Genomic DNA, 40,998 nt, shown 5'->3' on the forward strand with positions numbered 1-40,998 from the left:
CGCAGGAGGTCAAAGCCGGCGCGGCCAAACATCTGACGCTTCAGCATCTTGATCCGGTTGACGTGGCCTTCGACGACTCCGGAGTTCCAGGGCAGCGTCAGGCCGGCGATGACGGCGTCGCGGTCCCGGTCGATACCGGCCGCGAGAGTGTGGAGGCTGGGCAGGTCGTCCTGGCGGACGGCGTCGAGCCAGTCCGGCAGGCGTTCGCCCTGGCGCTCGGTGAGCATGGTCGCGAAGGACCGGACGTGACCGGTCAGGGCGTCGAGTTCGGGGCATCGTGTGCGGACGGACTTGAGTTGGAGCTGCTCGGACTCGGTGAGGGTATCCGGGTGCCGGAGGATCCATCCGGCCACGGCGCGGGGCGAGGGCGGCCTGGCAGTCACCGGCCGTGGTGAGGTGCGTTTGTCGTGCAGGTAGGCGCGGACGCGCTGGTAGCTGCCTTTGTAGCCGAGGGGCAGGATCTCCTCCCAGAGTTTCCAGGCGTTGGTGCAACCCTCGTTCCAGCGGTCGTTCAGATAGGGCTTGTAGTCGTCGAGAACGGAGGGCCGGTTCTGCCATTGGCCGGTGAAGAGGTCCTCCGGCTTCGCGGCGTCGGCGAACTGTTTGACGGTCCGCCAGGTCATCCCGAGTTGTCGCTGGATCGAGCGTTGGCTGTGGCCTGCCTCCAGCAGGGCGTGCACGGCTGCGTGCCGGGAACGGGTCCGGTCGGCGAACCGGTGCCCGCGTGGCCATGGCGACTCGGTCTGGCCCGCGGCTGGGACTGTCACAGGCTGGGGCTCAGGTAACGCGGGTGTCAGAACGTGCAGGCAGCGGCGATGCTGGGCAACACTCCGCTCGGCTGCTTCGCTCAGGTTGTGCCAGAGGTGCCATCTGTCCGCGACCTGGATGGCCTGCGGCGCTCCGGCGGCGCCCTCGGCGAAGAACGGTGCCCGGTCCCGGCAGACCACCTCGACGCCTGGCCGCTTGGCGAGCCATGCCGCCAGACTGGATGCCTCCCGGTCTGGGAGGAGATCGATTGGACGGCGGGTTTCGACATCCACGAGGACGGTGCCGTAGTGGCGGCCCTTGCGCGTGGCGTACTCGTCGACGCCGACCACCCGCGGCGCCGGCACTTCCGGCTCGGGCAGCGCGTTGACCAGGCGCAAGACAGTGCTCCGGCTCACGGACACGCCGAGGACGGCGGCCAGCCGGGCGCCGGCCCGGCCAGCCAGGGCGAGACCGAGTGCCGCGATGGTCGAGCGCAGCCGTTCCGTGCGCTGACCATGCCTGCGGGTCAGGCCGGATATCTGCTCCACGAAGGTCCGGCGCCGACACAAGGTCGTCCGGCACCGGAACCGCCGGACGCGAAGCTGCAGCACGACCCTCCGCCCGGCGCTGGGCACGTCGGCAGGAAATCGAAGGTAGGAACTGTGAACGCGGGTCGACCAGGTCCCGCATTCCGGGCAGACGGCGCCAATCGTGGTGCACTTCGCGTCAACACGCACCATCGCGATGCTCACGTCCACCGACAGCACCGCGACGTTCGCGATCGACGGGAACAACAGCTCCTTCAGTCGGAGCACGACCTCTTCCACAGCCCCGCCCTGTCAGCCCACCTGCCTCGACCACCGCTCATTTTTGGGCGACTTCGAGCGCTGCCCGGCGACGCTCAGCCGTCACTCACCGTGGCCACTGCACGGAACCTGTGCCAGAACCCGTTCTCGTGGACAGAGCCAGCCGACTCTGCCGCCGTTCCCCAAACCGCGGTACCTCTCAGAGACAGGCGATTGCGGAGCTCCGGGTGACTTCAGAGAGAAGCCAGCCGGATACGGCGGCCGACGGGGGCCGACCACCAGTCGCCGATAGCCGCTCGACTCCAGCCGGGCGACCTGCTTGACGCCCGTCCACGACCAGGAGCGGGGCCCTACCACCCCGCCCGTCGGCGGGTGAGGCAAACCCCCGGGCCGATCGGGGGGTGCAGCGGATGGTGCGAGGAGCTCCCGGGTGGCGAGGGTTGGGGCCATGATCACACGCAAGTTCCTGCTCGCCGCTCTGCTTGTCCCGCTCGGTGCCACCCTGGCTGTCGCTCCGGCCGCCTCCGCCGCCGCTCCGCCCGCCGCGTCCGCGGCGTCGGCCTCCCCCGACGCCGTCGCGTTCCGCTCTCCCGAGGCCGCCCTCGACCGGGTGGCGCACCCGCTGCGCACCACCGAACCCCGCGGCAACGTCGCCGACCTGCGCCCGTTCGGCACGATGGTCGGCGACGCCACCGTGGTGGGCGTGGGCGAGGCCACCCACAGCTCGCACGAGTTCGTCACCCTCAAGCACCGGATGCTGCGGTACCTGGTCGAGGAGAAGGGCTTCCGCACCTTCGCCCTCGAAGCCGCCTGGAGCAGCGGACTGCGGATCGACGCCTACCTCACCCGGGGCGAGGGCGACCTGAAGCAGATCATGGACGAGGAGTTCCAGGGCACCTACCGCTGGTGGAACAACGCCGAGTACCGCGACCTGCTCCAGTGGGCGCGCTCCTACAACATCCAGCACCCCGGTGACCCCGTCCGCTTCGTCGGCGACGACAACGGCTTCGCCGGCCCGCAGCTGTACGACAAGGTGAACACGTTCGCGGCCGCGTCCAGCCCCGAACTCGCCGCGCAGATCACCGAGCTGTACCAAGGACTGCGGCCCACCGTCAGCGCCGAAACCTACGTCAACGACTACTTCGCGAAGCCGCTCGCCGAGCGCAAGGCGATCGCCGAGCGGACCGGCCGTGCGGTGGACCTGCTCAAGCAGCACCCCGGTGCCGACCCCGACGCCCATGCCTGGGCCGTGCAGCACGCCAGCGCGATTCACCAGATGACCACCCTCTACGCCTTCGACTGGGACGACCCCCGGAACATCCCCGGCGCCATGCTCTACCGCGACCGCGTCATGGCGGACAACATCGCCTGGTGGCAGCAGCGCACCGACAGCAAGATCATGATCTCCGCCCACAACAGCCACACCGCCCTCAAGACCTACGCCCCCGCCAGCCACCCCCGCGTCCAGGGCGAGTTCCTGCGCGAGCAACTGGGCACCGGCTACCTGAGCGTGGGCCTCACCTTCAACCAGGGCACGTTCAACGCCTTCAACCACGACGGCGCCCCGCAGCGCTTCACCGCTGCACCCGCCGCACCCGGCACCGCCGAACACACCCTCGACAAGGTCCGCCACCGCGACTACGTCGTCGACCTGCGCACCGCCCCCACCGCGGCCCGCGCCTGGCTCGCCGAACCCCACACCATCAAGAACATCGGCGCCACCTACCCCGGCATCGCCGACGCCCCCCAGATCCGCCTCACCCAGACCCACGACGTCCTCATCCACCTCCATCAGGTCCAGGCCGCCCACATGCTCAACTAGGACTTGTCCGCCCGATCATGTGACTATCGCCCTACTCGCTCGTTGGTTCGAACATGGGGCGGGGTGATCTGACAGACGCCGAGTGGGAACGGTTGAGGCCGTTCCTGCCGGTCAGCAACAGGCGTTGTGGCCGGTGGCGGGACCATCGGCAGGTGATCGACGGGATACTGCACCGGGTGCGGACGGCGTGCAGTGGCGCGACCTTCCCGAGCGGTTAGGACCATGGGAGACGGTCTACGAACGCCACCGGCTGTGGTCCGCCGACGGGACCTGGGAGCGCCTGCTTCGGCAGGTCCAGGCTGAAGCGGACGCGGCCGGAGCTGCTCGTCCAGGTCGACCTCGCCGCGGGTGACCGCGTTCTCGATCCAGTCCGCCGACGCCCTCACCCGTGCAAGGCCTCGCAGGATCGTCTCGCGTTCGGCGTCGTCGTAGGGCTCGCCGCGCAGGTTCGGCACGATCCTTCCGGCGGTGACGGTGAACTGCGTGCAGGCCGCGACCAGTTCCATGAACTGGGTGTTGTGTTCCATGCGGCGCAGCTGGTCCAACTGTGGGGCGGCTTGCTCCTGTCCGTACTAAACCTGCTGGCGGAACTGGTCGAACTGCGCCTCGTTCACGGCGTGCCTGGCCGTGTCGTCGGCTATGGCCTTCGAGGCGACGGCGGGGCGGCGCAGGAAGTCGGTGGCCACCCGCGCGGCCACCTGATCGTCGGCGGCCAGGTCGTGGATCGCGTCCACCTTCTCCTGGAGGCTCTCGGGGGTGTCGACCTTCCAGCCGACGATCCGTTTTGCGCTGTCGTGTGCCCAGCGCGAAGGTCCGCCGCGCGGGTTGGGCGGGGGGTTGTTCACCGCCTCGAACCGCCCCCGTCACGCCGCACGCCCCCGTGCCCGGGGCGCCGGCCGAACTCCTCGCCCAGCTGCGCGCCGACGCGCGCGCCGACACCTGGGTGCCGGCCTTCGAGCGGGACTGGGCGTCCGCCCTCGAGGAGTCCCGGCGCACGTTCTCCCTCGCGCCGCTGTACGAGGTCGTCCAGGACTGGCAGGGCCGCCTCGTCTCTGCCCCGGCCGTCGACGCGTTCGTCGCCTCCGGCTACGACGACAGCGACTTCATCGACATGGCGGAGCTCCGGGGAAGGCGCAGGTGACCACACAGCTGTACGCGGTCCGCTTCTCCGCCCCGGCCGCGAAGGCCCTCGACTCACGCGTGGGGTGTGAACCACCGTGTCGGCTGGTCTGCCCGGTCCACAGCAGACGCAAGCTTCTTCACCGACGGCATCCTCATCAAGGAGCCGCCAGTTTCCTGAGCCGCGAGGCTCGTACCTGGGTCTCCTCAGAGGCTCGCCGGTTGGGGCGTCGGGAGAGGTGAAGGGGGGGGCAGCGCTGCCGGTGCCGAGGGTCCGCCGAGGCGCCGGGGGCGTCGCCGGGCGGGCACCAAGGACTCCACGGGTTCGCAACTGATCGAGGTCGGGCAGGCGAACCCCGGGAAGGACATCGAGGAGATCGGCCTGGGCCGCGCCGATGTTCTGCGGGGCCTGGGAACCGGGGCCAAGGGCGCTGCGGGCTGTCACGCGATCATCGTACGGGCGACACGAACGGTGAAGCGCCGATGTCCGTAGCCGCTTCTACGCCCTGGTACGGCCCGTCGGCACGGAGCACGATGGAGTCGTGGGCGAGCACGACGAGGACTAGGAGCACGCCGCTGAACCGACGCGGTCGCCGCTCACCGCGGACCGCGTCCGGCAGATGACGGCCGGGCTGCGCGAGGCGATGGACAAGGTCCGGCACTCCGTGGCGGTGCTCGCCGCCCGGGTCCGCGACGCGCACACCGCCGGTGGGTACGGCAACTCAGCTGCGATGGAACGGGCTACGTCTCCGTTTTCCGCTGAGCCCAACTCGGCAGTTCGTGCCGGTGGTGAGGCCTGCTGGCGTGGTTACCGGGGAGAAGTGAACGAGTAGGTGGCGGTGCCTTTGAAGTGGGTGCCGTCATCGAGTTTGCCGAGTTCGAACTCGTACGTCCCTGCTGGGTTCTTGCCGACGTCGATGATGACCTTGCTGCCGGCCTGGCACTTGATCGTCTGGCTGTCCACGTCGTAGTTGAGGCCGTCGGTGCGCCGCAGTCTCACCGTCATGTCTTTGTTGGGCCGGTTGCACTTCTTGACGGTGAAGTGGACGGGACCGCCGCCGGTGTCGAACTCTGGTGTCGTCCACAGATGTGTGTAGTCGAAGCTGACTGTCCGGCTGTCGGCGTGGGCCTGTACAACCTGTGTGATGGCAAGGGCGGTGGTGCAGCAAGCGATCGTGGTGACGCGAGTCAGATACCGCATCACAGTGCGGGAACGGGGCATACAGCCTACTTTCCGCTGGTAGGTCAGGCTTCTTGGCCATCCTCCCGGATTGGGTGTGGGCGAGGTATCACGCGCGTGGGTGACAGCGGTACGCCCGTGCTGACCGAGTGCTTCCGGGCTCTCTCGGCGACCGGTTCCGCAGTCCGCAAAGACCCGGCAAGCCGGAACTACCCAGGCTGCTGCGCGACGTGGGCGGTCGTGAGCTCGGCAGCACTGAGGCCCACTGCAGGAACGGTGCTTGCGATCAAGTGGACAGAGGCAACATGGAACCCCCGCCTCAGCTCGAAGCCGGACTACTGCGAGTTGCGTGATTCCAGCTCGCGGCGCAGGGCATCGAGCGTGCGCCCATCCTCCAGGTGCCACAGCGTCCATCCGTTGATCACGTTTTCTGTCACTGCCTCTGCCGCCTTGGACGGCGCCCGGACCTCGCCGCGCGTCTGGAGCGCGAGGTGAAGAAGCGGTGGCAGTCACAGATCCGCGCCAGGGCCAAGGAGCGCGCGGCGACCACCGTTGGCATCGTCATCGACACCCGGGCCCGGCTTGGCTACACCGCGCCGATCGGCTCCACCGATGAGACCCGGCTCCGGCACCTGACCGTGGCGCTGCCCCCGCAGTACGCCGCCCGCCTCTTCGATGCCCAGGAGGCCGGTGCCAGCGATCAGCAACTCCAGCAGATCGCCGCCGAAGCGCTCAAGGAGGTGTACTTCTAGGACAGCGGCCGCCGCGCCGGCAGCCTGGAGGAGATCCGGTTCATCGACGTGGAGCACCTGGAGTTCGAGCTGTAGCAGGCTGGCCACGAACAGCCCGTGAGCCTGCGGGGATCGGATGGTCATGCGGTCCAGGAGGTTTGCGTAGGCCTGTGGCAGGAGCCAGTTCTCCCCGGACCCCGTCAGGAGCTGAAGCGGTCGGATGTCGACGATGTCCTGCAGGCGCCGGGCGCTGCTGCTGCACGTAAACGAGCTCCTACCAGGTCAGCTCGCCGGGCAGCCGGTTCGCATATCGGTTGTCAGTGCTGCCTGAGAAGCTGACGCTGTGCCACGTATCCCAAAACAGATCATCCGCGAAGTCATCATGGCGAAGTGGGCTGAGGAGATCGGTCCCGAGGCGGCTCGCGAGAAAGCGATATCTGCCCTCCAGGCAGGAGCTGTGCCGCCGTGGCAGCAAACAGAGATCAGACTGACCTCCTACCTGGTACGCAAGCGACTGCGTGAAGAGCTGCCGGAGCCGGATAAGGAGGGTGGTCGGTTGTACGTCCTGGGCTTCCAAGGCTTACGCGCAGTGGTGAAGGTTGGGTCCACCGGGTCTCCTGAGCGTCAGTTCGACAAATACGAGACCCAGGCGCGGAACCTCGGGTATGCCCTGGTCGATGGATGGGTCTCCGCCCCCGTCGGGACCAGGAGTGAGGCATACCGGCTGGAGTCCATGATCCTCACGCACCTGCACCACGTGCTGAACGGACACATCGACGGCGGCCGGATCTTCGAGTGGTTCCACGGCCACGACTTCGAGCGGATCAGGCAACTCGTGGAAGACCCGACCGCGCTCTTCCACCTGGCGCTTGAAAGGGCCCTGGCGAGGTAGGGCTCCAGCATTTCGCAGCGCGTCGACTGATTCCGTATTCGCTACTGTGGAGAGCCGTACCCAAGTGTCGGCGGGAGCGGGCCAGCCTTTCCGTAGCCGGTCGACACTAAGCGGCTACTCGAACGCGGCTGCCGACGCGCTCGGTGCTTGCATGGTGCGCTGCAACCTACGACAGCGCTCATCCGCGATCGACCCGATCGGGGCGTGCTACGGCTCTGCGGCTACGTCGTCACTCTGGCACGCCGACAAGGTGAGTGCCGAGCTGCCGTCGTGGCGGGTCAGGGAGCTGGCACCACAAGACCCGCCGTTCTTTCTTACTAGAGGCCCGTAGGGGCCTTCAGGCTGGATTCCGAGCGGGGGAGCGTGACAGCCAGGGTCCGGCCGCACACCCGCTCGGGAGCAGTACGGAACGTTCACGGGCCGGGTTCTCCAGGCGGGTGTCGGCATCGACGATGACCTGCACATTCGCTGAGAACCGGTAGTTACGCGAGGAAGCGCCGACCGTTCGGTCACGGAACGGGACCAGGGTGCCGTCCACGATCCATAACCGTTCCACGCCCGCCACCGGCCTGGGCGCCGGCTCCAGTGCGAGCAACGGCCGCAGACGCTGGATGACCCGGCAGACGGTGGCCGGTGAGCAGCCGAAGAGCGGCGCGAGCTGCCGCATGGTGAGGTTCGTGCGGTAATACACGGCCACCAGCAGCACCCGCTCGGCCAGCGGAAGACACCACGGCCGACCACCACCGGGGCCGTTACCGCCCCGCTCCCTTACCACCCGAAGCAGCTTCTCGAACCGCCCCATCCGCAACCCGGTGAACGTCTCCACCCACACCGGCTCAGCCCTCAACACCCCACCCATACAGGCAAAATGCCCGCCACCAAGCCTTCTGCAACACCCTTTAGGCCCCGCCCAGCTTCCGGAAGTCCCACGACACGATCTTCTCCGGGGTCAGCCGGGCCCAGGCGTGCCGGCCGTCGTGCGGCATCTCGTCCAGGCCGAAGTTCTTGCGCGCGAACAGCGTCTCGGCCGTGTCGAGTTCGGCGCACAGCTCACCCCGGCGCGGCACCTCGCCGACGAACTCCACCCGGCCGGACAGCTCGACCCCGCGCAACTGGTCGTACTCCTCGCCGGAGTCCACCACGACGGCCACCCGGGGGTCGCGGCGCATCTGGGCCCAGCGCCGGCTGCGCACCACCGAGTACAGCCACAGCGAGGTGCCGTCCCAGGCGAACCACAGCGCGCTGACGTGCGGTGCGCCGTCGGCCGAGACCGTCGCGACCCGGCAGGTGCGCTGGGTGGTGAGGAACTCGTCCAGCTCGCCGGGCGTCATCATGATCTTCCGGCCCCGGCGCTGCTGTGTGACGGTCATGCGGCCCCCTCTTCTCCCACGTCGTGTCAGAAAACTATGGTGATCCTCTGACATCACGTCAGAAAAGAGAAGCCGTCGTCTTCAAGGGGGCACGTGCCATGCCGTCGTACGAGCGACTCGACGACCTCATCGACCCCGCCCGCACCGCCCTCCTCACCGTCGAGTGCCAGCAGGGGGTCGTCGGCCCGGACAGCGCCCTGCCCGAACTCGCCCGCGCCGCACGCTCCTCCGGCGCCCTGCACAACGTGGCCCGGCTGGTCGCCGCGGCCCACGAGACCGGGGTACAGGTGATCCACGCGGTCGCCGAGCGCCGCCCCGACGGCCGGGGTGCGAACCGCAACGCGCGTCTGTTCCGGGCCGCCGAGCGGCTTCCCGTGCAGCAGCTGACCGGCAGCAAGGCGGTCCGCGTCGCACCCCCGATCGAGGTCACCGAGGAGGACTTCGTCGTACGGCGGCTGCACGGGCTGTCCCCGATCCACGGCACCGAGGTCGACGCCCTGCTGCGCAACCTCGGCTGCCGCACGCTGATCGTCACCGGGGTCTCCGCCAACGTGGCCGTGCCCAACGCGGTGTTCGACGCCGTCAACCTCGGCTACACCGCCGTCGTACCGGCCGACGCCATCGCGGGCGTGCCCGCCGACTACACCCCCGCGCTGATCCGCAACACCCTCGCGCCGGTCGCCACGGTGGTGACCACCGACGCGCTGCTCGGCGGCTTCGAGCGGGCGCGGGGGCGGCGCTGAGCCCGTTCAGGCCAGCGTGATCTCGTCGCCGGAGACGGTGATCTTCGCCGCGGGCAGTGGCTGCGTCGCGGGCCCCTTCTTCACGCTGCCGTCCGTCACGGAGAACTCGCTGTTGTGGCACGGGCAGACGATCACGCCGTTCGCCACGCTGCCCACCGCGCAGCCCTGGTGGGTGCACTTGGACGAGAACGCCTTGTAGGTGCCGGCCGACGGCTGGGTGACCACGACGCCCTTGTCCTTGAAGATCTTGCCGCCGCCCTCGGGGATGTCGGCGGTCTTGGCCAGCGCCGTGCCGCCGGCGCCGTCCTGCGCGGACCCGCCGGATCCCGAGCCGGTGTCGACGGTGCCGGACGCGTCGTCGCCCGAACCGCAGGCGGTCAGCGCGGCGGCAAGCCCCGCCGCTCCGGCCGCCGCCATGACGGTACGGCGGGCCGGTCCCGCTGCGGGGTGGAGCGATGGGCTGGTCATGTGAGGGTTCCCTTCCGCGGTGCTTCTCGTGGTCCGCCATGGGGTACGGCCCAGGGACGCCGGCCGTTCAGACGGGCACCCAGATCCTTCCCGTCCGCTGATCAGCGGGCCGTAAGCCGCGGCTGTGGGCCGGACGCCGGGCTGCTCCGGTCACCGGCGGCGACGGGGAACGACGGGCGCGGCACGGCGCGCTCCCGGCAGGAAGCGGGGGGGGGCTGCTCCGGGAAGAGAGAACGCGGTGAGGCCGCGGTCACGAGACGGGGCCGGCGGGCGGACCTCGTCGCAACTCCCGCCTCCGCCGGTCGGGAAGGGGGCGCCCCAGCCGCACCGAGGCACGAGCACGTTCCCCCCGGCCACTCAACGAGCGTAACCAGCGGGCGCGGATGACCGCATCCCGGAGCGCGGGCGCCGGGACGGCCGGGAGTCGGTCCGTTCGCGGAGGAACACGCCGGTCATGGCCGTGGACCCTGCCGGACGAACTGTGGCCGTCCGCCGGGTCGTCGAGGCCCCCGCCACTCGACCGACCGCGTGCCGGTCTCGGGCACAACGGGTGACGCGTTCGGCGTGGACGGCCGTACCCGCAGCCACAAGCCGTTGACTGAGAGGTGTGATCAGGCTGGGTACGGCGCTCGTGGGTCTCGGCGGAGCCCTCGGCGGAGGCTTTCTCGGGGCGGTGGCCCACTACGCGGTGAGAACGCTGGGGCAGCGCCACAGAGACGAGCGATCGGGGCTCAGCGCGCAGCGGCACGCCGTCCGCAAGCAGTTCGAGCAGGTGTGCGCGGCGAGGGACTGGGTGGCCGGGCTACCGCAGTCGCCCGGCGCGCCGGAGTCACCTGAGCACCGGCAGCGGACCAGGGCGGAAGCGCTCAGGCAGGGTGACGCGTGCCGCACCGCCTGGGACATCGCCCAGGCGGACATCGACAGTGGCGAGGTCCGCGCGGCCATGGCCGCCCTCGACCAGGAAGTCGCGACCGTCCTCGGCCAGGTGGCGAAGGGGGACTTCTCGCCGGACCTGAACCAGCTTCAGCAGCGTCTGGACGCGCTGGCGGCTGCGGCGAAGCACCGGCTGACAACCCGTCTCGGCGCACGGTCCTTCGAACTGGCACGCCTGCGCCGGGGCGGCGGGCCCGGCGGCCACCGCGAACCCGGCGATCCGGAAGGGTAGGCTGAAGCGAAGGGCGCCGTCCTCACTGTCCACCGGCGCCCGGCACAGCCGGCGCCGGGAAGGATCCGGTCCTTGCTGTGAGCAGGGCGGTTGTGCCCTTCTTCCGTCGTCCACCGGGCGACGACCGAGGTGGTGAGGAGCATGGCCGTACCGCGCGGGAACGGACGGGCGCCGGCCACATCACACGCCGATCCCCGAGGGGACCCGTTCCTCCGGACGCAGTTCGCCGTACCGGCGCGTCCCGCGACGTACCTGCGGCGCGACCGGCTGGGCGCCCACCTCGACGAGGCCCTTCTGACCCCCCTGACCGTGCTGCACGGAGCCGCCGGAGCGGGCAAGACCCTGCTGGCCGCCGACTGGGCCTCGACCCGGCACGAGCCCGTTGCCTGGCTCACCGCCCAGGTGGCGGACAAGGGGGGCGGCACCTTCTGGGCGTACGTCCTGGAAGCCCTGCGCCTCGCCCGCGTGCCGGTCTCCGCCGACGTCGGTCTCCCCGCCGAGGCGGGCCGCGCGGACGACCGGCTGCTCACGCGGCTCGCCGCCGAACTGAGCAGCCGGGACACTCCGGTGGTCCTGATCATCGACGAATTCGACCGGGTGACCGACCCGGAGGTCGCGGACCAGCTGGAATTCGTCCTCCAGCAGGCGCTCCACGGTATGCGCCTGGTCCTCGTCACGCGCACCGAACCCCTCCTGCCGCTGCACCGTCACCGGGTGGCCGGCACCGTCACCGAGATCAGGAACGCCGAGCTGGCCTTCACACCGCGCGAGGCGAACGCCCTGCTGGCGCTGCACGGCCTGCGTCTGCCGGCCGACGACGTGGACGCGCTGGTGGAACGCACCCGTGGCTGGGCGGCCGGGCTGCGGCTGTGCGCCCTGGCCGCGCGGGCGGAGCCGGATCCGCGGACGTTCCTCAAGGAGTTCGAGGCCGACCGCACCACGATCGCCGACTTCCTGCTCGCCGAGGTGCTCAAGCGGCAGACAGCCGAGACACAGGACCTGTTACTGCGGGTCAGCGTCCTCGGGCGGTTCTGCCCCGACCTCGCCAACGCCCTCACCGGGCGCACCGACGCCGAACGCGTCCTCGCCGCCCTGCACGGCCAGAACGCTTTCGTCGAGTACCTCGGGCACGCCTGGTTCCGTCTCCATCCGCTGTTCGGGGAGATCCTCCGCGCCCATCTGCGGGTGCGCTCCCCAGAGCTGGAAGCCGAGCTCCATCGCCGCGCGGCACGCTGGCTGCGGCGCTCGGGATCCCTCGGCGAGGCGCTCGGCCACGCGGCCGCGGCGGACGACTGGGAGACCGCCGCCGGCGCCGTCGTCGGCGACCTCGCCCTGGGGGAGGTCTTCACCGGCCTGCACTCCGGTGATCTGGTCCAGCTGTTCTCCCGCATGGGGCCCGAGCCCACCGGCCCGGCCGCGGACCTCGTCCGCGCCGCTTGCGCACTGTCCCGTTGCGAGGTCACGCGGGGCTCCGCCCGACTGCGACGGGCGGTACAGGCCCTGGCGTCGCGGGCCGGATCACCGGACGGCGACCCGTCCGGCCTGGCCGCGGCCCGGCTGAGCTGCGCCTTGCTGGAAACCCTGGTCGCGCGCCTGACGGGTGCGCCGGGGCGGGCGGAGCGGGCGGCCCGGTTCGCCGAGCAGGTGCGGCGCGAGGTGCCGGACACGCTTCTCGAAGCGCATCCCGAGCTGATGGCACTCCTGCTCACCCATCTCGGCTCGGCACGACTGTGGGCGGGCCGTGTCCGAGCCGCCCGAGCGGCCCTGACCACCGTGGTCGACTCCGGCGGGACGGCGGCGACGGCGCAGGCACGCCGGGAGTGCCTGGGCCACCTGGCCCTGATCGACTATCTGAAGGGCTGGCCGGGCAGAGCCGAACGCAAGGCGTGGGCCACGGTCGCCCCGTTGGATCAGGACGGCCCGCCCCCGCCCCCCGGGCCGGGGCTGGCATCGCTGGTGCTGGCCGCGGTGGCCGTCGAACGCGACGAGCTGGACCGGGCCCAGGCGTTCCTCGAAGCGGCGGTGGACGCGCGGCACCCAGCGCCGGACCCGGTGACGCAGGCGGGGCGGGCCATCGTCACCGGGAGGATGCTGCTGGCCCGCGGCGACCCACAGGCCGCGCTCGAAGCGGCGGACCGAGCCGTCGTGGCCGACGTGGCGTCCCCGTGGGCCGCGGCGCACGCGGCGTCCGTGGCCGCCGCCGCCCACCTCGCCGAGAGCCGGCCGGAGACGGCCGTCAAGCTGCTGGAGGACGCGCCCGCCGACGAGCCGGTGTGCCTGGTGGGGGCCGCGCAGGCGCAACTGGCCGCGGGCAGGCCCGGGGCCGCGGCCGAGCTGCTCGACCGAATCCGGCCGCAGGGCGACATCGGCCCCGCCATCACCGTACGGGTCGCCCTGGTCAGAGCCCGACTGGCGGGCGAGGACGGAGACCACGCCGCCCAGCACGCACTCGTCTCGCGGGCGCTCCGGGAAGCCCGCCGGGAGCGCCTCCGACGCCCCTTCGTGGACGCCGGGCCATGGCTGCCCACGTTGCCGCCGGGCGCGTCGGCCGAGGGCCGGCTCCCCCGGGGGTCCACGGGACGCGACTCCCCGGCGCGCGGCGGGCAGCGAGTGGTGCCGCCGGTGTACGAGGAACTGACCGGACGGGAACGCGACGTCGTGCGCCGACTGGCGCAGATGATGTCCACGGAGGAGATCGCCGCCGACCTGTACGTGTCGGTGAACACGGTCAAGACCCACCTCAAGAGCGCCTACCGCAAGCTGGCCGTGAACCGGCGCCAGGACGCGGTGCGCCGCGCGCGGGAACTGGGGCTCCTGTGACGGCACGCCCCCCGGGCTGTCGTGCCGGCCCCAGCGGGTCGGGCGGCCGAGCGGCGGGCGGTATCACCTCCCACGGGCGATGCGGTGCGCGGGCGGGAGCCGGAGGATCGCACGGACAAGGCCCGGCAGCCCCCTCGGGCAGATGTGGGGAGAGCGGCTCATGCGCTACGAGATTCGCGTCGACGGACGGATGACCGAGACGCTGGTCAAGGCGTTCCCCGAGCTGGACCACGTCCTGATGGCCGGTCAGACCGTCCTCTTCGGAGCGGTCGTCGACGAGGCACACCTGTACGGGCTGCTGGCCCGCTGCCAGTCACTGGGGTTGAGGGTGCTGGAGATGCGCCAGATGCCGTCATCCTGATCCGGCCGTCGCCTCGGCGGCCACCCGCCCGGCCCCCGGCGCAGGGGACGTCGCCGCCGCCCCGGGACCTCACTCGGGCGTACCCCGCCCCTGACGCCGCAGACCGGCGCGGACGGCGGCCCCGAGCACCCGTACGGCAAGACCCACGATCAGCAGGGTGCATGCCATCTGGCACATCACCAGCACCCTGCCCGTCCGCGAGACCGCGAAGATGTCGCCGAAGCCGACCGTGGTGAACGTGGTGAACGTGAAGTACAGCGCGTCGGTCCTGGTCAGGTGCTCGTTGAAGGATCCGGGCACCGCGCGTTCGAGCAGGTAGTAGCCGCTCGCGAAGAGGACCAGATACAGCGCCACGGTGGCGGCCACGGCCTCGGCGGCCTTCAGCCGCGGGAAGGGTGAGCGCTTGATGAGCCACACCTCCCAGCCGAAGAACAGGCCGGTCGCCAGCAGGCCGCCGACGAGGGCCAGGGCGCTGAGGTCCTCGCCGTGCCAGTCCAGGGGCAGCAGGTAGTACGCGGTGACGAGGCCGGTCGCGACACCGGCCGAGCGGGCGATCGAGGCGGTCATGCCCCAGGGGCCCGGCCCGCGGGAACCTGCCGTCCCCCCCGGCGGGGCCGGCTGTCTGCCGGGAGCCACTGGATCGGTCATCTGGTGCCTCTCCGTCCGCTCCGCCCCGGGCCGACCGGCGGGCCCTGTGCACCTACCCCATCGTCCCGGTGCTCCGCGCGGATCACCCGCCGTGGGTGACCTCACGGCGATGGGCCTCGGCCAGGAGCCGTACGCCGGATCAGGGTGGGCACCACGGCGGCGGGAGCGATGGCCGACCGAGTGGACCGGCCCGTCGTGTGAGGGACGTTCACCCGTGCCGGGTGAGGTGGCCGGGCTCCGCCCCGCGCACGCTGGGCGTACGGAACGGCCACCCGGGCGCGGATCCCGGACGGAGGGAGAGAGCATGAGCGAGCACATCCGCCTCGCCTACGACTATCCGGCGCTGAGCGTCTTCTGGTCCATGCTGGTGTTCTTCCTGTGGATCATGTGGTTCATCATGCTCTTCCGGGTCCTCGCCGACATCTTCCGTGACGACGATCTGGGTGGCTGGGGCAAGGCGGGCTGGCTCGTGTTCGTCGTCGTCCTGCCCTTCCTGGGTGTTTTCGTCTACCTGATCGCCCGCGGCAGGGACATGGGCCGCCGGGAGGTACGGCAGGTCCGTGCGCAGCAGCAGGCCGTCGACGACTACATCCGCCGCACCGCCTGGGCGGACACCCCCCTCAGCAGTGCCGACGAGCTCGCGAAACTGTCCGCGATGCGCTCGCACGGAGACATCACCGACGACGAGTTCCGGCGCGCGAAGGAACTGGTCCTCGCCGGGGGCGGGCCGTCCGGACGGACGGCCGGGACCCCCTCCGACTCAGCGCGCTGAACCCGGCGCACAGCACAGAAACGAGGTCGCACGATGCCCGCCGCACACACCGCGTCGACACCGACCGCCAGACAGCAATGGGCCACGGGCCTCACGGCCTTCGCCGCCGTCATGCTCCTGCTCTCCGGGGTGCTGGACATCTTCCGCGGCCTCATGGCGATCGCGCACGACGACGTGTTCCTCACGACACGCAACTACGTCTTCCAGTTCGACCTCACGGGCTGGGGCTGGATCCACCTGATCCTCGGGGCCGTCGCGGTGCTGGTGGGCCTCGGCCTCCTCGGGGGCTCCCTGTGGGCCCGCGTCTGCGGAGTGGCCATCGCCTCGCTGGTCATCATCGCCAACTTCCTCTCCCTGCCGTACTACCCGGTCTGGTCGATCGTTCTGATGGCCTTCTCCGCGTTCGTCATCTGGGCCCTGTGCGTGGGGCGGCGAGGCGCCTCCGGCACGCTCGACTGAGGGCGGGGCACGCCGGGGCGTGGGCGAGGACCGCGATGATCATCAGGACGGTGTCGATGCCGGAGGGGGCCACCGAGCGCCTCTGCCTGGCGGAGGCGCGTCGGCGGCTCGCCCTGGACCCTTTCCTGCTGCTCGACGTCGAGCAGTCCGCGGAGGAGGGCCCGGCGGGCGAGTCACTGGCCCACCGGCTCGGACTGGACGCCGAGGAACTGGCGTGGTTCGGCCGGAAAGGGGAGTCCGCGCGGGCCGAGTTCCTGGGCGACATCGCGGGCTTCGTCGTCCCGGTGGTCCATGGCGGCCGGGTCGCCCATCTCCATGTCCTGGCCGGCGAACGCTACCTGGTCGTCTCCCACCGGGGCCGGGCCCTGCAGGCGGACGAGTGGACCACGCATCTGCGGCGGGAGAAGCCGCACGATGCCGTGGCCACGCTGTTCCTGGTGCTCCAGGAGGCGCTGGCGACGTTCCGCCGCGCCGCGGTCGCCGCCCTGCTCCAGGTGGAGGGGCTGGAGGACGACATGTTCGCGCAGCGGCGCCCCGAGCAGATCTACCGTCTGTCCCACCTGCGCCGCCGGGCCGCCCTCCTGCACCACTCGCTGCTGCCGTACCTGCAGGTGGTCGAGGAGATGATCACCCGCAGGATGATGAGCCGGGACTTCCCCGTGGAGCGGCAGCGGCTCGCCCAGGAGTTCCAGCGCGCGGCCCGGCTGGTCCTCGCGGACATCGAGTCCTTGCAGGAGGCCACCCGCCGGGCTTTCGCCAGTTACGGGTCCCTGGTCGCGGGCGAGCAGAACGGTGTGATCAACCGGTTGGCCATCGTGTCCGTGATCTTCCTGCCGTTGTCGTTCCTGACCGGCTTCTTCGGAATGAACTTCACGTTCATGACCAACGCGTTGGAGGGCAGGGCGGTCTTCTGGCTGCTGGCCATAGGGCTCCAGGCGGGCGTCCTGCTCGCCTCCCTCTACGTACTGCACCGCACCCATGCCTGGCGGAGACTGCGGGACGAGGACTAGGGTCTTTCGTTCGGATCATGCCGGGCTCGCGGGCCCTGGCACCGCGCCTCGCCGCGTTGTCGGTTGCCATGGCTCCGCCATGGCGCCCTCCTTCGCCTTGCGATGCACGGCACCAGACCCCGCTCCCTGATCCGGCCTGATCCGAACGAAAGACCCTAGGCGCTGTTCGTCCGGATCATCCCGGCGTCGCGGAGCCCGGCGCGCACATCGGCCGCGTCGACCCGGTCGTCGCTTCCGGACGCGACCGGTACGGGCTGGGGCACCCTCCGCCGTCGATCACCCTCGGTTACTATGCTCACTTCATGCCGGAGGCGGGAAGCGGGGGCGGACGGCCCTTGACGCAACGCCGGGGAGGCGGCGGGAACCGCGCGCCGGCCGGAACTCCCCGGATTCTCCCCGGGGTGTCGACGGGCCGTTCCCGCTGCCACGACCCTCCACGGCTGACGGTGGACTGCACGGCCGAAGAGACGGGCTGCCTGGGAAAATGCTGAAAGAGGTCACCGCGACCCGCTACATCACGCCCTTGCGTGAGGGCGGCTCGCTGCCGGGGCTCGTCGAGGCCGACGACTTCGGGACGTACGTCATGAAGTTCACCGGCGCCGGACAGGGCCGCAAGACACTGGTCGCCGAGGTGGTGTGCGGTGAACTCGCCCGGCGCCTCGGCTTCCGCATGCCCCGCCTGGTCACCGTCCACCTGGACCCCGTCCTCGGCCTCGGCGAGCCCGAGCAGCAGGTGCAGGACCTGCTCCGGGGGAGCGGGGGCACCAACCTCGGCATGGACTTCCTGTCCGGCGCCCTCGGCTACGACCCGCTCGCCTTCCCGGTGAGCCCCGAGGAGGCCGGCCGGATCGTCTGGTTCGACGCGCTGATCAACAACGTCGACCGATCCTGGCGCAACCCCAACCTGCTCGTGCACCGGGGCGAACTGTGGCTCATCGACCACGGCGCCACCATGATCTGGCACCACAACTGGCCCGCCGCCGACGCCTCGGCGGCCCGCCCGTACGACGCCTCCGACCACGCCCTCGCCCGCTTCGCGCCCGCCGTGTCCGCCGCCGCCGCCGAACTGGCCCCCCGGGTCACCGAGGACCTGCTCGCCGAGGTCACCGCCGAGATCCCGGACGCCTGGCTCGCCGACGAGCCCGGCTTCGCCACCCCGGACGACCTGCGCCGGGCCTACGCACGGCCGCTGCTCGCGCGGGCGTCCGTCATCGCCGGGCGGATCACCGGCATCGGCACCGACAACGGCTCCGGAACCGAGGAGGGCAAGTGAGCGAGCGCCACATCCACATGGCCGGCCATGTGACCGAGCGGCACATCACCCGGGCGGGCCAGGGCGGCGACCGGGACGTGTTCGAGTACGCGCTGCTGCGGGTCGTCCCCCGGGTCGAGCGCGGGGAGTGCATCAACGCGGGCGTGGTCGTGTACTGCCGCGCCCGGGACTACGTCGGTGCCCGCACCCATCTGGACGAGGCCCGGCTGCTCGCGCTGGACCCGGCCGCCGACGTCGCCGGGGTGCGCGCCGCGCTCCGCGCGATCGAGCGGCACTGCGCGGGCGGCGACCAGGCCGGGCAGGCGGCCGGCGACGACACGGGGCGCCGCTACCGCTGGGTGATCGCTCCCCGTTCGACCATCGTCCAGCCCGGCCCCGTGCACACCGGGCTGACGGCCGACCCGGCAGCCGAGACGGAGCGGTTGCTCGACCTCCTGGTGAGGTAATGGATCACACCGGGCGGCTGTGCCGTTGACACCGGGTGCCAGGGCTTCTAGCGTCACGGGTGCTGAAGGTACTAAGCGGTCGCTCACCGCACCAGGGGTCCTCTCCGAGGGCCCGACAGGTTCTCTCAAGGGCGAGGAGACACAGCAATGTCCACCACTGAACAGCGGGTCGCGGTCGTCACCGGCGCGGCGCGCGGCATCGGCGCCGCCACCGCCGTACGACTGGCGGCCGAGGGCCGCGCGGTCGCCGTGATCGACCTGGACGAGGCCGCCTGCAAGGACACCGTCGAGAAGATCACCGCGGCCGGCGGCAAGGCCATCGCGGTCGGCGCGGACGTCTCCGACGAGGCGCAGGTCGAGGCGGCCGTCGCCCGGATCGCGGAGGAGCTCGGCGCCCCGACGATCCTGGTCAACAACGCGGGTGTGCTGCGCGACAACCTGCTGTTCAAGATGAGCGTCTCCGACTGGGACACGGTCATGAACGTGCACCTGCGCGGCTCGTTCCTGATGACCAAGGCCGTCCAGAAGCACATGGTGGACGCCGGCTGGGGCCGCGTCGTCAACCTCTCCTCCTCCTCCGCGCTCGGCAACCGCGGCCAGGTCAACTACTCGGCCGCCAAGGCGGGTCTCCAGGGCTTCACCAAGACCCTCGCCATCGAGCTGGGCAAGTTCGGCATCACCGCCAACGCCGTCGCCCCCGGTTTCATCGCCACCGAGATGACCAAGGCGACCGCCGACCGGGTCGGCATGGGCTTCGAGGACTTCAAGAAGGCCGCCGCCACCCAGATCCCGGTGCAGCGCGTCGGCGAGCCCGAGGACATCGCCAACGCCATCGCGTTCTTCACCGGCGAGGCCGCCGGCTTCGTCTCCGGCCAGGTGCTGTACGTCGCCGGCGGACCGCTCGACTAGGGATCCAGGGGTACACGGACATGACTGAACTCCCGGAGCCGTCCGGCAAGGTCGCGATCGTCACCGGCGCCAGCCGCGGTATCGGCTACGGCGTCGCCGAGGCGCTGATCGCGCGGGGCGACCGCGTGTGCATCACCGGCCGGGGCGAGGACGCCCTGAAGGAGGCCGTCGAGAAGCTCGGCGCCGAGCGGGTCATCGGCGTCGCCGGCAAGGCCCACGACCTCGACCACCAGACCGAGGTCGTCGAACGCACCATGGAGGCCTTCGGCCGGGTCGACTTCCTCGTCAACAACGCGGGCACCAACCCGGTGTTCGGCCCGATGGCGGACCTCGACCTGAACGTCGCCCGCAAGGTCTTCGAGACCAACGTGATCTCCGCGCTCGGCTTCGCCCAGAAGACCTGGCACGCCTGGCAGAAGGACAACGGCGGCGCGATCGTCAACATCGCCTCCATCGCGGGCCTCGCGCCCTCGCCCTTCATCGGCGCCTACGGCGTCAGCAAGGCCGCGATGATCAACCTGACCCAGCAGCTCGCGCACGAGTTCGCGCCCAGGGTGCGGGTCAACGCGATCGCCCCGGCCGTCGTCAAGACCAAGTTCGCGCAGGCCCTCTACGAGAACCGCGAGGAGGAGGCGGCCGCCGCCTACCCGCTCGGCCGTCTCGGTGTGCCCTCCGACATCGGCGGGGCCGCCGCGTTCCTCACCTCCGAGCAGTCCGACTGGATCACCGGTCAGACCCTCGTCGTGGACGGCGGCATCTTCCTCAACGCCGGCGTGGGCTGAGCCCGCGCATCTCTTCCGGGCGCCGATTTTCGGACGGATCGGCGCCCGGAAGGCCGTCCAGGGTCCGCACAGCGGAATGACAACGTCGTCACCGCCCAGTCGATCAAAGAGGCCTGAATTCGGGCAGGTTCAGGGCGCCGAACGCTGCGGTATGGTCTGCCGACCCTTGGTATGGCAGATCGAGGAGCGTGCGCGTGTTCAACCGGAACCGATTCCTGCGGAGAGTCGCGGCGATCGCGTCCCTGTCGCTGGTGGCCGGATGCAGTCTGCTGTCCGACGGCGACCCCGACAGCCAGGGGCCGATCGTCGTGGGTACCACCAGCGCCCCCAGCACGCTGGACCCGGCCGGCGCCTGGGACGGCTCCTGGGAGCTGTACCGGAACATCTTCCAGACGCTCCTCGCCTACCCGAACGGCGCCACCACCCCCCAGCCCGACGCCGCCGAGAGCTGCTCCTTCACCGACTCCACGAGCCGCACCTACCGCTGCACGCTGCGCGCCGGCCTGAAGTTCGCCGACGGCGACCCGCTGACCGCCGAGGCCGTCCGGCACTCCATCGACCGCATCCGCACCATCGACGCCCCCGGCGGCCCCGCCGGGCTGCTCGGCAGCCTGGACAGCGTCCGCACCAACGGCGACCGCGAGGTCGTCTTCCACCTCAACCAGCCCGACGCCACCTTCCCGTTCGTGCTGGCCACCCCCGCCATGTCGATCGTCGACCCGGACGACTACCCCGCCAACTCCCTGCGCAAGGACACCACGGTCCACGGCTCCGGCCCGTACAAGCTCCAGTCCTACGAGGAGGGCGACAAGGCCGTCCTGGTGCGCAACGACACCTACCAGGGCTTCGCCAAGCGGCAGAACGACGCGGTGACCATCCGCTACTTCAAGGACTCCGCCGGCATGGTCAAGGCGCTGCGGGACAAGCAGATCGACGTCACCTACCGCGGTCTCGCCGCCGACGACATCCTCGCCCTCCAGGAACACGACAGCGAGGACCTGCAACTGGTCGACGGCGCCGGCACCGACATCAGCTACCTGGTGTTCAACCCCGAGGACCCCTGGGCCAAGCAGCCCGCCGTGCGCAAGGCCATCGCCCAGATCGTCGACCGGGGCGCCATCGCGCACAAGGTCTACAAGGACACCGTCGACCCGCTGTACTCGATGGTCCCCAAGGGTCTGACCGGCCACGCCACCCCGTTCTTCGACGACTACGGCGAACCGAGCGTCACCAAGGCCCGCAAGATCCTCTCCGACGCCGGCATCACCCGGCCCGTCCCGCTCACCCTCTGGTACACCACCGACCGCTACGGCTCCGAGACGGCCCTGATGTTCCGGGAGCTGAAGCGGCAGCTGGACGGCTCCGGCCTGTTCACCATCACCCTGCGCAGCCGCCCCTGGAAGAGCTACGTGGTCGGCTACCAGAAGGGCGAGTACCCGGTGTTCGGACGCGGCTGGTTCCCGGACTTCCCGGACGCCGACAACTTCATCGCCCCGTTCGTCGGCGAGCACAACGCGCTCGGTACGCCCTACCCGGCCAAGGAGATCACCGACCGGCTGCTGCCCCACGCGCGCGCGGAGAGCGACCGCGCCCAGACCGTCAAGGACGTGGAGGCGGCCCAGCGGATCATGGTGAACGACGCCCGGCTGATCCCGCTGTGGCAGGGCCGGCAGTTCCTCGCGGCCAACGTCGACATCTCCGGCGGCGAGCAGGCCCTGGACCCCTCGACGATCATGATGATGTGGACACTGCACCGCAAGACCAGCTGGTGAGCCCGGCCGTCGGGCCCGGCGAACGCCCCACGCGGCACCGGTTGTCAGTGGTCGCCTGTAGGTTCGGAAACCGGAAGTGACCGCACGCCGTAGTTGATCGACACCGTGAGGACGTTGACGTGACCGACATCGCCATGCTGCCCGAGTCCTGGCGCGGGGTTCTGGGCGACGAGCTGCAGCAGCCCTACTTCAAGGAGCTGACCGAGTTCGTCGAGGAGGAGCGGGCGAGGGGTCCCGTCTACCCGCCGCGCGAGGAGGTCTTCGCCGCGCTCGACGCCACGCCGTACGAGCGGGTGAAGGTGCTGATCCTGGGCCAGGACCCGTACCACGGCGAGGGCCAGGGCCACGGCCTGTGCTTCTCGGTGCGCCCCGGCGTGAAGACCCCGCCCTCCCTGCGGAACATCTACAAGGAGATGCAGGAGGAGCTGGGCCTGCCCGTGCCGGACAACGGCTATCTGATGCCGTGGGCCCGGCAGGGCGTGCTGCTGCTCAACGCGGTCCTCACGGTCCGGGCCGGCGAGGCCAACTCGCACAAGGGCAAGGGCTGGGAGAAGTTCACGGACGCGGTGATCCGCGCGGTGGCCTCCCGGCCCGACCCGGCGGTCTTCGTCCTGTGGGGGAACTACGCGCAGAAGAAGCTCCCGCTGATCGACGAGAGCCGGCACGTGGTGGTCAAGGGCGCGCACCCCTCGCCGCTGTCCGCGAAGAAGTTCTTCGGCTCCCGCCCGTTCACGCAGATCAACGAGGCGGTCGCCGCGCAGGGGCACGAGCCGATCGACTGGCGCATCCCGAATCTCGGGTGACGGCCGCCGCGGGCCGGGCCCGCACCGCAACGGCGCCGCCTGACCGGGAATCCCCGCGGGGCCGGTTAGCGTCGGGAACGAACCATTGCCGACGGCCCGGAGGGCACCCGTGGCGGAGCGACAGGAACAGGCGGCACCCGACGCCGTGCTGACACGGATCGGCCAGGTCGTGATGCTGCACCACGGAGGCGACCGCGAAGAGGCCCGCAGCCGCTTCCTGGACCTGTGGGTCGAGGTCGGCGAGGACGGCGACCCGCTGCACCGCTGCACCCTGGCCCACTACCTGGCCGACACCCAGGACGACCCGGCGGACGAACTCGCCTGGGACCTGCGGGCGCTGTCGGCGGCGGAGGAGATCGCCGACGGCCGCGTGGGCGCCGACCCGTCGAGCGTGCGGGGCTTCTTCCCCTCCCTGCACCTCAATCTGGCCGCCGACTACGCCAAGCTGGGCCGCGCCGAGGCCGCCCGCAGCCATCTGCGCCGGGCCCGCAGCGCCGCGCGGTGCCTCGCCGACGACGGCTACGGCGCGGGGGTCCGGTCCGCGATCAGCCGTCTGGCACTGCGGCTGGGGGAGGACGGCGCACCGGGCGACGAGGGCTGGAGACCGCCGCGCCAGGGCTAGGGCCGGTGCCGGCTCCGACCGGATGGTGAACTTCCCCTGCGCCACGGGGAGTTCATCGCTCTCGGGCGCCGGTCAGTACCCGTGTGCCGGGGTGCGGAGCCTCGCTCGCTCCGGCCGTCGGCTCGGCACCACCCCCACCCTCGGCCAGGGCGGCAACCAGGCCGTCGAGGACGCCGTCGTCCTCGCCCACCACAGCCGGGACCTGCCCGCCTACACCGCGGACCGGCTCCCGCGGACGACCGCGATCGCCCGCCAGGCCGTCCGGCTCGCCCGCCTGAACATGGCCGGCAACCGGGCCGTGGCGGCCGTACGGAACACGGCCGTCGCCGCGCTGTCGCCGGCCGGTCCCGCGCTCCTGCTGCGCGGCTTCGACGGCATCGCCGACCGGCGGCCCCCGTATGCTTCCGGCAGGGAACACGCGGGCAAGCCGTAGGGGAGAGCACGTGAAGGTCGGCTGCATCGGACTCGGGGACATCGCGCAGAAGGCGTATCTGCCGGTGCTCGGCACGCAGCCGGGGGTCGACCTGCACCTCCAGACCCGTACGCCCGCCACCCTGGACCGGGTCGGCGACAGCCTGCACCTGCCCCGGGAGCAGCGGCACACCACCCTGGACTCGCTGCTCGCCGCCGGCCTCGACGCCGCCTTCGTGCACGCGCCCACCGTCGTCCACCCCGAGATCGTCACCCGGCTGCTGGAGGCGGGTGTGCCGACGTACGTGGACAAGCCCCTCGCCTACGAACTCGGCGACTCCGAGCGGCTGGTCGGCCTCGCCGAACGGCGGGGCGTCTCGCTGTTCGTCGGCTTCAACCGCCGGTACGCCCCCGGGTACGCCCAGTGCCTGGACCACCCGCGCGAGCTGATCCTGCTGCAGAAGAACCGGATCGGGCTGCCCGAGGAACCGCGCTCGATGATCCTGGACGACTTCATCCACGTCGTCGACACCCTGCGGTTCCTGGTGCCGGGCCCGGTCGACGACATCACCGTGCGCGCCCGCGCCGAGGGCGGGCTGCTCCACCACGTCGTGCTCCAGCTCGGCGGCGACGGTTTCACCGCGCTCGGCGTGATGAACCGGCTCAGCGGCTCCACCGAGGAGATCCTGGAGGTGTCCGGACAGGACACCAAGCGCCAGGTGGTCAACCTCGCCGAGGTCATCGACCACAAGGGACAGCCGACGGTGCGCCGACGCGGCGACTGGGTGCCCGTGGCCCGCCAGCGCGGCATCGAGCAGGCGGCCCTCGCGTTCCTGGACTCCGTGCGGGCCGGGAAGGTGCTCAGCGCCAGGGACGCGCTGGCGACTCATGAACTGTGCGAGCGGGTCGTCCGAGCGGTTCGGGAGCGCTGCGGCGCAGCCTGAGCGCACGCGCCCCCTCGGTCACGCCCAGTGCCGCCAGCACCAGCAGCGCCGCGTGCACCGGCCAGTCGCCGTAGCGGACGTACGGCGTCACCCCGTGCGCCAGCGGTACGTCGTACACGTGCGCGGCGCTCGCGTCGGTGCCGAGCCAGGGGCCGAGGCGCTGCCCTGTCGGGCCGTACACCGCCGAGACGCCCGTGAGGGTCGCGTGCACCATCGGGCGGCCGGTCTCCGCGGCGCGCAGCGCGGCCAGCGAGGCGTGCTGCCGTGGCGCCCAGCTGTGCTGGAAGGAGGAGGTGGACGACTGGCCGAGCAGGACGTCCGCGCCGTCGTCGGCCAGGTGCCGGCTCATGTCCGGGAACGCCGTCTCGAAGCAGATCAGCGGGCCGATCCGCAGCCCGTGCCCGACGTTCATCACGGTCTGCTCGGTGCCGCGGTGCCGGTCCTCGCCGGCCGCCCGGCCCACCGAGGTGGCCCAGCCGAGGAGCGAGCGGGCCGGTATGTACTCGCCGAACGGGACGAGCCGCATCTTGTCGTACCGGTCGCCGGTCGGGCCGTCCGGGCCGACCAGCACCGAACTCTTGTATATGCCGGGCCGGTCGGCGCGGCGGGCGTCCACGTTCACCAGCACGTCGGCGCCGGTCTCCCGGGACAGCGCCGCGAGCCGCCGTGCCAGGTCGGGGCGGTCGTCCAGGTCGAAGCCGACGCTGGACTCGCCCCACACGACCAGGTCGGCGCCCTGCCCGGCGAGCCGCCGGGTCAGCCGCTCCTCCTGGTCGAACCGCTTGTCGCCACTGTCCTGCCCGGCCACGATCCCCGGCTGCACGACGGCGATCCGCACCCGCCCGTCGACGTCCGGACGCGGCGCCCAGGCCCACGCGGCCGAGGTCGCGGCGGCCGTGGCGACCAGCGAGGCCACGGCCGGCATCCGTGACTCACGGACGGCGAGCAGCACGGCCACCGCCACGTTGACGGCCACCACCAGGAAGCTGAGCAGCCAGACCCCGCCGACCGAGGCCAGCCGCAGCGCCGGGCCCACCTGCCACTGGCTGGCGCCCAGCATCCCCCACGGCCCGCCGAGCCCCTGCCAGGACCGGACCAGCTCCACCGCCAGCCAGGCCGACGGCAGCACCACCAGCGCGACGGCACACCGGCCCGCCGACGGCGCCCCGCCCAGGAACCGCCGCACCAGCAGGCCCCAGGGCGCCCAGAGCAGGCCCAGCAGCGCGGCGATCAGGAAGATGAACACGTGCAGGCTCGGCAGCAGCCAGTGGTGCACGGCCACCAGGAAGCCGATGCCGCCCCACCAGCCGTCGTACGCGGCCCGCCGCCCGGTCGGGGCGGAGCGGGCCAGCAGGATCCACGGGACCAGCGCGATGTAGGCGAACCACCACAGCGAGGGCGCCGGGAACGAGAGCACCGGCAGGGCACCGGTGAGCGCGGCGGCGGCCGAGCGGCGCCAGGGGGAGGTCAGCCAGCGGTTGATCGTCCTCATAGGGAGCCTCCCTACCCCGGGATGGGTCCAGTGTGCGCGGTGAGGGGGAGACCGTGCGCCCTGTGGCCGGAGTGAGGCGGTCGTACGCCGCCCGCGGGCACGCGGGGCGCGCCGCGGGACCGCAGCCGGCAGCACCCCTGGCGGGCTCACGCCGTCAGGGGGCGCCCGGCCCGCGGCGCCATTTCTCGTGTACGACGACCTCGCTCAGGCGCCAGCCCTCGGCGGTGCGCAGCAGCCCGAAGTCGTAACGGCCGCCGCACACCACGTCCGGGGCGGCGGAACCGTCGGCCCTGGTCAGGCGCATGGGGTTGAGGTAGTCGGCGCGGACACGCGCCGTGTCGCCGGTGTCCTGGTCGAGGAGGCCGAAGCGGACCTGGCGGTTGACGATGAGGTGCTGGCGCATCGCGAACAGGGCCAGGCTCTCGGCGAGCCACGCGGCGACCCGGCCCGCGTCGCCCTCGATCCCGCCCGCCGAGCGGTAGTCGGCGCGTCCGTCCGCCGTGAACAGCCCTCGGTACGCCGGCCAGTCGCCGTCGTCCACCGCCACCGCGTACGCGGTGACCAGGTCGTCCACGGCCAGGCGGTCCCTCACGGTCGCGAACTCCGCACGCTGGGTCATCGGCACAGTGTTGGGCACGGCGGGCGCGGAGCCAAGAGGTCTGCGGGGTGAATATTCGGTGGTGCGGGGAGGGTGCGGCGGCCGAACCTGTCCCGGTGAACACACAGCACGTACAACTCGTGGACGCCGAACCCGCGTTCCGCGTCCGCGCCCGGTACACGGACGCCACGGTCACCGTCTACCAGGCCTACCCCCCGCTGATCGGCCGTGCGGCGGCCCGCACCGGACGCTTTCCGTCCGCCTGGAAGCGGGACCGGATGACGTGGATCAAGCCGTCGTTCCTGTGGATGATGTACCGCTGCGGCTGGGGGACCAAGGAGGACCAGGAGACCGTTCTGGCCGTCGAGATCAGCCGGGACGGCTTCGAGTGGGCCCTGCGTCACGCCTGCCTGTCCCACTACGCGCCCGCCCTGCACGCGGACCGGGCCGCCTGGAAGGCGGAGTTGGCGCGCTGCCCGGCCCGGGTCCAGTGGGACCCGGAGCGGGATCTGCGCCTCGCCCCGCTGCCGTACCGGTCGTTGCAGCTGGGCCTGGCCGGGGAGGCGGCGGCCCGGTACGCCGACGAGTGGATCGTCGGCATCGAGGACGTCACGCCGCTGGCGGCGGAGATCCACGGGCTGGTGCGGGCGGGAGAGCCGGAGCGGGCGCGGCGGCTGCTGCCGCGGGAGCGGCCGTATCCGGTGGCCGACGAGGTGCTGGCGCATCTGCGGGCGTAGGGCCGCGGCGCGATGCCCGCGGGGGCGCGGTGCCGGCGGGGCGCGCCGGGTCAGGCCGCCTCGATGACCCGGCCGCGGATCGCCTCGGCCCACTCGATCACCAACAGCTCGTACTCCGCGCGCTCCTGGGCCGACAGGGTGCCGCCCGCGCGCAGCCACAGCGCCCGGATCTGCTCGTTCACCTCGGCAGCAGAGCGCACGGAACCAGGGGGCGGGGATTCGGGGGACATGCCGACCAGCCTAGGGGCAAGGTCTGACCGTGCGCTACCGGACGGCTACGCAGAAGGTATGGGGTTGGTCACCGGCGGCGTCCGGTCATCCGTTCGTCATGGCGAACAGACGGGCGCCCGCGGGGCGTTGCCCAGGTCGTGGGCGGGCCGCCGCGGGCGCGAAGATGGCCGAAAGCAGAGGGTGGCGTGCGGTCAGCCCGCGGACTCCGCCGCGTGCGGGCTCAGCACGCCCGCGCTGACCAGCGCGATGATGACCACACCGAGGGCGATGCGGTACCAGACGAACGGCATGAAGCTCTTGTTGGAGATCCATTTCATGAACCACGCGATGACCGCGTAGCCCGAGGCGAACGCGATCACCGTCGCGAACAGGGTCGGCGGCCAGTCCACATGGCCCTCGCCCAGCGAGTCCTTCACCTCGAAGGCGCCGGAGGCGAGGACGGCCGGGATGGCGAGCAGGAAGGAGTAGCGGGCGGCGGCCTCGCGCCGGTAGCCCATGAACAGGCCGCCGCTGATGGTCGCGCCGGAGCGGGAGACGCCGGGGACGAGGGCGCAGGCCTGGCAGAGGCCGAAGATCAGCCCGTCCTTGACGCCGAGGTTCTCCAGGGTCTTGCGCTGCTTGGGCGCCCGGTGCCGGCCACCGGTCTCGTCGCGGGCCGCCATCCGGTCGGCGATGCCGATGATCACGCCGATGACGACGAGCATGGTGGCGGTGATCCGCAGATCGCGGAACGGCCCCTCGATCTGGTCCTTCAGCGTCACGCCCAGCACCCCGATCGGGATCGAGCCGACGATCACCAGCCAGCCCATCTGCGCGTCGTGGTCGTGCCGCATCGCCTTGTCGAACAGCGAGCGGAACCAGGAGGAGATGATCCGGCCGATGTCCTTGCGGAAGTAGATGAGGACCGCGGTCTCCGTGCCGATCTGCGTGATGGCCGTGAACGCCGCCCCCGGGTCCTTCCAGCCCGAGAACGCCGCGGTCAGCCGCAGGTGCGCGCTGGAGGAGACGGGCAGGAACTCGGTCAGCCCCTGGACGAGTCCGAGGACGAGGGATTCAAACCAAGACATGGAGATATGGCGTCCAAGCGCTGAGGGATGAAGAGGTGATCATGTGACGGAGGAAGCGTAGCGGGCCCCGCGGGCGGCGCGGCGGTGAGGCCCCCGCTAGGCCGCCGACGGCCCGGTGACGGTCCAGCCGGGGGCCTGCGGACGGGCCGTCAGGTCCTCGTGGCGCACGGGGTCGCCGCAGGCCTGGCACGTGACCACCGGCACCAGTTCCTCACCGCAGCTGTGCTCGACGACCATGGGCAGGTCGACGCCCTTGCGGAGATGCCGGTCGCCCCACTCCTTGAGGGTCATCAGGACCGGCTCCAGCTCCAGCCCGGCCTGGGTGGGCCGGTACTCGAAGCGCTGGGGTCGCTCGCTGTAGAGGCGCTTGGTCAGGACGCCGGCCTCGACGAGGCGGCGCAGCCGGGTGGACAGGATGTCGCGCGGGGCGCCGATGTTGCGCACGAGCTGGTCGAAACGCCCGTTGCCCAGGCACACCTCCCGCAGGACGAGCAGGGAGTACTTCTCGCCGACGACCGCGAGGGCGTCGGCGATGGAGCAGGGGCGCGAATCCTTCGGGGCGGCCATGCGGCCCAGTCTAGATGAGGGTTTGATTTTCCAACCATAGGGGCTATGGTGGGTTGGCATTTCCTACTCACCGGTAGCTCGTCCGATCAAGCTGGAGGCCGGCGCCATGCGAGACGCGGTCATCGTCGAAGCCGTACGCACCCCCGTCGGCAAGGGCAAGCCGAACGGCTCCCTCGCCCACGTCCCCCCCGTGCAACTGCTCGCCCACACCCTGCGCACCCTGGTCGAGCGCTCCGGCGTCGACCCGGTGCTGATCGACGACGTGATCGGCGGCACCGTCGACCAGGTCGGCGAGCAGGCCATGAACACCACCCGGTACGCCGTGCTCGCCGCCGGCCTCCCCGAGTCCGTCCCGGCGACCACCGTGGACCGCCAGTGCGGCTCCTCCCAGCAGGCCGTCCACTTCGCCGCGCAGGGCGTGATGTCGGGCGCGTACGACCTCGTCGTCGCCTGCGGTGTGGAGTCGATGAGCCGGGTGCCGATGTGGTCCAACGTGCCCGCGGGCAAGGACCCGTTCGGGCCCGGTGTCGCCGAGCGCTATCCGGACGGCCTGGTTCCGCAGGGGATCAGCGCCGAGCTCATCGCCGCCAAGTGGTCCCTCACGCGCGCGCGGATGGACGAGTTCGCCGTCTCCTCGCACCACAAGGCCGCCGCCGCCTGGCGGACCGGCCTCTTCGACGCCGAGGTCGCACCGCTGGACGGCGTCGCCCGCGACGAGTGCGTCCGCCCGGACAGCACCCCGGAGATCCTCGCCGGCCTCAAGCCCGCCTACTACGACCCCGGCTTCGCCGAGCGCTTCCCGCAGATCGAGTGGAACGTCACCGCGGGCAACGCGAGCCCCATCAACGACGGCGCCTCCGCCGTCCTGATCACCTCCAGCGACACCGCGGCCCGGCTCGGCCTGTGCCCGCTGGCCCGCCTGCACAGCTTCGCCGTGACCGGATCCGACCCGCTGCTGATGCTCACCGGGGTCATCCCGGCCACCGAGAAGGTGCTGCGCCGGGCCGGACTGAAGCTGGACGACATCGACCTGTTCGAGGTCAACGAGGCCTTCTCCAGCGTGGTGCTCGCCTGGCAGCAGGAGACCGGCGCCGACCTCGCCAAGGTCAACGTGCACGGTGGCGCGATCGCCCTCGGCCACCCGCTCGGCGCCAGCGGCACCCGTCTGACCACGACCCTGGTCCACGCGATGCGCGAACGCGGCGCCCGCTACGCCCTGCAGACCATGTGCGAGGCGGGCGGCCTCGCCAACGCGATGATCCTCGAAGGGATCTGACCGCGGCCTCCGGCGACGGAACGGACGGCCGGGACAGCACCGCGCCGGTCCCTCACCACCGCCGCGCCGACCACGGCCGGGGCCGGTTACGGCCGGGCCGGCGTCACCGGGTCTCGGCCCGCCAGGGGTCGGTTGTGTGCCCGGAGCCGGCCGCCGGACCGTGGCTCGCCCGGGGTCGGCCACGCCGCCCCGCGGCGGCCACCAGGCCATGACCCGCCCGGCGACGGTCATCAGCTCGTCGGTCGTTGTGACGGCCTGCCTCCCTGCGGGCGGCCCGGCGCGGTGTGGCCGGTGGCGTCGCGTAGGGCGAACGGTCGGCCAGGGCCGCCCGGCGGGCCGGTCCGGCACGACGGCGGGGCGGGTGCCGAGGGGAGCCGTCCATGGACGGGGCAGGTCGCGTGGGGTGCCATCCGGCTGCCCCGGTGCCCTGTCGACGCGGAAGGGTGCCGGTGAGGGGCGTCCAGGGCCGCCGCCACCGGTTCGTCCGGCGCCGGGCGTGGCGTTCCGCGTTCCGTTCGGTGCGGGCGGTCCGGTCACCACGCAACCGAAGCAGCGCGGCACTCGCGTCGCCGGCGAGCGGGCCGGCCGCGGCGGTGACGCTGGGCCACGGGGAAGGCGCTCCTCGGCGGACGGGTGCCGGCGGTCACCGGCCGCGCAGCTGATGCCGCTTGCGCCAGGCCACCACCGTGCCCGCGAGTGCCGGTACGGCGATGCAGGCCATCGCGATCAGGAAGGCGGGGGAGGTCGGCGCCGAGGCACGGGCGCCGGCGACGGCGTAGGCGGCCGTGTTCGGGACCGAGCCGAGAGCGGTGGCCAGCAGGAAGGGCAGCCAGCCCATGCGGGAGACGGCCGCGCAGTAGTTCGCCGCCCAGAACGGCACCCCCGGGAAGAGCCGCAGGGCCAGCATGGACCGCAACCCGTGCCGGCTGAGCTGCCCGTCGGCCGCCCGCAGCCAGCGGCCCCGCAGCAGCGGGCGCAGCGCTTCCTGCCCGAGCAGCCGGCCCAGTCCGAAGGCCACCCCGGCCCCGAGGACCGTGCCCGCCAGCGCCGTCGCCAGTCCCAGCTGGGAGCCGAACAGCGCGCCCGCGGCCAGGTTCAGCAAGGGGCGCGGCACGAACGCCACGGTGCACAGCCCGTACGCCGCGGCGAACACCACGGCCGCGGCGGCCCCGCCGAGCTGCGGCGGCCAGCCGTGCGTCAGCAGCCGCTGCGGCTCGAAGAGCAGCACGCACGCGGCGGCCCCCACGAGCAGGGCGACCAGCAGCGACAGCCGGGCGTACGGGGACAGCAGCACGCGGGTGCAGCGAGCGGCGAAGCCGGCGCGGCGCAGGGGGAGGACGGGGACGAGGAGCTCCTGGGCGGCGGCCCGGGGAGAGGCCGTGGCGGTGCCAGAGCGGTTGGCATCGAGCATCCGATGACATTAGCCGACGAACGTGTGTGATCGCCGTCAGCTCTGTCCCGTGACCGTGAAGGGTCCAGGCGTCATGGCGCCTGGACCCGTGCCTCACGCGGCGAGCCGGCCCGCGTGCCTCATGCGGCCAGAGCGTGACCGGGGTGCAGGACCACCTTGGTGTAGCCCTCGATCCGCTTGTCGAACTTCTCGTACGCCTGCGGCGCCTGGTCCAGCGGCAGCTCGTGGGAGACCACGAAGCTGGGCTTGGCCCGCCCGGCGATGATCATGTCGCGCAGCTGGCGGTTGTACCGCTTCACGTTGCACTGGCCGGTGCCCATCTGCTGCCCCTTCTCGAACATCCTGCCGATGGAGACCAGCAGCTGGCCGTGCTTGGCGTGCTCGTCCGGGCCGCCGGGGTCCGAGGGCACGTACAGACCCGGTACGCCGAGCATGCCCGTCGGCCGTACCGTCTCGACCAACTCGTTGAGGACGATGGCGGGTTCCTCGTGGCTGGCGTCGTGGGCCTGGGCCTGGTAGCCGACGGCGTCGACGCCCTTGTCGGTTCCCTCTCCCGCGGTCTGCTCCTTGATCTGTTCCGCCGGGTCGCCCTGGGTGAAGTCGATGGGGATGGCTCCGATCTCCTCCGCCTTGGCCAACCGCTCGGGCACGCGGTCGACGGAGAAGACCTTCGCCGCACCGCGCAGCAGTGCCGAGTAGGCGGCCATCAGGCCCACCGGTCCGGCACCGTAGACGGCCACGGACTCACCGGGGGACACCTGGGCGAGTTCGCAACCGTGGTAGCCGGTCGGGAAGATGTCGGCGAGCAGCACGAAGTCGGTCTCGAACTCCTCGCCCGGGGGCAGCTTCAGGCAGTTGAAGTCGGCGTACGGCACCCGCAGCCGCTCGGCCTGACCGCCGATGAACGGCCCCATCGCCACGTAGCCGTAGGCCCCGCCGGCGAATCCGGGGTTGACCGTCAGGCAGAACCCGGTCTTCCCGACGAGACAGTTCTTGCAGAATCCGCAGGCGACGTTGAAGGGCATCACGACGCGGTCGCCCTCGGACAGGGAGGTCACCCCGTCGCCGACCTCCTCGACGATGCCCAGGTTCTCGTGTCCGAAGACGATGCCCGCCTCGGCCGCCGTGCGGCCCTCGTACATGTGCAGGTCCGAGCCGCAGATGGCGGTCGACGTGACCCGTACGAGGACGTCGTTGGGGTGCTGGATCCGAGGGTCCTGGACCTCCTTCACCACCACGCTGAAAGGCTCTTCGTAGACGACGGCTTTCACGTCTGTCACCTCCGCGTCGAGCGTCACCCCCCTGTCTTCCAGGGAACGCCCGTACGGAAGGGGTTGCAAGCCACGTCGGGAATGATCGGTGTATCCAGCACCGGCATCGCGGACGCGAACGACCGCGAAAACCATTCGACGCCGGAACGTGGCGTCGGCGATGATCGACGGCATGTTCCGGTACGCCTTCCTCATCGCAGCGTCCGCCCTCGCGGACGCTCCGAAGGCTGCCGTCCCGCACCTCGTGGCCGCCGTCGACGGCGCCCGAAGCTGACCCTCTCCGGATCGTCCGGCGGACCCCGCAGGGGGAGGGTCGGCCGGTCCCCGGGGTCCCGCGTCTCCCTTCACGGCTGAGAGGCTTCGAGGTACAGCCATGTCCAAAACGGCCTACGTGCGCACCAAGCCGCATCTGAACATCGGAACCATGGGTCACGTCGACCACGGCAAGACCACCCTGACCGCCGCCATCACCAAGGTCCTCGCCGCGCGCGGCACCGGCACCTTCGTGCCGTTCGACCGCATCGACCGGGCCCCGGAGGAGGCGGCCCGCGGCATCACCATCAACATCGCCCACGTCGAGTACGAGACCGACACCCGGCACTACGCCCACGTCGACATGCCGGGCCACGCCGACTACGTCAAGAACATGGTCACCGGCGCCGCCCAGCTCGACGGGGCCATCCTCGTCGTCTCCGCGCTCGACGGGATCATGCCGCAGACGGCCGAGCACGTCCTGCTCGCCCGGCAGGTCGGCGTCGACCACATCGTCGTCGCGCTGAACAAGGCCGACGCGGGGGACGAGGAGCTGACCGACCTGGTCGAGCTGGAGGTGCGTGACCTGCTCACCGGCCAGGGGTACCCGGGCGACGCCGTCCCCGTCGTCCGCGTCTCGGGGCTGAAGGCCCTGGAGGGCGACCCGCGCTGGACGGCCTCCGTCGAGGCGCTGCTCGACGCGGTGGACACGTACGTGCCGATGCCGGAGCGGTACCTGGACGCGCCGTTCCTGCTGCCGGTCGAGAACGTGCTGACCATCACCGGGCGGGGCACGGTCGTGACCGGGGCCGTGGAGCGCGGGACCCTCCGGCTGGGCGACCGCGTGACGGTGCTCGGCGCGGACACCGAGACCGTGGTCACCGGGATCGAGACCTTCGGCAAGCCGATGGAGGAGGCGCAGGCCGGGGACAACGTGGCCCTCCTGCTGCGGGGGGTGCCCCGGGACGCCGTCCGGCGCGGGCACGTGGTCGCGGCGCCGGGCAGTGTGGTGCCGGGCCGGCGGTTCACGGCGCGGGTGTACGTGCTGTCCGCGCGCGAGGGGGGCCGTACGACGCCGGTCGTCAGCGGCTACCGGCCGCAGTTCTACATCAGGACGGCGGACGTCGTGGGCTCCGTGGACCTCGGCGAGGTGGCCGTGGCCCGGCCCGGCGACACGGTCGAGATGAGCGTGGAGCTGGGCCGGGAGGTGCCGTTGGAGCCGGGGCTCGGCTTCGCGGTCCGTGAGGGCGGGCGCACCGTGGGGGCGGGGACCGTCGTCGCGGTGGGGTGAGGGGGCGGCGACACGGGCGCCGACAATGGAGAGGTGAACGCATCGATACCCGTCACCCGCACCACCGACCACGGCACCGCCAAGCTGATGCCGGACGTCGACCGTGAGCGGGCCTGGCTGCTCACGGTCGACGGCGCACCGCAGTCGTACGTCGATCTCGACGAGCCGGAGTACCTGGAGTTCGAGTACGCGCGGCGGCTCGGGTACGTCCTGGACACCGTGGCCGAGGCCGGGCGGGCGGTGGACGCGGTGCACCTCGGCGGGGGAGCGCTCACGCTGCCCCGGTACCTCGCCGCCACCCGCCCCGGCTCCCGGCAGGACGTCGTCGAGGCCGACCGGGGGCTGCTGGAGCTGGTCACCGAGCGGCTGCCGCTGCCGGAGGGCTCGGGCATCGCGCTGCACGCGGCCGATGCCCGGGCCTGGCTGGAGGGCGCGCCCGACGACCACGCCGATGTGCTGATCGCCGACGTGTTCGGCGGGTCCCGGGTGCCGGCGCACCTGACCACGCTCGCCTACGTCCGCGAGGCCGAGCGGGTGCTGCGGGCCGACGGGGTGTACCTGGCCAACCTCGCGGACGCCGCGCCGTTCGCGTTCCTCCGCTCCCAACTGGCCACGCTGGCGGCGGTCTTCGAGGAGCTGGCGCTGATCGCGGAGCCGGCCGTGCTGCGCGGGCGGCGGTTCGGGAACGCGGTGGTCGTGGCCTCGCACCGGCCGCTGGACACCGCCGCGCCGGCCCGGCGCGCCGCGGCGGACGCCTTTCCGGCGCGGGTCGAACACGGCCCGGCGGTACGGGAGTTCATCGGCGGTGCGCGGCCGGTCGAGGACGCCGACGCCGTACCGTCACCCCAGCCCCCCGACGGGGCGTTCGGCATCGGCTGATCCCGCCGGGGAGCCGGCGACCGGGCGGGTGCGGCGGGTGAGGTTCCGGACGTCCGGGACCAGCAGCACCAGGGCGGTGACCAGGACCACCAGCCCGGCGCAGCCCCACAGGGCGGCCGTGCGGCCGACGGCGGCCTCGACCGGGCCGGCCAGGGCCGTGGCGAGCGGCATGAGGGAGACCGAGCCGAACCAGTCGTAGGCCGAGACCCGGGAGAGCTTGTCCTCGGGGATCTCCTGGTGCAGCGCGGTCATCCAGGAGACGCCGAACACCTCCACCGTCGTCCCCGCGACGAACATCACCGCGTACAGCACGCCCGCCGGCACCGGCACGGCCAGTGCGGCCCCCGGCAGGGCCAGCGGGAAGACGCACAGCGTGCCGGCGAGCAGCAGGCGCCGGGGCTTGAAGCGGGTCATCAGCAGGGCGCCGGCCACCGTGCCCGCGCCGAACGCGGCCAGGGCCAGGCCCCAGGGGCCCGCGCCGCCCAGGCTGTCCCGGGCGACGAGGGGGCCGTAGACCCCGTCGGCCGCGCCGACCACCGCGTTGGCGATCGAGAACTGCACGACGATGCCCCACAGCCAGGGCCGGCCGGTGAACTCCCGCCAGCCCTCGCGGAGATCGGCCAGCATGCCCCCGCCCGGTGCGCGCGGCGGGATGTGGCCGACGTCGAGGAAGGAGCGCAGTGCGGCGGCGACGGCGAAGGCCGCCGCGTCGAGGGCGAGCACCCAGCCGGGGCCGACGGCCGCGACCAGGGCGCCGCCCAGTGCCGCACCGCCGAGGGCCGCGCCCTGGGTGGCCATGCGGAAGACGGCGAACGCCCGGCCCGCCTGCTCGCCCTCCACGGAGGACATCAGCATGCCCTCCGCGGCGGGGCCGAAGAAGGCCTGCCCGGTGCCGCCGAGCCCGGTGAGCAGCATCATCTGCCACAGCCGGGGCTCACCGGTGAGGACGAGGGCCGCGAACGCCGCCTGGGAGAGGCAGTTGAGCGTGTTGGCGGCGACCATCACCCGGTGCCGGGGGAGCCGGTCCGCGACCGCGCCGCCGATGAGCAGGAAGACCACCAGCGGCAGGGTGCGGGAGGCGGCCACCAGGCCGACGTCCCCGCCGTCGCCGCCCGACTCCAGCACGGCGAACGCGGCGGCGATCAGCGAGCCGTTCGCGCCGAGGCTCGTCACGATGGCGGCCGCGGTCAGCAGGGAGTAGTTGCGCCCCGCCCAGGCGGGTCCACGGGGACGGGCGGGGGAGCCGGAGGTCTGGGTCACCGGCCGACTATCCCCGCCCGGTTCCCGCTCTGCCAAGCGAGTTTGCGGACGTTGTGGGCGGATCGCGGAGGCGCGGGGATCAGTCCGCGATCGGGTCGCCGTGCAGCCGCACGGTGCTGAGGATCTTGTTCATGGTCGCGTCGGGCACCTCGTCCTTGACGCCCTTCGCGCCGTAGAACGTCCACGAGACGAAGCTGCCCGTGGAGTTCTTGAAGGCGAACGTGGTGGCCTTGCCGTCGGTGTCGCACTTGTTCTTCTTCGGCACGCCGGTGACGTACGACGTCGCGACGCTGCCCTTCACGCCCGACGCCGTCGTGAAGGGCTTCGCCTCGCCGATCCGCAGGTACTTCCTGGCGGCCTTCGACTGGTCGGTGTACCCGCCGAAGGCGAAGGCGGCGGAGTCGCCGCGGGCGATGCTCGCCGTGTCCTTGGCGCCGTTCTCACCCTTGGTGCCGCTGCCCGCCAGCGCGTGCGACTCCTTGGTGCCGCTGTCGTCGGAGGTGCAGTAGTCCGGCTTCAGGAACGTGGTGCCGGAGAAGCCGATGTAGGCGGAGCCGTCGCCCTTCGCCTCGTCCTCGAAGAAGGAGAAGACGCCGGGCCGCTCCACCTCCCAGTCGGCGGGTACGTCGAAGGCCGTGCCGTACTTGGGGTTGACCACGACCTTCCAGCCCGCCACGGTCGGCTTCTCCGTCTCGTTGCCGCGCGGGTCGCCGGTCGCGGACGACGCCGGCGAGGCGGGCTCGGTGGCCGTCGGCGACGGGCTCGTGTGCTGTCCGCCCTTGCCGTTGTCCGCCTCGTCGTCCTGCGAACCGCCCAGCACCAGGTAGCCGGTCACGGCCGCGGTGACGACGACCGCCGTGGCCGCGACGATCGCCACGAGCCTGGTGCGACCGCCACCGCCCTGCGGGGGCTGGGGCACGGGCGCGCCGGGGGGCTGTCCGGGCTGCCCCCACTGCGGCTGCTGACCGTAGGCGCCGGCCTGCGGCTGCTGACCGTACGGGCCTGCCTGCGGGTACTGCTGGTAGCCGGGCTGCTGGTACGGGTTCGGCTGCTGGTAACCCGGCTGCTGATACGGGTTCTGCTGCGGGTTCGGCGCGCCCCCTGGCGGCTGCTGATCTGGCCACATGGCCAGTAACCCTAGTGGCTTCCCTGGTCAGCCCTGGCTACTCATGAGTAACATGAGGTCATGAGCGCAGACCGGATGTCGATCGGCGACATGCTCGCCGCCACCGTGCCCATGGCCCGGACCCTCAACCTTGAGTTCCTTCAGACCGCGCCCGACAAGGCCGTGGTCTCGCTGCCGGACCAGAGCGAGTACCACAACCACGTGGGCGGCCCGCACGCCGGTGCGATGTTCACCCTCGGGGAGTCGGCCAGCGGTGCCATCGTGCTGGCCGCCTTCGGGGACCAGCTCTCGCGGGCCGTGCCACTCGCCGTGCGGGCCGAGATCGCCTACAAGAAGCTGGCCATGGGCGTCGTCACCGCGACCGCGACGCTGGGCCGCCCGGCCGCCGAGGTCGTCGCCGAACTCGACGCCGGACAGCGCCCCGAGTTCCCGGTGTCGGTCGAGATCCGGCGTGCGGACGGCGCCGTGACCGGCGAGATGACCGTCGTGTGGACCCTCCGGCCGAACGACCGGCAGAACTGAGCACCGCGCCCCGCTCCCGGCGTGCCGGAGCGGGGCGCCGCGCGACGCACCGCTCCGGCACGGGGCGGCGGACGTACCGACTCCGCCGCCGGCCGGCGGCGGTTCAGTCGAGGCAGAACTCGTTGCCCTCGATGTCCTGCATGACGATGCACGCGTCGTTGCCGTCGTACAGGAGCCGTTCGCGTACCGCGCCGAGCGGCAGGAGCCGCGCGTACTCGGCCTCGAGCGCCGCCAGGCGCTCCTCGCCGACGAGTCCGGTGGCGACGCGCACGCAGAGGTGCACCCGGTTCTTGACGACCTTCCCCTCGGGGACGCGCTGGAAGTACAGGCGCGGGCCCACGCCCGAGGGGTCACTGCACGCGAACCACGAACCCCGCTCCTCCGGCGGCTGCGAGCGATGGTAGTCGTCCCACGTGGCAAACCCCTTCGGCGGCGGCGGTACGTCGTACCCCAACACCTCGCACCAGAACCGCGCGACGCGCTCGGGTTCCGCGCAGTCGAAGGTGACCTGGAACTGTCTGATCGATGACATCGGCGCACGATAGCAGGGGCTTTGCGGCCCGTCTCCCGACAGGGATCGGAACGGCCGGCCGGGGACGTTTTTCGCGGATACCGGGGGTAACCCGCCTGCGGTAAACCGACTTTGCCGCCTGAGGCATTCTCACTTCTTGTTTCCGGTGAGCCGCCTGTGCCAAGGTGAGCCTCCCCACGGAGGGGCAAAGGCAGACGGCGTCGACGCCAAGGCCGGCCCTTTAGGTATGCACCAATCAGGCACTGCTTTCCCGCAAAACCCGCCCCCCACATGCGGTCCCGCGGCTGGAAAGGAAATGGTTCCGTGCAGTCCTCTCACCCCCCACGCCCGCCCCATCCACCCCTTCCCGGCCCGGCCGGGGAGCCCGACCGCGCGCTCGTCGCCCGGCTGTGCGGCCCGGACGACGGCCATCACCACGCCGTCGCGCTGCTGCTCGCCCGGCACTGGCGGGCCACCCGCGACTACGCCGTGGTCTGCCTGGCAGCCGCCGGCCCCGGTGCCCAGCTGGTGGCCACCGCCGCCTTCCACCAGGTGCTCGGCCGTGCGACGGACGGCGTGCTCGGCGGCGCCCTGCGTCCGCGGCTGCTGGTCGCCGCCCGTGACACCGTCCGCGCCTGGGCCGCGGACGAGGCGGCCCGTATCGCCCTGCCGGAATTGCGCAAAACCACCGGCGGACGCGGGCTGCGCGCCACAAAGCCCGGGCCGCCGGAAAGCAGGCAGCTCGCCGCCCGCGCATTCCGGGCCCTTCCCGGCACCGCGCAATGCCTTCTCTGGCACACCGAGGTCGAGGCCGAACCCATAAACATACCGGCCGGTCTGCTGGGGCTCGACACGGCCACCGCGACATCCGCCCTGGAACAGGCACGCGAGCAATTCCGCGCCGGTTGCGTACGCGCCCACCGCGAACTCGCGCCCACCAAGGAATGCCGTTTCCACAACCGGCTCCTCGACGTTCCCATCCGGCGCGGCGGCGCCCTGCTGCCGGACGTACGCCGGCATCTGGCGGTCTGCTCCCACTGCCGGTACGCCGCCGAACAACTCGGCCTCTTCGACACCGGCCTGCCCCTGCTGCTCGCCGAGACCGTGCTCGGCTGGGGAGCGCGCCGCTACCTCGACTCACGGCCCGGCCGCGGGGTCCCGGAGGAGTGGCAGGTCCCGGTCCCCGAGGAGTGGCCGCCCCCGCCGGTCCCCCCGGCCGCGCCCCCGGTCACCGGCGGCCGGCACCGCACCGGGTCCGTGCACCGCACCGGGTCCGTGCACCGCCACCGCAAGGCCGTCGCCCTCGGCGTCGGACTCACCTCGCTCGCGCTGCTCGCCACCGTCCTCATGGTCCGCAGCCGCTCCGACGACAACGGTGTCCCCGGCCCCGGCGCCACCTGGGGCGCCCCCGTCGGCGGCACCCCGCGGCCGG

Annotated in this window: 39 protein-coding genes and 6 pseudogenes; 28 read left to right on the forward strand and 17 right to left on the reverse strand. The window is 71.8% G+C overall.

The window, feature by feature from the left end; translation table 11 throughout:
- A partial coding sequence (locus ABZV94_RS21560) for an ISL3 family transposase (protein WP_356342476.1) occupies positions 1-1,574 on the reverse strand: 1,574 nt, incomplete at its 3' end.
- A 427-nt stretch (positions 1,575-2,001) separates the two neighbouring features.
- Between ABZV94_RS21560 and ABZV94_RS21565 the strand changes: the two genes are divergently transcribed.
- Positions 2,002-3,375 (forward strand): erythromycin esterase family protein, encoded by a 1,374-nt coding sequence (locus ABZV94_RS21565; protein WP_356342478.1) that lies wholly within the window; start codon positions 2,002-2,004, stop codon positions 3,373-3,375.
- A gap of 53 nt (positions 3,376-3,428) precedes the next feature.
- A pseudogene (locus tag ABZV94_RS21570) lies at positions 3,429-3,694 on the forward strand (transposase); the annotation flags it as partial.
- Between the two features lie 58 nt (positions 3,695-3,752).
- Here the strand turns inward: ABZV94_RS21570 and ABZV94_RS21575 are convergent.
- Positions 3,753-4,220 (reverse strand): annotated as a pseudogene (locus tag ABZV94_RS21575) (DUF6192 family protein); the annotation flags it as partial.
- Here ABZV94_RS21575 and ABZV94_RS21580 point away from each other — a divergent pair.
- Complete coding sequence (locus ABZV94_RS21580) at positions 4,172-4,516, forward strand: DUF6247 family protein (protein ID WP_356342480.1); 345 nt, start codon at positions 4,172-4,174, stop codon at positions 4,514-4,516. The pseudogene ABZV94_RS21575 and the gene ABZV94_RS21580 sit on opposite strands and share 49 nt — an antisense overlap.
- A gap of 786 nt (positions 4,517-5,302) precedes the next feature.
- On the opposite strand, the gene ABZV94_RS21585 is transcribed toward ABZV94_RS21580, so the two are convergent.
- Positions 5,303-5,716, reverse strand: coding sequence for a hypothetical protein (locus ABZV94_RS21585; protein ID WP_356342482.1), 414 nt, complete (start codon positions 5,714-5,716; stop codon positions 5,303-5,305).
- A 332-nt stretch (positions 5,717-6,048) separates the two neighbouring features.
- Between ABZV94_RS21585 and ABZV94_RS21590 the strand changes: the two are divergent.
- Positions 6,049-6,501 (forward strand): annotated as a pseudogene (locus ABZV94_RS21590) (hypothetical protein).
- A 247-nt stretch (positions 6,502-6,748) separates the two neighbouring features.
- Positions 6,749-7,297 carry a hypothetical protein gene (locus ABZV94_RS21595; protein ID WP_356342484.1) on the forward strand — a complete coding sequence of 183 codons (549 nt, stop codon included), beginning with the start codon at positions 6,749-6,751 and terminating at the stop codon, positions 7,295-7,297.
- A 430-nt stretch (positions 7,298-7,727) separates the two neighbouring features.
- On the opposite strand, the pseudogene ABZV94_RS21600 reads toward ABZV94_RS21595, so the two are convergent.
- Together ABZV94_RS21600 and ABZV94_RS21605 are read right to left on the reverse strand one after the other, a co-directional pair.
- Positions 7,728-8,156, reverse strand: a pseudogene (locus ABZV94_RS21600) (transposase family protein); the annotation flags it as partial.
- Positions 8,157-8,196: 40 nt separating this feature from the next.
- Positions 8,197-8,667, reverse strand: a complete 471-nt coding sequence (locus ABZV94_RS21605; protein WP_356342486.1) for a pyridoxamine 5'-phosphate oxidase family protein — start codon at positions 8,665-8,667, stop codon at positions 8,197-8,199.
- 98 nt (positions 8,668-8,765) lie between these two features.
- On the opposite strand from ABZV94_RS21605, the gene ABZV94_RS21610 reads away from it, so the two are divergent.
- Entirely contained in the window at positions 8,766-9,410 is a 645-nt protein-coding gene (locus ABZV94_RS21610) for a cysteine hydrolase (RefSeq protein ID WP_356342489.1), read from the forward strand.
- A 6-nt stretch (positions 9,411-9,416) separates the two neighbouring features.
- Here the strand turns inward: ABZV94_RS21610 and ABZV94_RS21615 are convergent, their stop codons facing one another.
- Positions 9,417-9,878: a Rieske (2Fe-2S) protein gene (locus ABZV94_RS21615; RefSeq protein ID WP_356342491.1), complete on the reverse strand. Its 462-nt coding sequence runs from the start codon at positions 9,876-9,878 to the stop codon at positions 9,417-9,419.
- A 607-nt stretch (positions 9,879-10,485) separates the two neighbouring features.
- Between ABZV94_RS21615 and ABZV94_RS21620 the strand changes: the two genes are divergently transcribed.
- The 3 genes from ABZV94_RS21620 (at position 10,486) to ABZV94_RS21630 (ending at position 14,224) form a co-directional block, all read left to right on the forward strand.
- Positions 10,486-11,043 (forward strand): hypothetical protein, encoded by a 558-nt coding sequence (locus ABZV94_RS21620; RefSeq protein WP_356342493.1) that lies wholly within the window; start codon positions 10,486-10,488, stop codon positions 11,041-11,043.
- 141 nt (positions 11,044-11,184) lie between these two features.
- Positions 11,185-13,863 (forward strand): LuxR C-terminal-related transcriptional regulator, encoded by a 2,679-nt coding sequence (locus ABZV94_RS21625; RefSeq protein ID WP_356342496.1) that lies wholly within the window; start codon positions 11,185-11,187, stop codon positions 13,861-13,863.
- Positions 13,864-14,023: 160 nt separating this feature from the next.
- A complete protein-coding gene (locus ABZV94_RS21630; protein WP_356342498.1) occupies positions 14,024-14,224 on the forward strand; it encodes a hypothetical protein in 201 nt (66 codons plus the stop codon).
- 69 nt (positions 14,225-14,293) lie between these two features.
- On the opposite strand, the gene ABZV94_RS21635 is transcribed toward ABZV94_RS21630, so the two are convergent.
- Complete coding sequence (locus tag ABZV94_RS21635; RefSeq protein WP_356342501.1) at positions 14,294-14,791, reverse strand: ion channel; 498 nt, start codon at positions 14,789-14,791, stop codon at positions 14,294-14,296.
- A gap of 385 nt (positions 14,792-15,176) precedes the next feature.
- Between ABZV94_RS21635 and ABZV94_RS21640 the strand changes: the two genes are divergently transcribed.
- The 12 genes and pseudogenes from ABZV94_RS21640 (at position 15,177) to ABZV94_RS21695 (ending at position 25,075) form a co-directional block, all read left to right on the forward strand.
- Positions 15,177-15,644 (forward strand): SHOCT domain-containing protein, encoded by a 468-nt coding sequence (locus ABZV94_RS21640; protein WP_356342503.1) that lies wholly within the window; start codon positions 15,177-15,179, stop codon positions 15,642-15,644.
- Between the two features lie 33 nt (positions 15,645-15,677).
- Complete coding sequence (locus ABZV94_RS21645; protein ID WP_356342506.1) at positions 15,678-16,103, forward strand: hypothetical protein; 426 nt, start codon at positions 15,678-15,680, stop codon at positions 16,101-16,103.
- Positions 16,104-16,138: 35 nt separating this feature from the next.
- Positions 16,139-17,113 (forward strand): CorA family divalent cation transporter, encoded by a 975-nt coding sequence (locus ABZV94_RS21650; protein WP_356342508.1) that lies wholly within the window; start codon positions 16,139-16,141, stop codon positions 17,111-17,113.
- Positions 17,114-17,597: 484 nt separating this feature from the next.
- Positions 17,598-18,386 carry a HipA family kinase gene (locus tag ABZV94_RS21655; RefSeq protein ID WP_356342511.1) on the forward strand — a complete coding sequence of 263 codons (789 nt, stop codon included), beginning with the start codon at positions 17,598-17,600 and terminating at the stop codon, positions 18,384-18,386.
- Positions 18,387-18,403: 17 nt separating this feature from the next.
- Positions 18,404-18,832: a DUF3037 domain-containing protein gene (locus ABZV94_RS21660; protein ID WP_356342554.1), complete on the forward strand. Its 429-nt coding sequence runs from the start codon at positions 18,404-18,406 to the stop codon at positions 18,830-18,832.
- A 147-nt stretch (positions 18,833-18,979) separates the two neighbouring features.
- A complete protein-coding gene (gene fabG, locus ABZV94_RS21665; protein ID WP_356342513.1) occupies positions 18,980-19,741 on the forward strand; it encodes a 3-oxoacyl-ACP reductase FabG in 762 nt (253 codons plus the stop codon).
- A 20-nt stretch (positions 19,742-19,761) separates the two neighbouring features.
- Positions 19,762-20,523, forward strand: coding sequence for an SDR family oxidoreductase (locus ABZV94_RS21670; protein ID WP_356342514.1), 762 nt, complete (start codon positions 19,762-19,764; stop codon positions 20,521-20,523).
- Positions 20,524-20,717: 194 nt separating this feature from the next.
- A complete protein-coding gene (locus ABZV94_RS21675) occupies positions 20,718-22,295 on the forward strand; it encodes an ABC transporter substrate-binding protein (protein WP_356342516.1) in 1,578 nt (525 codons plus the stop codon).
- 119 nt (positions 22,296-22,414) lie between these two features.
- A complete protein-coding gene (locus tag ABZV94_RS21680; RefSeq protein ID WP_356342519.1) occupies positions 22,415-23,098 on the forward strand; it encodes a uracil-DNA glycosylase in 684 nt (227 codons plus the stop codon).
- Positions 23,099-23,207: 109 nt separating this feature from the next.
- A complete protein-coding gene (locus ABZV94_RS21685; RefSeq protein ID WP_356342521.1) occupies positions 23,208-23,720 on the forward strand; it encodes a hypothetical protein in 513 nt (170 codons plus the stop codon).
- A 128-nt stretch (positions 23,721-23,848) separates the two neighbouring features.
- Positions 23,849-24,153, forward strand: a pseudogene (locus ABZV94_RS21690) (monooxygenase); the annotation flags it as partial.
- A gap of 10 nt (positions 24,154-24,163) precedes the next feature.
- Entirely contained in the window at positions 24,164-25,075 is a 912-nt protein-coding gene (locus ABZV94_RS21695; protein ID WP_356342523.1) for a Gfo/Idh/MocA family oxidoreductase, read from the forward strand.
- Here ABZV94_RS21695 and lnt read toward each other — a convergent pair.
- On the reverse strand, positions 24,993-26,567 hold the full coding sequence (gene lnt, locus ABZV94_RS21700) for an apolipoprotein N-acyltransferase (RefSeq protein WP_356342525.1): 1,575 nt from the start codon (positions 26,565-26,567) through the stop codon (positions 24,993-24,995). The genes ABZV94_RS21695 and lnt overlap by 83 nt on opposite strands.
- 154 nt (positions 26,568-26,721) lie before the next feature.
- Entirely contained in the window at positions 26,722-27,186 is a 465-nt protein-coding gene (locus tag ABZV94_RS21705; RefSeq protein WP_356342526.1) for a nuclear transport factor 2 family protein, read from the reverse strand.
- Between the two features lie 95 nt (positions 27,187-27,281).
- Between ABZV94_RS21705 and ABZV94_RS21710 the strand changes: the two genes are divergently transcribed.
- On the forward strand, positions 27,282-27,902 hold the full coding sequence (locus tag ABZV94_RS21710) for a DUF4291 domain-containing protein (RefSeq protein WP_356342528.1): 621 nt from the start codon (positions 27,282-27,284) through the stop codon (positions 27,900-27,902).
- 50 nt (positions 27,903-27,952) lie between these two features.
- Here the strand turns inward: ABZV94_RS21710 and ABZV94_RS21715 are convergent, their stop codons facing one another.
- The 3 genes from ABZV94_RS21715 to ABZV94_RS21725 form a co-directional block, all read right to left on the reverse strand.
- Positions 27,953-28,132 (reverse strand): hypothetical protein, encoded by a 180-nt coding sequence (locus tag ABZV94_RS21715; protein ID WP_356342530.1) that lies wholly within the window; start codon positions 28,130-28,132, stop codon positions 27,953-27,955.
- A gap of 192 nt (positions 28,133-28,324) precedes the next feature.
- Positions 28,325-29,200, reverse strand: a complete 876-nt coding sequence (locus ABZV94_RS21720) for an undecaprenyl-diphosphate phosphatase (RefSeq protein ID WP_356342532.1) — start codon at positions 29,198-29,200, stop codon at positions 28,325-28,327.
- A gap of 96 nt (positions 29,201-29,296) precedes the next feature.
- Positions 29,297-29,767: a helix-turn-helix domain-containing protein gene (locus tag ABZV94_RS21725; protein WP_356342534.1), complete on the reverse strand. Its 471-nt coding sequence runs from the start codon at positions 29,765-29,767 to the stop codon at positions 29,297-29,299.
- A gap of 106 nt (positions 29,768-29,873) precedes the next feature.
- Between ABZV94_RS21725 and ABZV94_RS21730 the strand changes: the two genes are divergently transcribed.
- On the forward strand, positions 29,874-31,043 hold the full coding sequence (locus tag ABZV94_RS21730) for a thiolase family protein (RefSeq protein WP_356342537.1): 1,170 nt from the start codon (positions 29,874-29,876) through the stop codon (positions 31,041-31,043).
- A gap of 643 nt (positions 31,044-31,686) precedes the next feature.
- On the opposite strand, the gene ABZV94_RS21735 is transcribed toward ABZV94_RS21730, so the two are convergent.
- Both ABZV94_RS21735 and ABZV94_RS21740 read right to left on the reverse strand, forming a co-directional pair.
- Positions 31,687-32,454 (reverse strand): VTT domain-containing protein, encoded by a 768-nt coding sequence (locus ABZV94_RS21735; protein ID WP_356342539.1) that lies wholly within the window; start codon positions 32,452-32,454, stop codon positions 31,687-31,689.
- A gap of 119 nt (positions 32,455-32,573) precedes the next feature.
- The gene (locus ABZV94_RS21740; protein ID WP_356342541.1) at positions 32,574-33,725 is read right to left on the reverse strand and encodes a glutathione-independent formaldehyde dehydrogenase; all 1,152 of its coding nucleotides are present in this window, start codon (positions 33,723-33,725) and stop codon (positions 32,574-32,576) included.
- A gap of 148 nt (positions 33,726-33,873) precedes the next feature.
- Here ABZV94_RS21740 and ABZV94_RS21745 point away from each other — a divergent pair, with 148 nt between their 5' ends.
- From ABZV94_RS21745 to ABZV94_RS21755, 3 genes are all read left to right on the forward strand, one after another.
- Positions 33,874-33,999, forward strand: a complete 126-nt coding sequence (locus ABZV94_RS21745; protein WP_356342558.1) for a hypothetical protein — start codon at positions 33,874-33,876, stop codon at positions 33,997-33,999.
- A 99-nt stretch (positions 34,000-34,098) separates the two neighbouring features.
- Entirely contained in the window at positions 34,099-35,268 is a 1,170-nt protein-coding gene (gene tuf, locus ABZV94_RS21750; RefSeq protein ID WP_356342543.1) for an elongation factor Tu, read from the forward strand.
- Positions 35,269-35,301: 33 nt separating this feature from the next.
- Positions 35,302-36,147 (forward strand): fused MFS/spermidine synthase, encoded by an 846-nt coding sequence (locus tag ABZV94_RS21755; protein WP_356342545.1) that lies wholly within the window; start codon positions 35,302-35,304, stop codon positions 36,145-36,147.
- On the opposite strand, the gene ABZV94_RS21760 is transcribed toward ABZV94_RS21755, so the two are convergent.
- Both ABZV94_RS21760 and ABZV94_RS21765 read right to left on the reverse strand, forming a co-directional pair.
- Positions 36,109-37,407, reverse strand: a complete 1,299-nt coding sequence (locus ABZV94_RS21760) for an MFS transporter (protein ID WP_356342547.1) — start codon at positions 37,405-37,407, stop codon at positions 36,109-36,111. The genes ABZV94_RS21755 and ABZV94_RS21760 overlap by 39 nt on opposite strands.
- A 79-nt stretch (positions 37,408-37,486) precedes the next feature.
- A complete protein-coding gene (locus tag ABZV94_RS21765) occupies positions 37,487-38,533 on the reverse strand; it encodes a hypothetical protein (RefSeq protein ID WP_356342550.1) in 1,047 nt (348 codons plus the stop codon).
- Between the two features lie 75 nt (positions 38,534-38,608).
- Between ABZV94_RS21765 and ABZV94_RS21770 the strand changes: the two genes are divergently transcribed.
- Positions 38,609-39,055, forward strand: a complete 447-nt coding sequence (locus ABZV94_RS21770) for a DUF4442 domain-containing protein (protein WP_356342556.1) — start codon at positions 38,609-38,611, stop codon at positions 39,053-39,055.
- A gap of 103 nt (positions 39,056-39,158) precedes the next feature.
- Here the strand turns inward: ABZV94_RS21770 and ABZV94_RS21775 are convergent, their stop codons facing one another.
- Positions 39,159-39,587 (reverse strand): VOC family protein, encoded by a 429-nt coding sequence (locus tag ABZV94_RS21775; RefSeq protein WP_356342552.1) that lies wholly within the window; start codon positions 39,585-39,587, stop codon positions 39,159-39,161.
- 303 nt (positions 39,588-39,890) lie between these two features.
- Between ABZV94_RS21775 and ABZV94_RS21780 the strand changes: the two are divergent.
- Positions 39,891-40,998: pseudogene (locus ABZV94_RS21780) on the forward strand (hydrolase); the annotation flags it as partial.

The organism is Streptomyces sp. NPDC004658 (assembly GCF_040609555.1).
GTDB lineage: Bacteria > Actinomycetota > Actinomycetes > Streptomycetales > Streptomycetaceae > Streptomyces.

Bases quoted from the DNA above. Each gene is read 5' to 3' on its own strand.
- ABZV94_RS21565 (WP_356342478.1), top strand. From the start codon at position 2,002: ATGATCACACGCAAGTTCCTGCTCGCCGCTCTGCTTGTCCCGCTCGGT.
- ABZV94_RS21585 (WP_356342482.1), bottom strand. From the start codon at position 5,716: ATGCCCCGTTCCCGCACTGTGATGCGGTATCTGACTCGCGTCACCACG.
- ABZV94_RS21605 (WP_356342486.1), bottom strand. From the start codon at position 8,667: ATGACCGTCACACAGCAGCGCCGGGGCCGGAAGATCATGATGACGCCC.
- ABZV94_RS21610 (WP_356342489.1), top strand. From the start codon at position 8,766: ATGCCGTCGTACGAGCGACTCGACGACCTCATCGACCCCGCCCGCACC.
- ABZV94_RS21615 (WP_356342491.1), bottom strand. From the start codon at position 9,878: ATGACCAGCCCATCGCTCCACCCCGCAGCGGGACCGGCCCGCCGTACC.
- ABZV94_RS21625 (WP_356342496.1), top strand. From the start codon at position 11,185: ATGGCCGTACCGCGCGGGAACGGACGGGCGCCGGCCACATCACACGCC.
- ABZV94_RS21630 (WP_356342498.1), top strand. From the start codon at position 14,024: ATGCGCTACGAGATTCGCGTCGACGGACGGATGACCGAGACGCTGGTC.
- ABZV94_RS21635 (WP_356342501.1), bottom strand. From the start codon at position 14,791: ATGACCGCCTCGATCGCCCGCTCGGCCGGTGTCGCGACCGGCCTCGTC.
- ABZV94_RS21640 (WP_356342503.1), top strand. From the start codon at position 15,177: ATGAGCGAGCACATCCGCCTCGCCTACGACTATCCGGCGCTGAGCGTC.
- ABZV94_RS21645 (WP_356342506.1), top strand. From the start codon at position 15,678: ATGCCCGCCGCACACACCGCGTCGACACCGACCGCCAGACAGCAATGG.
- ABZV94_RS21650 (WP_356342508.1), top strand. From the start codon at position 16,139: ATGATCATCAGGACGGTGTCGATGCCGGAGGGGGCCACCGAGCGCCTC.
- ABZV94_RS21655 (WP_356342511.1), top strand. From the start codon at position 17,598: ATGCTGAAAGAGGTCACCGCGACCCGCTACATCACGCCCTTGCGTGAG.
- ABZV94_RS21660 (WP_356342554.1), top strand. From the start codon at position 18,404: ATGGCCGGCCATGTGACCGAGCGGCACATCACCCGGGCGGGCCAGGGC.
- fabG (WP_356342513.1), top strand. From the start codon at position 18,980: ATGTCCACCACTGAACAGCGGGTCGCGGTCGTCACCGGCGCGGCGCGC.
- ABZV94_RS21670 (WP_356342514.1), top strand. From the start codon at position 19,762: ATGACTGAACTCCCGGAGCCGTCCGGCAAGGTCGCGATCGTCACCGGC.
- lnt (WP_356342525.1), bottom strand. From the start codon at position 26,567: ATGAGGACGATCAACCGCTGGCTGACCTCCCCCTGGCGCCGCTCGGCC.
- ABZV94_RS21705 (WP_356342526.1), bottom strand. From the start codon at position 27,186: ATGACCCAGCGTGCGGAGTTCGCGACCGTGAGGGACCGCCTGGCCGTG.
- ABZV94_RS21715 (WP_356342530.1), bottom strand. From the start codon at position 28,132: ATGTCCCCCGAATCCCCGCCCCCTGGTTCCGTGCGCTCTGCTGCCGAG.
- ABZV94_RS21720 (WP_356342532.1), bottom strand. From the start codon at position 29,200: ATGTCTTGGTTTGAATCCCTCGTCCTCGGACTCGTCCAGGGGCTGACC.
- ABZV94_RS21725 (WP_356342534.1), bottom strand. From the start codon at position 29,767: ATGGCCGCCCCGAAGGATTCGCGCCCCTGCTCCATCGCCGACGCCCTC.
- ABZV94_RS21730 (WP_356342537.1), top strand. From the start codon at position 29,874: ATGCGAGACGCGGTCATCGTCGAAGCCGTACGCACCCCCGTCGGCAAG.
- ABZV94_RS21735 (WP_356342539.1), bottom strand. From the start codon at position 32,454: ATGCTCGATGCCAACCGCTCTGGCACCGCCACGGCCTCTCCCCGGGCC.
- tuf (WP_356342543.1), top strand. From the start codon at position 34,099: ATGTCCAAAACGGCCTACGTGCGCACCAAGCCGCATCTGAACATCGGA.
- ABZV94_RS21765 (WP_356342550.1), bottom strand. From the start codon at position 38,533: ATGTGGCCAGATCAGCAGCCGCCAGGGGGCGCGCCGAACCCGCAGCAG.
- ABZV94_RS21770 (WP_356342556.1), top strand. From the start codon at position 38,609: ATGTCGATCGGCGACATGCTCGCCGCCACCGTGCCCATGGCCCGGACC.
- ABZV94_RS21775 (WP_356342552.1), bottom strand. From the start codon at position 39,587: ATGTCATCGATCAGACAGTTCCAGGTCACCTTCGACTGCGCGGAACCC.